This window comes from Rhodococcus oryzae, from assembly GCF_005049235.1.
Classification (GTDB): domain Bacteria; phylum Actinomycetota; class Actinomycetes; order Mycobacteriales; family Mycobacteriaceae; genus Rhodococcus_G; species Rhodococcus_G oryzae.
In genome coordinates this window covers 1-56248 of sequence record NZ_SUMD01000002.1, presented here as the reverse complement: position 1 = coordinate 56248, position 56248 = coordinate 1, and the positions used below count along the sequence as shown (strand labels likewise).

General features: G+C 69.8%; 55 protein-coding genes and 1 pseudogene (1 of these 56 cut by a window edge). 25 read left to right on the top strand and 31 right to left on the bottom strand.

Features of this window, described 5'->3' with window-relative positions:
• From FCG67_RS03740 to FCG67_RS03730, 3 genes are all read left to right on the top strand, one after another.
• On the top strand, nucleotides 1–360 hold the final stretch of the coding sequence (locus FCG67_RS03740; RefSeq protein ID WP_097210720.1) for a glutamate synthase subunit beta. It extends 1092 nt beyond the left edge of the window; only the last 360 of its 1452 coding nucleotides appear in the window; the start codon falls outside the window, past its left edge; its stop codon occupies nucleotides 358–360.
• Between the two features lie 226 nt (nucleotides 361–586).
• Complete coding sequence (locus FCG67_RS03735; RefSeq protein ID WP_246044817.1) at nucleotides 587–2365, top strand: Ig-like domain-containing protein; 1779 nt, start codon at nucleotides 587–589, stop codon at nucleotides 2363–2365.
• 90 nt (nucleotides 2366–2455) lie between these two features.
• Nucleotides 2456–4168, top strand: a complete 1713-nt coding sequence (locus FCG67_RS03730; protein ID WP_136907302.1) for an Ig-like domain-containing protein — start codon at nucleotides 2456–2458, stop codon at nucleotides 4166–4168.
• A 76-nt stretch (nucleotides 4169–4244) separates the two neighbouring features.
• Here FCG67_RS03730 and FCG67_RS03725 read toward each other — a convergent pair whose 3' ends face one another.
• Nucleotides 4245–4427 (bottom strand): hypothetical protein, encoded by a 183-nt coding sequence (locus FCG67_RS03725; RefSeq protein WP_077043316.1) that lies wholly within the window; start codon nucleotides 4425–4427, stop codon nucleotides 4245–4247.
• Nucleotides 4428–4622: 195 nt separating this feature from the next.
• Between FCG67_RS03725 and FCG67_RS03720 the strand changes: the two genes are divergently transcribed.
• Together FCG67_RS03720 and FCG67_RS03715 are read left to right on the top strand one after the other, a co-directional pair.
• Nucleotides 4623–5543 carry a cutinase family protein gene (locus FCG67_RS03720; protein WP_136907300.1) on the top strand — a complete coding sequence of 307 codons (921 nt, stop codon included), beginning with the start codon at nucleotides 4623–4625 and terminating at the stop codon, nucleotides 5541–5543.
• Between the two features lie 189 nt (nucleotides 5544–5732).
• The gene (locus FCG67_RS03715; protein WP_136907299.1) at nucleotides 5733–7022 is read left to right on the top strand and encodes a PucR family transcriptional regulator; all 1290 of its coding nucleotides are present in this window, start codon (nucleotides 5733–5735) and stop codon (nucleotides 7020–7022) included.
• Here the strand turns inward: FCG67_RS03715 and FCG67_RS03710 are convergent.
• Complete coding sequence (locus FCG67_RS03710; protein ID WP_246044816.1) at nucleotides 7019–8104, bottom strand: alpha/beta hydrolase; 1086 nt, start codon at nucleotides 8102–8104, stop codon at nucleotides 7019–7021. The two genes, FCG67_RS03715 and FCG67_RS03710, sit on opposite strands and share 4 nt — an antisense overlap.
• 296 nt (nucleotides 8105–8400) lie before the next feature.
• Between FCG67_RS03710 and FCG67_RS03705 the strand changes: the two genes are divergently transcribed.
• Nucleotides 8401–8697 (top strand): putative quinol monooxygenase, encoded by a 297-nt coding sequence (locus FCG67_RS03705; RefSeq protein WP_136907297.1) that lies wholly within the window; start codon nucleotides 8401–8403, stop codon nucleotides 8695–8697.
• A 22-nt stretch (nucleotides 8698–8719) separates the two neighbouring features.
• On the opposite strand, the gene FCG67_RS03700 is transcribed toward FCG67_RS03705, so the two are convergent.
• From FCG67_RS03700 to lysX, 4 genes are read right to left on the bottom strand one after another with little or no spacing between them, the layout of a single operon-like run.
• Nucleotides 8720–9334 (bottom strand): histidine phosphatase family protein, encoded by a 615-nt coding sequence (locus FCG67_RS03700; RefSeq protein WP_136907295.1) that lies wholly within the window; start codon nucleotides 9332–9334, stop codon nucleotides 8720–8722.
• A gap of 4 nt (nucleotides 9335–9338) precedes the next feature.
• A complete protein-coding gene (locus FCG67_RS03695) occupies nucleotides 9339–10157 on the bottom strand; it encodes an alpha/beta fold hydrolase (RefSeq protein WP_246044815.1) in 819 nt (272 codons plus the stop codon).
• On the bottom strand, nucleotides 10154–10861 hold the full coding sequence (locus FCG67_RS03690) for a DUF998 domain-containing protein (RefSeq protein ID WP_246044814.1): 708 nt from the start codon (nucleotides 10859–10861) through the stop codon (nucleotides 10154–10156). The genes FCG67_RS03695 and FCG67_RS03690 overlap by 4 nt, the downstream gene beginning before the upstream one ends.
• Nucleotides 10858–14214: a bifunctional lysylphosphatidylglycerol synthetase/lysine--tRNA ligase LysX gene (lysX, locus tag FCG67_RS03685; protein ID WP_136907294.1), complete on the bottom strand. Its 3357-nt coding sequence runs from the start codon at nucleotides 14212–14214 to the stop codon at nucleotides 10858–10860. The genes FCG67_RS03690 and lysX overlap by 4 nt, the downstream gene beginning before the upstream one ends.
• Nucleotides 14215–14261: 47 nt before the next feature.
• Here lysX and FCG67_RS03680 point away from each other — a divergent pair, with 47 nt between their 5' ends.
• The gene (locus FCG67_RS03680; protein ID WP_097210711.1) at nucleotides 14262–14480 is read left to right on the top strand and encodes an RNA-binding S4 domain-containing protein; all 219 of its coding nucleotides are present in this window, start codon (nucleotides 14262–14264) and stop codon (nucleotides 14478–14480) included.
• On the opposite strand, the gene FCG67_RS03675 is transcribed toward FCG67_RS03680, so the two are convergent.
• From FCG67_RS03675 to FCG67_RS03665, 3 genes are all read right to left on the bottom strand, one after another.
• On the bottom strand, nucleotides 14477–15022 hold the full coding sequence (locus FCG67_RS03675; RefSeq protein WP_136907292.1) for a hypothetical protein: 546 nt from the start codon (nucleotides 15020–15022) through the stop codon (nucleotides 14477–14479). The two genes, FCG67_RS03680 and FCG67_RS03675, sit on opposite strands and share 4 nt — an antisense overlap.
• Nucleotides 15023–15175: 153 nt before the next feature.
• Complete coding sequence (locus tag FCG67_RS03670; protein ID WP_136907290.1) at nucleotides 15176–15967, bottom strand: phosphatidylethanolamine N-methyltransferase family domain-containing protein; 792 nt, start codon at nucleotides 15965–15967, stop codon at nucleotides 15176–15178.
• 245 nt (nucleotides 15968–16212) lie between these two features.
• Entirely contained in the window at nucleotides 16213–16620 is a 408-nt protein-coding gene (locus FCG67_RS03665; protein ID WP_136907288.1) for a VOC family protein, read from the bottom strand.
• A 95-nt stretch (nucleotides 16621–16715) separates the two neighbouring features.
• Between FCG67_RS03665 and FCG67_RS03660 the strand changes: the two genes are divergently transcribed.
• From FCG67_RS03660 to FCG67_RS03650, 3 genes and pseudogenes are all read left to right on the top strand, one after another.
• Nucleotides 16716–17306 carry a TetR/AcrR family transcriptional regulator gene (locus FCG67_RS03660; RefSeq protein ID WP_136907286.1) on the top strand — a complete coding sequence of 197 codons (591 nt, stop codon included), beginning with the start codon at nucleotides 16716–16718 and terminating at the stop codon, nucleotides 17304–17306.
• Between the two features lie 260 nt (nucleotides 17307–17566).
• Nucleotides 17567–18994 (top strand): alkaline phosphatase PhoX, encoded by a 1428-nt coding sequence (locus tag FCG67_RS03655; RefSeq protein WP_136907285.1) that lies wholly within the window; start codon nucleotides 17567–17569, stop codon nucleotides 18992–18994.
• Nucleotides 18995–19285: 291 nt separating this feature from the next.
• Nucleotides 19286–19678: pseudogene (locus FCG67_RS03650) on the top strand (L,D-transpeptidase); the annotation flags it as partial.
• Between the two features lie 60 nt (nucleotides 19679–19738).
• On the opposite strand, the gene rraA reads toward FCG67_RS03650, so the two are convergent.
• Both rraA and FCG67_RS03640 read right to left on the bottom strand, forming a co-directional pair.
• Entirely contained in the window at nucleotides 19739–20218 is a 480-nt protein-coding gene (rraA, locus tag FCG67_RS03645; protein WP_097210705.1) for a ribonuclease E activity regulator RraA, read from the bottom strand.
• A 34-nt stretch (nucleotides 20219–20252) separates the two neighbouring features.
• Nucleotides 20253–20651, bottom strand: a complete 399-nt coding sequence (locus FCG67_RS03640; protein WP_077044011.1) for a DUF5313 family protein — start codon at nucleotides 20649–20651, stop codon at nucleotides 20253–20255.
• A gap of 507 nt (nucleotides 20652–21158) precedes the next feature.
• On the opposite strand from FCG67_RS03640, the gene FCG67_RS24875 reads away from it, so the two are divergent.
• Genes FCG67_RS24875 through FCG67_RS03620 form a run of 3 tightly spaced genes read left to right on the top strand, consistent with a single transcriptional unit; the run spans nucleotide 21159 to nucleotide 23399 of the window.
• Nucleotides 21159–22331 (top strand): insoluble domain protein, encoded by a 1173-nt coding sequence (locus FCG67_RS24875; RefSeq protein ID WP_169310436.1) that lies wholly within the window; start codon nucleotides 21159–21161, stop codon nucleotides 22329–22331.
• 36 nt (nucleotides 22332–22367) lie between these two features.
• On the top strand, nucleotides 22368–23114 hold the full coding sequence (locus FCG67_RS03625) for a DUF8176 domain-containing protein (RefSeq protein WP_136907277.1): 747 nt from the start codon (nucleotides 22368–22370) through the stop codon (nucleotides 23112–23114).
• A 6-nt stretch (nucleotides 23115–23120) separates the two neighbouring features.
• Nucleotides 23121–23399: a transposase gene (locus FCG67_RS03620; RefSeq protein WP_136907275.1), complete on the top strand. Its 279-nt coding sequence runs from the start codon at nucleotides 23121–23123 to the stop codon at nucleotides 23397–23399.
• An 11-nt stretch (nucleotides 23400–23410) separates the two neighbouring features.
• Here FCG67_RS03620 and FCG67_RS03615 read toward each other — a convergent pair whose 3' ends face one another.
• The 7 genes from FCG67_RS03615 to FCG67_RS03585 form a co-directional block, all read right to left on the bottom strand.
• The gene (locus FCG67_RS03615) at nucleotides 23411–24913 is read right to left on the bottom strand and encodes an adenylate/guanylate cyclase domain-containing protein (protein WP_136907273.1); all 1503 of its coding nucleotides are present in this window, start codon (nucleotides 24911–24913) and stop codon (nucleotides 23411–23413) included.
• Between the two features lie 18 nt (nucleotides 24914–24931).
• Nucleotides 24932–26446 carry an adenylate/guanylate cyclase domain-containing protein gene (locus FCG67_RS03610; RefSeq protein ID WP_136907271.1) on the bottom strand — a complete coding sequence of 505 codons (1515 nt, stop codon included), beginning with the start codon at nucleotides 26444–26446 and terminating at the stop codon, nucleotides 24932–24934.
• A gap of 79 nt (nucleotides 26447–26525) precedes the next feature.
• On the bottom strand, nucleotides 26526–27875 hold the full coding sequence (locus tag FCG67_RS03605; protein WP_246044813.1) for a sensor histidine kinase: 1350 nt from the start codon (nucleotides 27873–27875) through the stop codon (nucleotides 26526–26528).
• Nucleotides 27876–27916: 41 nt separating this feature from the next.
• Entirely contained in the window at nucleotides 27917–28615 is a 699-nt protein-coding gene (locus FCG67_RS03600; RefSeq protein WP_136907267.1) for a response regulator transcription factor, read from the bottom strand.
• Between the two features lie 55 nt (nucleotides 28616–28670).
• Nucleotides 28671–29315, bottom strand: coding sequence for a phosphatase PAP2 family protein (locus FCG67_RS03595; RefSeq protein ID WP_136907265.1), 645 nt, complete (start codon nucleotides 29313–29315; stop codon nucleotides 28671–28673).
• Between the two features lie 2 nt (nucleotides 29316–29317).
• Nucleotides 29318–29887, bottom strand: coding sequence for a M15 family metallopeptidase (locus FCG67_RS03590; RefSeq protein ID WP_136907263.1), 570 nt, complete (start codon nucleotides 29885–29887; stop codon nucleotides 29318–29320).
• A gap of 123 nt (nucleotides 29888–30010) precedes the next feature.
• A complete protein-coding gene (locus FCG67_RS03585) occupies nucleotides 30011–30598 on the bottom strand; it encodes a helix-turn-helix domain-containing protein (RefSeq protein WP_097210695.1) in 588 nt (195 codons plus the stop codon).
• Nucleotides 30599–30645: 47 nt separating this feature from the next.
• On the opposite strand from FCG67_RS03585, the gene FCG67_RS03580 reads away from it, so the two are divergent.
• The 5 genes from FCG67_RS03580 to FCG67_RS03560 all read left to right on the top strand — a co-directional run bounded on the left by FCG67_RS03580 (nucleotide 30646) and on the right by FCG67_RS03560 (nucleotide 37107).
• Entirely contained in the window at nucleotides 30646–31527 is an 882-nt protein-coding gene (locus FCG67_RS03580; protein ID WP_136907262.1) for a class I SAM-dependent methyltransferase, read from the top strand.
• 100 nt (nucleotides 31528–31627) lie between these two features.
• On the top strand, nucleotides 31628–33217 hold the full coding sequence (locus tag FCG67_RS03575; RefSeq protein WP_136907260.1) for an acyl-CoA synthetase: 1590 nt from the start codon (nucleotides 31628–31630) through the stop codon (nucleotides 33215–33217).
• An 81-nt stretch (nucleotides 33218–33298) separates the two neighbouring features.
• Nucleotides 33299–34852: a succinic semialdehyde dehydrogenase gene (locus tag FCG67_RS03570; protein WP_136907258.1), complete on the top strand. Its 1554-nt coding sequence runs from the start codon at nucleotides 33299–33301 to the stop codon at nucleotides 34850–34852.
• Nucleotides 34853–34856: 4 nt separating this feature from the next.
• The gene (locus FCG67_RS03565) at nucleotides 34857–35312 is read left to right on the top strand and encodes an SRPBCC family protein (protein ID WP_136907256.1); all 456 of its coding nucleotides are present in this window, start codon (nucleotides 34857–34859) and stop codon (nucleotides 35310–35312) included.
• A 157-nt stretch (nucleotides 35313–35469) separates the two neighbouring features.
• Nucleotides 35470–37107: a DHA2 family efflux MFS transporter permease subunit gene (locus FCG67_RS03560; RefSeq protein WP_136907254.1), complete on the top strand. Its 1638-nt coding sequence runs from the start codon at nucleotides 35470–35472 to the stop codon at nucleotides 37105–37107.
• On the opposite strand, the gene FCG67_RS03555 is transcribed toward FCG67_RS03560, so the two are convergent.
• The 6 genes from FCG67_RS03555 to FCG67_RS03530 all read right to left on the bottom strand — a co-directional run bounded on the left by FCG67_RS03555 (nucleotide 37104) and on the right by FCG67_RS03530 (nucleotide 40878).
• Nucleotides 37104–37463, bottom strand: coding sequence for an MmcQ/YjbR family DNA-binding protein (locus FCG67_RS03555; RefSeq protein WP_136907252.1), 360 nt, complete (start codon nucleotides 37461–37463; stop codon nucleotides 37104–37106). The two genes, FCG67_RS03560 and FCG67_RS03555, sit on opposite strands and share 4 nt — an antisense overlap.
• Before the next feature lie 36 nt (nucleotides 37464–37499).
• On the bottom strand, nucleotides 37500–38375 hold the full coding sequence (locus FCG67_RS03550) for a CopD family protein (protein ID WP_136908039.1): 876 nt from the start codon (nucleotides 38373–38375) through the stop codon (nucleotides 37500–37502).
• Between the two features lie 92 nt (nucleotides 38376–38467).
• Nucleotides 38468–38998 (bottom strand): copper resistance CopC family protein, encoded by a 531-nt coding sequence (locus FCG67_RS03545; protein WP_136907250.1) that lies wholly within the window; start codon nucleotides 38996–38998, stop codon nucleotides 38468–38470.
• Nucleotides 38995–39657, bottom strand: coding sequence for a YcnI family copper-binding membrane protein (locus tag FCG67_RS03540; protein ID WP_136907248.1), 663 nt, complete (start codon nucleotides 39655–39657; stop codon nucleotides 38995–38997). Before FCG67_RS03540 ends, FCG67_RS03545 begins: the two co-directional genes overlap by 4 nt.
• Before the next feature lie 47 nt (nucleotides 39658–39704).
• Nucleotides 39705–40238, bottom strand: coding sequence for a hypothetical protein (locus FCG67_RS03535; protein WP_136907246.1), 534 nt, complete (start codon nucleotides 40236–40238; stop codon nucleotides 39705–39707).
• Nucleotides 40239–40260: 22 nt separating this feature from the next.
• Nucleotides 40261–40878 (bottom strand): DUF6474 family protein, encoded by a 618-nt coding sequence (locus tag FCG67_RS03530; protein WP_136907244.1) that lies wholly within the window; start codon nucleotides 40876–40878, stop codon nucleotides 40261–40263.
• Nucleotides 40879–41115: 237 nt separating this feature from the next.
• Between FCG67_RS03530 and FCG67_RS03525 the strand changes: the two genes are divergently transcribed.
• Complete coding sequence (locus FCG67_RS03525) at nucleotides 41116–42678, top strand: TM0106 family RecB-like putative nuclease (RefSeq protein WP_136908037.1); 1563 nt, start codon at nucleotides 41116–41118, stop codon at nucleotides 42676–42678.
• 490 nt (nucleotides 42679–43168) lie between these two features.
• Here the strand turns inward: FCG67_RS03525 and FCG67_RS03520 are convergent, their stop codons facing one another.
• From FCG67_RS03520 to FCG67_RS03510, 3 genes are all read right to left on the bottom strand, one after another.
• Nucleotides 43169–43936, bottom strand: a complete 768-nt coding sequence (locus tag FCG67_RS03520; RefSeq protein WP_136907242.1) for an SDR family NAD(P)-dependent oxidoreductase — start codon at nucleotides 43934–43936, stop codon at nucleotides 43169–43171.
• Between the two features lie 1541 nt (nucleotides 43937–45477).
• Nucleotides 45478–45825: a TraR/DksA family transcriptional regulator gene (locus FCG67_RS03515; RefSeq protein WP_136907240.1), complete on the bottom strand. Its 348-nt coding sequence runs from the start codon at nucleotides 45823–45825 to the stop codon at nucleotides 45478–45480.
• Between the two features lie 58 nt (nucleotides 45826–45883).
• Nucleotides 45884–46276: a PPOX class F420-dependent oxidoreductase gene (locus tag FCG67_RS03510; RefSeq protein WP_136907237.1), complete on the bottom strand. Its 393-nt coding sequence runs from the start codon at nucleotides 46274–46276 to the stop codon at nucleotides 45884–45886.
• A 213-nt stretch (nucleotides 46277–46489) separates the two neighbouring features.
• Here FCG67_RS03510 and FCG67_RS03505 point away from each other — a divergent pair, with 213 nt between their 5' ends.
• The 6 genes from FCG67_RS03505 (at nucleotide 46490) to FCG67_RS03480 (ending at nucleotide 53540) form a co-directional block, all read left to right on the top strand.
• A complete protein-coding gene (locus FCG67_RS03505; RefSeq protein ID WP_246044812.1) occupies nucleotides 46490–47755 on the top strand; it encodes an MFS transporter in 1266 nt (421 codons plus the stop codon).
• An 85-nt stretch (nucleotides 47756–47840) separates the two neighbouring features.
• A complete protein-coding gene (locus tag FCG67_RS03500) occupies nucleotides 47841–49409 on the top strand; it encodes an ABC transporter substrate-binding protein (protein ID WP_136907235.1) in 1569 nt (522 codons plus the stop codon).
• Nucleotides 49397–50356 (top strand): ABC transporter permease, encoded by a 960-nt coding sequence (locus FCG67_RS03495; RefSeq protein ID WP_246044811.1) that lies wholly within the window; start codon nucleotides 49397–49399, stop codon nucleotides 50354–50356. The genes FCG67_RS03500 and FCG67_RS03495 overlap by 13 nt, the downstream gene beginning before the upstream one ends.
• A complete protein-coding gene (locus FCG67_RS03490) occupies nucleotides 50353–51195 on the top strand; it encodes an ABC transporter permease (RefSeq protein WP_136907233.1) in 843 nt (280 codons plus the stop codon). The genes FCG67_RS03495 and FCG67_RS03490 overlap by 4 nt, the downstream gene beginning before the upstream one ends.
• On the top strand, nucleotides 51192–52661 hold the full coding sequence (locus tag FCG67_RS03485; RefSeq protein WP_136907231.1) for an ABC transporter ATP-binding protein: 1470 nt from the start codon (nucleotides 51192–51194) through the stop codon (nucleotides 52659–52661). Before FCG67_RS03490 ends, FCG67_RS03485 begins: the two co-directional genes overlap by 4 nt.
• Before the next feature lie 129 nt (nucleotides 52662–52790).
• On the top strand, nucleotides 52791–53540 hold the full coding sequence (locus FCG67_RS03480; protein ID WP_136907229.1) for a hypothetical protein: 750 nt from the start codon (nucleotides 52791–52793) through the stop codon (nucleotides 53538–53540).
• A gap of 7 nt (nucleotides 53541–53547) precedes the next feature.
• On the opposite strand, the gene FCG67_RS03475 is transcribed toward FCG67_RS03480, so the two are convergent.
• From FCG67_RS03475 to FCG67_RS03460, 4 genes are all read right to left on the bottom strand, one after another.
• On the bottom strand, nucleotides 53548–54246 hold the full coding sequence (locus FCG67_RS03475; protein WP_136907227.1) for a TMEM165/GDT1 family protein: 699 nt from the start codon (nucleotides 54244–54246) through the stop codon (nucleotides 53548–53550).
• Between the two features lie 285 nt (nucleotides 54247–54531).
• Nucleotides 54532–55059, bottom strand: a complete 528-nt coding sequence (locus FCG67_RS03470) for a peptidase (RefSeq protein WP_136907224.1) — start codon at nucleotides 55057–55059, stop codon at nucleotides 54532–54534.
• A gap of 117 nt (nucleotides 55060–55176) precedes the next feature.
• Complete coding sequence (locus FCG67_RS03465; RefSeq protein ID WP_136907222.1) at nucleotides 55177–56019, bottom strand: SMP-30/gluconolactonase/LRE family protein; 843 nt, start codon at nucleotides 56017–56019, stop codon at nucleotides 55177–55179.
• 86 nt (nucleotides 56020–56105) lie between these two features.
• The coding region (locus tag FCG67_RS03460) for a Fe-Mn family superoxide dismutase (RefSeq protein ID WP_246044891.1) at nucleotides 56106–56248 on the bottom strand (143 nt) is incomplete at its 5' end.

Here is a 56248-nt window from a genome sequence, read left to right as displayed (position 1 = left end):
GGCCTCAGGGCGCACGAGGTCAAGATGGTCGGCGGCCGCTTCGAGAAGCAGGAGGGCACCGACTTCGAGCTCGAGGCCGACCTGGTTCTGCTGGCGATGGGCTTCGTCGGACCGGAGAAGCCGGGCCTGCTGACGGACCTGGGCGTCGACCTGAACGAGCGCGGCAACGTGACCCGTTCCGGCGAGTGGGCGACCAGCGTGGACGGCGTGTTCGTGGCCGGTGACATGGGCCGCGGCCAGTCGCTCATCGTGTGGGCCATCGCGGAGGGTCGCGCCTGCGCGGCCGCCGTCGACAAGTTCCTCGAGGGCGAGACCGCGCTGCCGTCGCCGATCGTTCCCACGGCGGCACCGCAGCGATGATCACGGGCCGGTAACGGCCGACAACTGAACGGCGAACCCGCCGTCCCGACAGCTCGGGGCGGCGGGTTCGCTGCGTAACGGGGTGATTTCCCGGCCTGTCGGTCATATGGACGAATGTTCAGAAAAGCGGGTACGTATCCGTTTTGTGACGGTTAGGCTTCCGGCGATTCTGTGATGTGAGTCACGCCACTGCAACCCACTTCGGTGGGCCGTTCAGGAGGTAACCGTGCTCTTGTCCATGACCCGTCGCCTTGCGACACCGATCGTCGCGGCAACAGCCGCGATGGGACTGCTGCTCGGCGGAGCCGTCACCGCCGCCGCCGATCCGCCGCCGCCGGCCTCGTCGGGCGACCAGTCGGCCGACAACCTGCGATGGAACCTCGGCCTGACCGCCGTGAACGGGACCGCGGTCAACCCCGCAACGCCGGGTGTCAACATCGTCCACCCGGGCGACACCGTGACCTACACCGCCAAGATCTGGAAGACCGCAGGCATCGGCCGGTACATGACCGCGATCCGGCAGATCCAGCCCGCCGGTTTCGAGTACCTCTCGCACACGGTGAGCAAGCAGTCGACCGTCACCAACGAGGGCGCCGCGGGCGTCAAGGCGACGTGTTCCGGGGGCGGTTGCAACTCGGTGCCGATCCTGGGCAACAAGGGCTACCTCGACAACGTGAACTTCGACGTCACCTACAAGATCCCCACGACCCAGCCCTTCGGTGACTACAACGCCGGCTTCGTGTTCGACGTCTTCGCGTTCAGCACGCAGTCGGGCGCCAACCCGGCCGGCGCGTGGGTGCGTGTCGTCGACCCCGCTGTCAACACCACCACCGACCTGCAGGTCCCGGCGACCGCCAAGACCGGCACCCCGGTCGACCTCACCGCGAACGTCGGGCCGGCCAATGCGGTCGGCACCGTGCAGTTCAAGGACGGTGCCGCGAACATCGGCGGCCCCGTCGGCGTGGCCAACGGCAATGCGACCCTGTCACACACGTTTGATTCGGTTGGCGCACATAGCATCTCGGCCGTGTTCACCGCGGGACCGGGCTTCCATGACTCGACCTCCGGGGTGAAGACCGTCGACGTCACCGCCGACACCTCGACCGCGATCCAGGTGGCGGCCACCGCGCTGGTCGGCGACGACGTCCAGGTCACCGCGACGGTCACCCCCGCGACCGCGGTCGGCACCGTGCAGTTCAAGGACGGCGCGACCAACGTCGGTGAGCCGGTTCCCGTGGTCAACGGCACGGCCTCGATCACCCGCAAGTTCGACGAGGCGGGCACCCACAGCTTCGTGGGCGTCTTCACCGGCACCGCCGGATTCACCGACTCGGTGTCTCCGCCCGCCGAACTGATCGTCAAGGACCCCGACTGGGGCACCACCACCACCGTGCTCGAGCCGGTCACCGCGGTCGTCGGCACCTCGGTGAACCTGTCGGCCACCGTGCACCCGATCCCGAGCGGCGGCACCGTCAAGTTCCTCGTCAACGGCACCGAGGTGGGTACCGCACCGGTTGGCACCGGTGACGGCGTCGCGATCCTGCCGCACACCTTCGGCGCAGCGGGCACCGCCAACGTGGTCGCCGAGTTCACCGGCACCACCGGCTTCACCGGATCCACCTCGCCCGGCTTCACCGTCACCGTGAACGACCCGGACACCCGTGAGGCCACCACCACGGCCCTTGCGGTCACCGGCAACGCGGCCGTCGGACAGGCCATGCAGTTCAAGGCGACCGTCGCGCCCGCGGGTGCCAACGGCACCGTGCAGTTCAAGGTCGGCACCACCCCGATCGGTGGCCCGGTGGCCGTCGTCAACGGCGTGGCCACCATGTCCCACACCTTCGCGGAGGAGGGCACCTACGGCGTCACCGCCACCTTCACCGGGGGCGCCGGGTTCAAGGACTCGGTCTCCGGTCCGTCCGTGGTGAATGTCGCGGCCGCGGGGACCCCCGGTGGCACGGGCAGCCTCGACACCGGATCGCTGTCCAGCCTCTTCGGTAGCTAGCCGATCCACCCCCACGACCGGCCCGGGGCGCGACGCGCGCGCCCCGGGCCCGGGTGGGGATCCAGACTTTCCCCTATCTCAGGAGAATTCATGCAGAACAAGAGAATTCGGCGGATAGCGACTCCGATCACCGCGGCGGCCGTCGTCGGGATCACCGTGTTCGGCGGCATGCCTGCCCAGGCCGCCCCGATCACAACCAACTTCACCGCCGCCTGCCTCGCGACCCCGTCGGCCGTCGCCGGACCGCAGGTGCAGGCGCAGCCGTCGTCGGTGACGATCGATGCCCCTGCGAGCGTCGATGCCGGCCAGGAGTACGAGGTCACCGTCGCGCCCCCGCCGATCACCTATCCCAACTCGGTGTCGGGGGCGAGCGTGCAGAACGTCTCGCGGATCAAGATCGACATCGACGTGCCACAGAATGCGGAGTTCCTCGGTGCGGACATCGTGCCCGGTACCAGCGCCGGACTCAGTGGCGTCACACCTAATGTGCTGCGGGTCAACGAGAACGGCACTGTCGACCCGAACGGGACCGTCATCCGGCTCTCGGGCAACAATGCCACCATCGGAAACGGTCCCAACTCCAGCAAGAGCTCCGAGGGCGGCATCGTCGCGCCCGCGGCGGGCGGCGCGAACACCACCTTCCAGCTGCCCAAGGTCAAGGCTCGGCTGCGGGCGGGTGCGTCCGGGAACGTCCAGATCAAGCTCCGCACCGGCGGTGACGCGGGGGCGTGGGCCAACGACAAGAACTTCCTGACGTTCCTGCCGAAGGCGACCCTGTTCATCACCGCATGGGCCCCGACCCAGTGCTCCCCGCGTGACAGTGAGAGCGCGCCCCTCAACGGGGGTGCCGGCCCGCTCGCGACGACCAGCATCGCCGAGGCGGACAAGGCCACCAGCACCACCCTCGCGGGCCCGGGCAGCGCCAAGAACGGCACCCCGGTCACCCTGACCGCCAACGTCGCACCCGCGGCGAACGGCGGTACGGTGCAGTTCAAGGACGGTGACGCCCCGCTCGGCGACCCGATCGCGCTGGCGGGCAGCAACGCAGCCATCACGACGACGTTCACCGCCGACGGCGACCACCCGATCACCGCGGTCTATTCCGGCGCATCCGGATTCGTGGGATCCACCTCGGCGGTCAAGATCGTCAAGGTCACCACCGACGCGCCGCCGGAAACGGCGACCACCACCACGGTCGAGGCCCCGGCCAACGCCAAGGTCGGCCAGGACGTGAACCTCACCGCGCGGGTCACCCCCGAGGGCACCGGCGGCACGGTGAACTTCACCGTCGACGGCGGGGCCCCGGTGACCGGCATGGTCGGCACCGACGGCATCGCCGTGGCGCCGTACACCTTCACCACGACCGGAACCCACAGGGTGGTCGCGAAGTTCAGCGGCGCACAGGGTTTCGCGCCGTCGACCTCGCCCGCCTTCCCGGTGAGCGTCACGACGCCGGCGCCCGCGGACGTGGAGACCACCACAACGCTCGCGGCACCCGGCACCGTGGAGAAGAACGTCCCGGTGACGCTGAGGGCGACGGTCGACCCGGCCAACGCCAAGGGCAAGGTGCAGTTCAAGATCGGCACCGCGCTGATCGGCGGCCCGGTCGACGTGGTCGACGGTGTCGCGACGCTGCCCACCACGTTCCACAACTCCGGCACGTACAACGTCACTGCGGAGTTCACCGGCGACGCCGGGTTCACCAGTTCCGCCTCTGCTCCGCAGACGCTGACGGTGCCCGGTGCCACCGGTCCGGGTAACGGCGGCGGACTCGGCAGCCTGGAGAGCATCTTCGGCTCCTGATCGAGGCCGAGCGCTCGGGGTGCGTCGCCGGCTCACGTCCGGCGGCGCACCCGCCGCTCTCCGCGGGGAGGCCCCGCTACACCCCCGCGGTGAGCGCGACGGTCAGCGGAACGACCGTCAGACAGCAGATCGCGGCCGCGAAGAGGGTGATGACCAGCCCTCGATTCCAGCGGCCGCGGGCGCCGCTGGCCGCCGTCACGAACAGGACGAACCCGACGCAGACGGAGGCTATCGTCACGAGTACGGCGGCATCGACCATGGTTCGATTCTGCCCCGCTTCGGGGGTGGGCCCGCGTGCACCCCGGGGGTATCGCTCGGAGGGTGATCTCGGCGCGCGAAAACCCCGGGGTCTGCGGTAGCGTCTCGTTCATCGTCTGTGCATCTTTTTGATACCTCCCGCGGGCAGTATGGGCTGGCCGGACCGGGAATCGGAAGGAAAGAGGGGGCTCGCACAATGCGCCTGAAGAAATCCATCGCAGTGCTGTCCGCATTCGCTGCTGCCACCGTGGGGACGGTGCTCTCCGGCACGGCCGCCCAGGCCGATCCGGCCGGAGGCAATTGCCCGAGCATGTATGTGGTGGCCGTCCCGGGTACCTGGGAGACCTCAACGCAGCCGGACAAGCGTCCCGGCCCCGGCATGCTCGCCGCCGTGACGAACGCGCTTCCCGCGTCGAAGATCCGGTCCGACTACGTCACCTACGCCGCGACCGCGTTTCCCTGGGAGGGGGAGGTGTACGGGGCATCGAAGAAGCAGGCCACCGACAATGCGCGGGGGATGCTGGAGGCGATGCAGAAGGCCTGCGCCAATACGCGTTTCGGCATCATCGGCTACAGCCAGGGCGCGGACGCGGCGGGCGATCTGGCCGCGGAGATCGGCACCGGCACCAGCACCATCCGCCCCGAGAAGGTGGCGGCCGTCGGGCTGCTCTCCGACCCGCGCCGCGCGGACAGCGACGTGCTGATCGGCCCGGCCGTGCCGGGCATCGGCTCGGGCGGCCCGCGAATCGGCGGGTTCGGCTGGCTCAGCGATCGCACGGTGACCTTCTGCGCACCCGGGGACCTGTACTGCGCGACCGAGCGCACCGACTTCGTCACGCGGCTGGCCGGCTTCCTCGCACAGAACTCGGATCCGGGCTCCTCGGATTCCCCGCGTTACGGCGACGAGGCGACGATGATCTGGAACGACCTGCTCGGCGCGGGCGGCATCCCGACGCTGCAGAACCAGCTCACCGATGAGGCGAACAAAGGCCGCCGGAAGCAGCTCGAACGGTTCTACGGGTCGGGAGCGCACCAGGACTACCAGGGGTACGCGGTCGACAAAGCGGGGAACACCCCGACCACCTGGTTGGCGGGCTGGCTGCGCGACCGCGCCTGATCGACTGGGGCTTGCCCCGCCGATCACCTCATAGCGATCACGCGATGAACCCGCTGCTCATCGCGTGATCGACCGGCCCCCGGGCAGGGGCAACACCGGATTTCTGGTCAAGTGGGGCCAGGGTCCGGCACAATGCCCTGCGACACGGCGGACAGCCCCGCCACGTTGTCGGCGCGAGGGAGCAGCGGCATGCGATCGTCAGGTGAAGCGGCCTTGGGCGCGCGGGAGCTCGTGGTCGCGCTCGCGTCGGCGATGGAGGCGCAGAGCGAGCAACTCGCGGCGCGGGTGATCGATCGGCTGACCTCCGAGATCGAGGAGGCCAGGGATCCGCTGATCGCCACCATGCAGGTCGCCACCACAGTGGAGTCGCTGGCCTCGATCCGCCAGATCCTGCAGCACCGGATCGAGGCGGGGCGCACCGACGCGCCCGCGACGGCGATCGAGTACGCGCGGCAGCTCGCGCAACGCGGGGTCTCGCTCGCCGCGATGGAGCGGGCCAACCGCCTGTCCACGGACACCGTGATGCGGTGGTGCCTCGAACAGATGGAACTGCTCAGCGACGACGCTGCGGTGGTCGCGCAGGCCGCGCTGCTGATCATGACCGACACGGCCGGCTACGGCGATCGGGTGGCACACCAGCTCGCGGCCGCCTACGAGACCGAGCGCGCGCTGTGGCTGCGTCGCGGCAGCATCTCCCGTGAGGCCTGCATCGGACAGCTCCTGACGGGCCGGGCCACGGACCTGCCCGCCGCCGAGCTGACCCTCGGATATCGGCTGGCCCAGCGGCATCTGGCGCTGGCGGTGTGGACCGAGCGGGCCGAATCCAGGGACGGCGGGACGAGTTTTCTCGAGCGGTCGGTCGGCGCCCTGGCGGAACGGCTCGGCTGCAACGGCCCACCGCTGGTCCTGCCGCGCGCCGACAACGAGGTGTGGGCCTGGTTGCCCGTCGGGCCGTCGGTCGACCTCTCCGCGATCGGGCCGATCGTGTCCGCCTGGGAGCACCCGGTCACGCTCGCGGTCGGGGTGCCTGCCGAGGGGGTGGCCGGATTCCGTCGCACCCACGAGCAGGCGATGTCGGCGCAGCTGGTGGCGCAGAACTCGGCGCGTCGGGGCCCGCTCGTCGTCTCGAGCGCGGACGTCGGCGCGATCGCGTTGATGTGCGCGGACATGCCGGCCACCGTGAGGTGGGTGCGCGACATCCTCGGTCCGCTGTCCGTGGACGATGCCGCAAGCTATCGGCTGCGGCAGACGATCCGCGTGTTCCTGGCCAACGGCGCCAGCTACACCGCGACCGCGGAACAGCTGAACATGCACAAGAACTCGGTGGTGTACCGGCTCCGCAAGGCGGAGGATCAGCTCGGGCACAAGCTCCGCGACGGCCACCTCGACCTGGAAATCGCTCTGGCGCTGTGTCATTGGCTCGGCGCGGCCGTGCTCGAGGCGGGACCGGATTCGGCCGCCTCGAGCACGGGCGGCTAGCGGACCAGGCTCAGCGGTTCCCGTGTCGCCGTCTTGACGAAGTAGGCGATCTCGTCGATCGCGCGCTGCGCCTCCGGCACCACGTCGGCTGCCGCCTGGAACACGTGCACCTGCCTGCGCCACACCTGGAGCTCGCAGGGCACGCCCGCCTCGGCGAGCCGGTCGGCCATCAGTTCGGAATCGGGCAGCAACAGCTCGTGCGACCCGACCTGGATCAGCACCGGCGGCAGCCCCCGCAGGTCGCTGTCGACCGGGCACAGCCGCGAACGGTTGCGGAGCGACCCCGACCGGCTGTCGGCCCGGTCGGAGATGCGGGCGAGCTCGTCGAGCGCGTGGCTCGGGAGCATGGCGTCGCGGCCCGCGTTGCGGTGCTCGGTCTTGCGTGCCGGATCCATCTCGGTGAGGGGCGAGAGCGCGACGATGCCGGCCGGGCCGGGCAGGCCCTGCTCACGGAGGGCCAGCGGGATCATGAAGGACAGGTAGCCGCCCGCCGAGTCGCCCGCGATGACGATCTGATCGGGTCGGTAGCCCTTGGCCAGCAGCCAGCGGTAGCCGTTGACCCCGTCGTCGACCGCCTCGCCGATGCTGTGCGTCGGGAGCATCCGGTAGTCGACCATCAGGACCGGCGCCTGTGCGGCGGACGAGATCCGCGAGACCAGGCGCTGGTGGGTGCCGACCCCGCAGAACATGAATCCGCCGCCGTGCAGGTACAGGACGACGCGATCGCTGTCGGCGCCGTCCGCCTCGACCCACTGTGCGCTGCAGTTGTCGAGCAGGATGGTGTGGCTGCGGGTGCCCTCGATCGGCGGGTGCATCAGGGCGCCCATGTCGTCGAGGAACTTCAACGGCCAGGGCAGCGCCGACGCCTTCGCCCACATCGAGATGACCGGGCGCACCGTCATCCGCAGTGCCTGGGCCAGTAAGCGCGACTGCATGCTGGTGCCGTGGATCTCCTGGCGATCAACCGTGGTCGGGAGGTGGCCCGGCTGCGGCGCGACCGCGCCGTCGACGAACCGGGCCCGCACCGAACCGAACTCGCGGTCGCCGGCATTGACAAACTCCACAACTTCACTGCTGGTCACGTAGACATCCTTGGGGCTTCGCAGGGAACGCGATCGTCATCGGTGCGCGCGGCGCTGAGGCCGCCTGCGCGGTCAAAATGTGATGGCGGTCACTGACATTTCAAGGACACTAGGGCGGATCGCCCGCCGTGCCACCGGGCGCATCGCACGAGAAATCCGACCGCTTCTGTACTGAGCGTCCAGTTTTTACGTACAAGCGTCCAGTTCGGGGTTCGGATAACCCCGCGGAGGGCTTACGCGGGCAAGTAGCGTTACCGGAAACGGCCGCACGGGGTGGCCTGAGAGAAGGGGAGCCGATGTCGGATCTGAAGGTGGTGGCCACCATCGCCGCGAAGCCCGGTTCGGAAGAGATCGTGCGGGACGGCCTGTCCACCCTCGCCGCCGCCAGTCGTGGCGAGGCCGGCTGCCTCGGCTACGAGCTCTACGAATCGTCGGCCGCCCCCGGCACGTTCGTCACGGTCGAGGTGTGGACCGGCCAGGAGGCACTGCAGGCGCACATGGCGACGCCGCACCTGCAGGCCGCGTTGGGCACCTTCGGCGCCCACCTGGCGGGTGCGCCGCAGATCCACCCGCTGACCCCGATCGAGGTCTGAGTCCGGTACCCGGACCGGGTCGTTACGGGCGGTGCCGGATCAGCAGGTCCCGCACATGGCCGGTCTCGTTGACCGAGGCCACCCGGGCATTGCCGTTGCGGGACACCAGGACACGGGTGATCGACGCATAGTCGATCGGGAAGGTCAGCGGGCGGTCGAGGCTGAGTAGGCCCTGCAGGTACACGTTGATGACGCCGCCGTGCGCGAACACGGCCACGGTGTCGTCGTGGTCGGCCCCCGCGACCACTCGGTCCAGGCCCTCGTGGACCCGGGACCGGAACTCCCGCTCGTCGACGAAGTCGGGGAGGTGCCCGGCCAGGATGCGGGCATAGGCGTCCGGCGCGATCGTCTTGGCCTCGTGGATGGGCACGTAGTGCGCACGGCCGTGGTCGTATTCGGCGAGCCGGGCATCGGAGGCCACGGTCAGTCCGCGGGCCGCCGCGACCGGCGCCGCCGTCTCGAGGGCGCGCCGCTGCGGGCTGCTGACGATCGCGGAGATCGGGTACGGGTCGAGGGCGCCTGCCAGACGCCCGGCCTGGGCGTGACCCTCCGCTGTCAGGCCCGGGTCCGCGCCGTCGGCGGACTCGGCCGAGAGGATTCGTTCGGGAAGCGCATGGCGGATCAACAGCAATTGCACCCGGTCAGACTGTCATGCTCGCGATCAGTGCCGCGACCGAGGCCGGCCGGTCCGCCATCATGTTGTGCCGCGCGGGCCGCAGCGATTCGAACCCGGCGCCGAGCCGGTCGGCGAGCCGCCGCTGCGCCCGGACCCAGCGCCCCGACCGGCCGGAGTCGGCGGCCACGACCAGGGTCGCGGGCAGGGGGCCGAGCGGGCGGAGCCGCTCGAGCTCCGCGCCCAGGTCCGGGTACGCCGCGTTCTCGATCAGGGCCGATCGCAGGTAGTCGGGGTCGGTGAAGGTCAGTCGGATCCACTCGACCGCTTCCGCGTCGGGAGCGCCGTGGGTAACCAGGCGCACCCACGGCCCGGCCAGGCGCTGGAGCCCGCACGCCGAGGCGCCCCGAGCGAGGCCGGTCGAGACGCCGAGCCGCCATCGGCGGGGGAGTGCGAGGGGGTGGCGCGCGGCGATGCTGGCGTCGAGCAGCACCAGGGCCGCGGCCCGCCCGGGGTACGTCCGCGCGAATCCCTCGGCATACCAGCCGCCCATCGAATGGCCCACCACTGTCACGGGCCCGCGCACCCCGACCGCGTCGAGCACCGCACCGATCCGGTCGGACTCCCCGCGGACCGTCGGCGGCTCGTCGGAGGCGGGACTGAGCCCGAAGCCGGGCCGGTCGAACCGCACCACGGTGCAGGCGCGGGCGAGCAGGGCCGCGACCCCGTCCCAGTCGAACCAGTTGCCCGCGAGCCCGCCGACGAGCATCACCGTCGGCCCGGACCCCTCCACCATCACGTGCAGGGATCGGCCGCCGACCTCGACGAGGGTGCCGGGTGGTTTCACGTGGAACCCCGTCGGCCTTCCTGCGCGGTGAGCAGTGCGGCGAACACGATCCAGGCGGTGACCGAGATCAGCTGCAGTCGCTGTGCGTAGCCGAGGAGCCAGACCTCGTCGCCCCGCCCGTCCATGTCGACGGCGAAGAGTGTCCAGACGGTGCCAATCGAATAGAGGGCGACGACCCCCAGACCGAACCAACGCAGCGGGCGCGGCAATCCGTAGCGGTAGGCGGCGAGGATGAAGGCGAAAACCGACACGGCCGCGGCGGTCGCGGCGGCCGAGCTGGTCACGGCGTGCAGCGACCGGACGGCGTGCAGCAGGCCGGCCTCCTCGCGGCCGGCGCACTCGCTGCTGCCGTGGGCGGAACAGGCCAGCGGCATCCGGGAGTCGAGGAACGTGCTGACCGCGAACACAGCCATTCCGATCCAGCCGATCGTGGTGAGCAGCCGGCGCGGGCGCAGCGCCAGGCCGAATCCCGCCGCGGTGGCGAGCACGATGCCGGTGAGCAGGTCCCCGGTGCGGAAGAGGAATCCGTACGGCTGATCCAGCGCGGCGAGTTCGCTGACGTATGCCCGGCTCGGGTCCAGGCCCGTCGGCAGCACCCACTCCAGCATCCAGGACGAGTACAGCACCGCCCCCAGCACCAGCAGGCCGATCAGGATCCGGCGGATCCACTTCTGGGTGTCGGGCGCGGTGTCGGTGTCGGTCACTGGCGCGGCTTGGCCAGGGGGAACGCCAGTGATTCCCGAATGCTGCCGCCGGTGATGAGCATGACGATCCGGTCCACACCCATCCCGATCCCGCCGGTGGGCGGCATCGCGTGCTCGAGGGCCTGCAGGAAGTCCTCGTCCAGCTCCATCGCCTCCTCGTCGCCGCCCGCCGCCAGCAGCGACTGCTCGGTGAGTCGCCTGCGCTGGTCGACCGGATCGGTGAGCTCGCTGTAGGCGGTGCCGAGTTCGACGCCCCAGGCCACCAGGTCCCACTTCGCGGCGACGCCGGGGATGGTGGGGTGGGGCCGGGTCAGCGGCGACATCGAGGTGGGGAAGTTGGTGTAGAAGGTGGGGAACTCGGTCTGGTCCTCCACCAGGTGTTCGTACATCTCCTGCGCGACCGCGCCTGCGTCCCAATCGGACTGGTGCGGGATCCCGTTCTCGTCGCACAGCCGCCGCAGTTCCTCGATGGGGGTCTCCGGGGTCACCTCGACGCCCAGCTTCTCGGCGACCGCGCCGTGCATGGTCTTGACCGGCCACTCGCCGGAGATGTCGACCTCGACCGGTGTGCCGTCGGGCCCGGGGCGCAGGATGATCTCCCGGCCGTGTGCGGCCACCGCCGCCGCCTGGATCAGCTCCCTGCACAGCACCATCATCCGCTCGTAGTCGCTGTGCGCCTCGTACGCCTCCAGGATCGTGAACTCGGGGTTGTGCTTGAAGTCCACTCCCTCGTTGCGGAACACCCGGCCGATCTCGAAGACCCGCTCCATGCCCGCCACGCACAGCCGCTTGAGGTAGAGCTCCGGCGCGATGCGCAGGTACAGGTCCAGGTTGTAGGCATTGATGTGGGTGATGAACGGCGCCGCGTTCGCGCCGCCGTGCACCTGCTGCAGGATCGGGGTCTCGACCTCCATGAAGGCGCGCGAGGTGAGCGAGTCCCGCAGCGACTTCACCACCGCGCTGCGGGCTGTGAGCAGGTCGCGGGCCTCGGCATTGATGGCGAGGTCCAGGTAGCGCTGACGCACCCGGGTCTCGGGGTCCGACAGACCCTTCCACTTGTCCGGCAGCGGGTGCAGGCACTTGCCGTTCATCCGCCACTCGGCGGCGAGCACGGACAGCTCGCCCTTGCGGCTGCGGCCGATGGTGCCGCTCACCTCGATGAGGTCGCCGAGGTCGAAGTCGGCGGTGAACTCGTCGAGCCGGTCGCCGACGGTGGTGCGGTCGAACAGCACCTGCAGGTCGCCGGACCAGTCGCGAACCTCGGCGAACGCGACACCGCCGTAGGCGCGGATCCGCATGAGCCGCCCGGCGATCCGGACCCGGGTGCCCTCCGGTGACGAGGCTGCCGCGGCGACGGTGTGGGTGGGCGGGTAGGCCACCGGGTACGGATCGATGCCATGGGCGGCCATCCGGTCCAGCTTGTCCATCCGCACCCGGACCTGTTCCGGGCGCCGGGGTCCGACCGTCTCCGTGGCGAGCGCGGCGACGTCGTCGGGCGCACTGCCGTCCGAGTGCAGCAATCCCGCCGCCGCCACGGACTGCGGCACCGCGATGCGGGTACCGGTGTGCTTGCTGATGTCGCGGCGCCGCCACCGCGGCAGCGTGACGAAACCCTCCGCCACCGCGGACGCCATGCCGACCTTCGGCAGCACCCGGCTGTCGGAGAAGCACAGGTAGCGCGGGGCCCAATCCGGTTGGTACTTCACGTTGGAGCGGTACAACGCCTCGAGCTGCCACCACTTGGAGAAGAACACCAGGATCGATCGCCACACCCGCAGCACCGGCCCGGCGCCGATCCGGGCACCCTCCTCGAAGACCGACCGGAACACCGCGAAGTTCAGCGACACCTTGTTGACACCGAACCGGTCCGCGCCGGTGGCGAGCTCGGTCACCATCAGCTCCACGACACCGTTGGGCGCCTTCGGGTTCCGGCGCATCAGATCGAGCGACACCCCGGTCAGACCCCACGGCACCAGCGAGAGCATGCCGAGGACCTCGCCGTCGGCGGAGTCGTCCCCGGCCGGGTCCGTCTCTCCGATGGCCTCGACCAGTAGGCAGTCGCCGTCGGCGACGTCGCCGAGCCTGCCGAGGGCCATCGAGAAGCCGCGCTCGGTCTCGGTGTCGCGCCAGGCGTCCGCCCTGGCGATCACCTTCGCCATCTCCTCGGGCGGGATGTCGCGATGGCGTCGGATGCGAACGGTGACGCCCTGCTTGCGAACCCGATTGACCGCCTGCCGGACCTGACGCATCTCGCGTCCGTTGAGGTTGAACTCGCGGGTGTACAGGATCGCCTCGTCGCCGAGCTGGAGGACTGTCAGCCCCGCGCGCGCGTAGGCGGTGGCGCCGAGCTCGCTTGCCCCCATCACCGCAGGGGTCCACCCGTAATTGGAGGCCAGGTCCAGCCACGCGTCCACCGCGTGTGGCCAGGCCTCCTCGTCGCCGATCGGGTCACCGCTGGCCAGGCAGACGCCGAGCTCGACCCGATAGGTCACTGCCGCCTTGCCGCTCGGCGCGAAGATCACCGCCTTGTCGCGGCGGGTCGCGAAGTAGCCGAGCGAATCGTCGGCGCCAGAGCGGGCCAGCAGTCCGCGCAGCGCCGACTCGTCGTCGCCGGTCAGTGCGTTGTCCGATCGCTGTGATCGGAACAGGGTGACCACCGCGGCCAGCAACGCGAGGGCACCGAGCAGCCCGAGGAGGGTGCTGACGAAACCGTGTGTGCGCCCGTCGAACTGCTCGTTTTCCAAGACGACGCCGCCGAAGACGCGGTTGAGCGACCAGAGCAGCCGCTGATCAGACGGCAGGGTGCCAGGGAACAGCTCGACCAGGGCCCAGCCGAGCAGGGTGCCGATGGCGAGGCCGAGGAGCAGCACCCCGAGCGCCTTCCAGCCCGCGCCGCGCCTGACCCGCGTGTAGAACTCCTTGCGCGCGGCGATGAGCACGCCGATCACCGCGAGGTGGACGACGAGGGCCAGCGCCGCGTTCATGTTCCGCTCGGCGATGGTCTGGGCGAGATTGGTGAGGGCGATGAGGATCAGATAGACGGTGAGCAGCCACCACGCGATGCGCTTGCGACTGGCGAGCGCCGCCGCGAGCAGCGCCAGCACCAGGGCCCAGACGATGCTGGTGTCCGGTGCGTCGAAGTAGTAATTGTTGACGTACTCGCGTGGCGTCCGGACGAGGTACCGCAGCACGGGCGAGATGCTCCACAGGAAGACCAGGGTCGCGTAGACGCCGATCACCAGGCCGGCGATGTGCGGCACCTCTCGGAAGTGCCCGGTGGTCGGTCTGCCCAGCCGCCGGGGTGCCGGATGAGCGGACTCGAGCGACGTTTCGGTCGTGGTGGTCGGCGTCATCTACCCAGTGTGAAGGGTTCTCCGTCGGTGTGGGGGATGATGAGCGAGTGCCTGCGCCCCAAGATGTACCGATCCGCGACGAGTCGATCCGCCTCGGCCAGTTCCTCAAACTGGCGAACCTGATCGAATCCGGCGCCGATGCCAAGTCCGTCATCGCCGACGGTCTGGTCAGCGTGAACGGCGAGGAAGAGGTCCGCCGTGGCCGCCAGCTGCACGAGGGCGACGTGGTGGAGATCGGTGGGATCAGCGTGCGGGTGTCGCGCTAGAGGGTCGTCTGAGCGACCGCGCTCTCGAAGTCGGCGTGCGGATTCGACACGATGAGAGCCGATCCGTCCATGGCGACGCGACCGTGCGCGAGTTTGTCGGTCTGAGGAAGCGTGAACAGGCCCGCGAAGAACACGGCAACCGAGCTGAAGAAGACGATCGTCATCAGCACGTCCTCGCCTCGGCCCCTGAGCGCGAAGAGCGTGCAGAACAGAAGCAGGCCGGCCACGATCGCAAGCAGAGAGTATGCGAAGCGGTTCCGTCGGTGACGCAGGCATTCATCGCAGAACGGCCACTCATCCCAGAGGAACAGCGACTGCGCCCGGACGCGATTCCACTCGACAATTTGCCAAAAGGCGATGAAGCAAGTGATGCGCTTCCATCGGGGATAGCCCGGTCCCGTGAACGGCAGTACCGGCACTGACGAAAAATGCGTACTGCGGCGTTCTGCCGTGATCTGTCCGTGTGCAACGCATACGTTCGGTACGGGATGGATGAGCTCGTAGTTCCGGGCGCGCAGTATGCCTTTCGTTGCTGTCGGCATCTGGAACTCGTCATCAGCCTGTGGACGAATCGGAAGGCGAATCTCCGGAGGCGGGGCAGCTGGCACTGGCGAATGATTGCGTATGCGGTGGCCGAGCGTGCAGTTGTCGGGGCATCGCCCGAGTGGGCACTCCGACAACTGCACGCTCGGCGGTCAGACCACGAGCGGGACGAGGGCCTTGCGATCGGTGGGGTAGTCCTCGAACTTCTCGCGGTACCACTTGTGGGTCGCGATGGCCCGGGGGATCAGGTTGCCCGCGGTGATCAGGAAGATGACGACGCCGGCCAGCGACCAGGTCAGCAGGGCGAACCCGGCCCAGGCGATGAGCTCGCCGAGGTACGCCGGGCTGGTGACGAACCGGAACCCGCCGCCGTACGGGATCTTGTACTCCGTCGCGCCGGGGTTCTGCTTGTCCCGGAGATTGCGCACGATCGACTCGGACGACACCAGCAGGGCGAATCCGCCCAGGTAGATGACCACGCCGATCAGGAAGCGGGGATCGGTCAGCCACTCGGTTCCGTACTGGTTCAGGTAGTCGTGGCTGAAGAAGGCACCGTTGAGGTAGCCGTGCATGCAGGTCACCAGCATGCCCATGCCGATAACGGAGACGTTGAAGGTGCTGCGCTTGCCCGGGACCTGCCGGATCGACAGCGGGAAGAACCAGCCGCGGTTCGCATAGTGCAGCAGCCAGATCCCGGCGAGCACCAGCGAGGTGGGCTCGAACCGGTTCGGGCCGGTCAGGAAGAAGATCGCGAACACCACCGTCGCGGGGATCTCCATCAGCCACCAGCCCAGCTTCGGGTTGAGGTTGAACCCGAGGTTGGTCGAGCTGAATCGGCCGTATGAACTCTGGGCGAAGAAGCCGCCGACGATGACGAACGCCGCGAAGGCGAAGGCGATCGTCAGGACGGTGTCGTAGACCGTGTTCCCGGTGTACCAGTGCATCGAGATCCTTCATCGTGCGAGCGGCCTGCTCGGCCACGTTCCAGGCGGCGACGCCGGACTGGCGACGCTCAAACTGGAACACGTTCTACCATGTCTCGATTCCGTCCGCGGCGCTATCGCGCGATCGGTGCACTTGCGACAGGCCCTGGCACTGGCTCGGTTTGGCCCCGAAGGCGAGGCGGGGCGCGCGAATCGACGGCACGCCCCGCCCGGCATAGTCCGAGAAAATTGAACGCGGACCGGTCCTACTCGACGTACTGCTGCTCGAACTCGGCGGTCGGCGGGGTCGTTGTGATGACGTCGATCAGGACGCCGTCGGGACCGGCGATGATGAAATGCCGTTGCCCGAAGTCCTCTGTCCGGATGTCGAGTACCGCGCGGCGACCCCCGAGCGTCACGAGCCGCTCGTACTCGGCGTCCACATCGTCGACCTCGAAATTGAGGATCAGGCCCTGCGCGCGCGATCGGTGCCCGTCGGGGATGGTCTCGTGGGTGTGGTCGAGGATCGCGAGTTCGAGGTCGGGTTCGCGTCGAAGGCTTACGTACCAATCGGATTCGAACGTCGTCTCGAAGTCGAACCAGTGGCGGAAGAAGTCCGCCGACTCGCCGACTGCGTCCGTGCAGATCACCGGATAGAAGCTCGTCTTGGCCATGTAGCTCTCCGTTCAAGATAGATACGTACGCAATGTATGTGTCTGAACATACGCATACACTGCGTATGTATCAATGGGTCATCGAAGGGGTGGGCTTGAGTCCGTCGAAGAAGGAACAGAGCGCTACGACAACGCGAGCCCTGCTCGCGGTGGCCGTCGAGATGTTCGCCGACCGTGGGTTCGGCGCGGTTGGACTCGATGACGTCGCAAAGCAATCCGGCCTCACCCGGGGTGCCGTCTACCACCATTTCGGCAGCAAGGCCGGGCTGTTCGATGCCGTCGTGGACCAGGTGCAGCGAGAGGTCGCCGAGCGGGTGAGTCACGCCGCGGCCGGGGCGGGGAACCTGTGGGACGCCCTCGTTGAGGGCTGCCACGAGTTCGTTCGCGCCGGGTCGGATCCCAGGATCCATCGGATCATGTTGATCGACGCGCCTGCCGTGCTCGGATGGCAGCGCTGGCGCGAACTCGACGCGGCCAACTCGGGTCGCCTGCTACAGGAGGTGCTCGACGAGTTGCAGACGGAGGGCACGATCTGTCCCGGCCTCGCCGCACCGGCCGCGCACCTGCTGTCCGGTGCGATGAACGAGGCGGTGCTCTGGGTGGCACAGTCGGAGACCCCCGATCGGGACCGGGACTCGGCGCTGGCGACGCTCGACCGTCTGCTCGGCTCCCTGCGTCAGCGCTGACCTCGCCGAGTGTGCAGCTACCGCACGTCTCACTCGGCCGATGCCCCGACAACTGCACACTCGGCGCGGTCGGTAGTTCCGTGCGGACGTGTCCGAATTGTCTACGAATCCTGGGGTTTTCGCCTCGCGTGACGTGGACGTGAACCCGCGGCGTCAGCAATTCCCTCCCGGTTCACGGGGAGGACACGAAGCATGCACGAAGTACGTCCATGCGCTGAATAGCGTCCGGTCATCGTTGTTCATCGATGAAGGGATCGGACGTGACCACCTCACCACTCAACCGCAGGGCGTTCCTCGGACGCACCGCGCTCACCGGGCTCGGCGTCGCTCTCGCGGGAAGCGTCGACACCCTGTTCCGGCCCCAGGTCGCGGCCGCGGTGCCGGGGAAGGCGGCCGGCTACGGTCCGCTCGTTCCCGACCCCAACAAGATCCTTTCGCTGCCCGCGGGCTTCTCCTACACGGTCGTCTCACGCTCGGGTGAGACCCTGCTCGACGACGGTTCGCCGGTCCCGAGCGACCCCGATGCGAACGGCGTGTTCGCGAACGGCAACGGTGCGACCATCGTGACCAACCACGAGGTCGGCAGCAACGAGCCCTTCGGTGTCCCGGTGGTCGCCGGCCTCACCTACGACCCCGGTGCACGCGGAGGCACCACCACCGCCACGGTCGGCCCGAACGGCGCGCGCCAGGGCCAGTACGTGAGCGTGGCCGGAACCGTGAACAACTGTGCGGGTGGCATCACCCCATGGGGCACCTGGCTCACCTGCGAGGAAACCGAGGCCCGCGCCGGGTCGAACGGCTTCACCCTCGCCCACGGCTACGTCTTCGAGGTCGACCCGGCCGGCCAGGCCGCGAACGTCGGCAAGAGCCCGATTCCACTGAAGTTCCTCGGCCGGTACGCGCACGAGGCGGTCGCCGTCGACCCGGCGACGAGTGCCATCTACCTCACCGAGGACGCATCCAGCCCCAACGGCCTGTACTACCGGTGGACGCCGCCGCAGGGCTTCGTCGGCGGCCGTGGCGCGCTCCACGCCCTCGCCCAGTCGCCCGGCGGGGATACCGCGGGCAGGCTGCAGGCGATGAAGTGCCTCTCCGGCGGCACCCACGTGCCGGACCTGGCGCAGGCCACGGTGCCGGGCGTCCGCTACAGCGTGCAGTGGGTCGACGTCCCCGACCGCGACGCGAAGTCCACGTCGGTGCGCAAGCAGTTCACGAACGACCAGGTCACCCGCAGCCGCAAGCTCGAGGGCCAGTGGTGGGGCGACGGCGGTGTGTACTTCGTCGCCAGCTTCGCCCGCACCAGCGACGGCAGCGTCGCCGAACACGACGGCCAGGTCTGGTTCTACGACCCCGCCACCGAGACGGTCGAGCTCAAGACCCTGTTCGGTGTGAACCCGGACCCGTCCGTCGACACCGGTAACTACGACGGCCCCGACAACATCACCGTTTCCCCGCACGGCGGCATGATCCTCGCCGAGGACGGCGAGGGCATCAGCCACCTGATCGGCGTGACGGAGGACGGGCAGCCGTTCCAGATCGCCCGTAACGAGCTGAACGACAGCGAGTTCTGCGGTCCGGCGTTCAGCGTCGACGGGAAGACCCTGTACGCGAACATTCAGACGCCCGGTCTGGTCCTCGCGATCACCGGGCCGTGGCGTCGCCGCACGAGCTTCCCGTTCGGCTCGTAACCGTGTGATGGGTGACCGCGGCGAGGGTCGGGGGAGCTCGAGACCCGATGACCCCCGTCGCGGTCACCCACTCGTGACGGCGGCCGGGCACTGTTGCAACGAGTCCCGCGGTGCCACACTGGATGGGTCGGTCACGTCTTCTCGAAGGGCGGCGCGGCGATGAGGACAACACCACAGCGCAGAAGGTCTCGATGCCCGGTTCGGGTCATCGTCGCGGCGGTCGTGATGATGGTGCTGCACATGGGATTCGGCGGCGTGACTGCCTCGGCCGTCCAGATGGTGCGGACGCAGGGCGGCGCGGTGTCCGCGGTCGCGAACGTCTCCACCCACCAGTTCACGGTCAGCATCGGGGGTCAGGTGGTGCGAACGATGCCCGCGTCGATGGGCAAGCCGGGACACGAGACCCCGCTGGGCACCTTCGAAGTGCTCGAGAAGGACCGATATCTGGTGATGGACTCGTCGACGTACGGGGTCCCGGTCGATTCCCCGGAGGGATACCGCATCGACACCGAGTTCGCGGTCCGGCTCACCTGGGGCGGGATCTACGTGCATTCCGCGCCGTGGTCGGTCGATTCGCAGGGCTACGAGAACGTCAGCCACGGCTGCATCAACCTCAGCCCCGAGAACGCGCGGTGGTTCTACGAGAACGTGCAGGTCGGGGACACGGTCGTCATCGTCGACTGAACGCGAACGGCCCGGGCGGACCATCGTCGCACCCGGGCCGAACACGCTGATCTGTGGTGGTCAGTCCTCCGCGCGGACGACGACGCCGTCGTCGTCGCTGTAGACCATCTCGCCCGGGTTGAAGGTGACGCCGCCGAAGGTGACCGGCACGTTCTTCTCGCCGGAGCCGGTCTGGGTGCTCTTGCGCGGGTTGGTGCCGAGGGCCTTGATGCCGATCTCGAGGGTGCGCAGGATCGCCGAGTCGCGGACCGCGCCGTTGACGATCACGCCCGCCCAGCCGTTGGCGACGCCCTTGCCGCCGATGATGTCGCCGACCAGCGCGGTGTGCACGCTCGCGTCGCCGTCGACCACGAGCACGCCGCCGTTGCCGGGCTCGCCGAGGGTCTGCTTCACCAGCAGGTTGTCCTGGAAGCACTTGATGGTGGTGATGCGGCCGGAAAAGACTGCGCGACCGCCGATTTGGATGAACTGAGTGTCACAGCTGCGGATGTCGGGGCCGATCTCGTCGGCCAGATCTGCGGTGGCTACCTGCTCAGTCATCTGTTCTTCCCTTCGTCTGTTGAACGCATCCACCCTAGTTCGCCGCGGGCCCTCCGCGGCCGTGGCGCTGCTCATAGTCGTCGCGGGTGCTGTCCGCCCGCCGCTGCGCCTTCTCGTTGAGCAGTTCCGGGTCCAGGCCGTGGGCGAGCAGCCGGTGCCTGCGGTAGATGTTCATCAGCGCGATCGCGAAATACAGCACCGGGAACAGCAACAGCGCCATCATCGCCAGCGGGATCCATCGCTCGCCGGGGATGAGCAGGTAGAACGCGAGGAACAGCGGGATCAGCGGCAGTGTGAAACGCAGCACGTAGCGCACCGAAGCGCCGGGGCCCACCAGGTCGTTGCGGACCCAGTCCTGCATGGAGTCGGGCAGGGTGCGGCCGAACAGGTAGCCGAGGTACTGCGTGAAGGAGGGTTTGCGCTGGTCGGGCATGGTCATAGGGTAAGGCACCCCTGGCCGGACCCGAGCGCCGCTTGGTGGCGGAAGGTCCGGTGACGCCTGCCCCGAAACCGCCGGCTCGGGGCGAGGTCGGGGGGACCGCAACTTGCAGACCGACCGGTACGTGTCCTAAATTTCTGGTTTGCTCCCATCCGGGGGCACCGGCGGCTTGTTGTGGCGGCCCCGGAGGCAACACCGCAGCGAGACCGGCTCCGACTCGGGGCAGGCAATGTATTCCGGGGGGAATATGTATTTCGGGGGAATTGTCCCGCGCTCTGCGCCGGACCAGGTCGTCTGTCGCGTCCCGCGCCGTCCGGCGCAGACCCGTCGTGCTCTCGACCGACACGGTTCTTCTCCACTTCGCTGACCCTACAAATACGTCATCCATCCGCGGCTAAGCCGATCGGCGGCACCGCGCGGCCCACTGTGGCCTGGGATCGCGTCGGCACCACCACGACCTCACGTGGTGGTGCCACCACCACGAACATCGAAGGAGAACCCATGAACCACCACAGAGGCGCCCGTCATCGCGCGCGCACCGAGCGCGCGACGGTGGTGGGTGTGATCCCGCTGGCGATCGCGATCACCTGCGCGGGACCGGCTTTCGCCCAGCCCGGCGTGATGGTGCCGGAGGCCGAGCAGCCCGGCGTGGTGGCGGAATCCGCCCCCGAGCCCGCACCGGCGCCCGAGGCCGAGCCCGCCGCCCCGGAGCCGAAGACCTACTGGATCGCCCCTCCGGTCGAGTACGCCGAGGTGCCGACCCGGCCGGTGCCCACCTACGACTACACCGAGTACTCCGAGCCCGTCGCACCGGTTCAGATCCAGGAACTGCACCTGCCCGTCGCGGTCGAGGTGGTGGCCCCCATCGAGGCGCCGAAGGAGCGGCTGCGGATCGGTGACTACGTCTCCGATCAGCCGAACTGGCTCTCCGACGAGTACCTCAACCGCACGAACAACACCTCCGCCGTGATCGAGGCGCAGGTCAACACGTTCTGGAAGTCCATCGGTGTTGACGCAGAGCGTAGTGACCGCATCGCCGCGGCGACGGTCGGCGGCGCCGCGGCCGGCGCCGTCACCGGAGCGCTTGCCGCCGGTGTCCCCGCCGCGACCGTGGGCGGGCTCGTCGGCGGGACCATCGGGGGAGTCGCCGGTGCGAACGTGGTTCCGGGCGCCTGGGCCATCGCCCTCCCCGTCGGCGTGACGACAGGCATCGTAGGAACCGCCGCAGGAGCCGCCATCGGCGCCGCCGCGGCCGGAATCCCCGCCGCAGTGGTCGGCGGAGTGGCAGGCGGCGTGGCTGGAGGTCTCGCGGGCACCGCCTTCGGCGCCGGAGACAGCCTCGGCACCCCGACCGAGTTCGTCCTCCCGAACGTCACCGAGCCCGACGCCGCGGCACTCAAGCTGCAGGCAGGCGAGGAGTACGCCCGGCTAGCCATGGAGCAGCCCGCCGCGGCCACCGCCGCCGTCGATGCGGTCGTTGCGGCCCCGCAGCTCGCGGACCAGGTCACCGCCCAGGCGGTCGCGGCCCGCGAGGCCACCCTCGCCCAGCCGGGCGGCGAGCAGGTCATCGCCGGGCTCGACGCAGCCGCGGTGGAGCTGAATCACGCGTTCGGTCCCGTCGCGGGCATGGTCGGCGAGGCGTTGGCCGCGGGTCGGGACGGCCTGGCCGTCTAGGGTCGCCAGCGCACCGGCAACAGGAGGTCCGACATCGTGGGCACACGACAACCGCCGCCGGGCGGGCGATTCGGCGAATCGTCGTCAGATCAGCGTCGCCCGCCCCCGTGGGTCCCGATCGCCGGCCAGAAACCGGATACCTCCGCCCCCGGCGCACCCGGTGCCTGGTTCGACAAACCGCAGGATGGTGCGCCGCCGGTCATCGACACCGGATGGGTGCCGCCGCAGTCCCAGCCGGGGTGGCTGCGGCGGCACCGGTTCGACGTGGCGCTGGCCGCCGCCGTCGCGGTGGTCGTCGCGGGCGGGGCGGCGACCGCGCTGCTGCTGGCCGACCGGGGATCGTCGGACGGCACGGTCTCGCCCGCCACCTCTCCCGCCGCGGCCGAGTCCGGCGAGTCCGACGAGGCGACGTGGTGCGATGGATTCGCCGACGGCGAGGTGGTCTCGCGCGACTCGTCGGACCGCGGCGCCGCGGCGATCGCCGGGTTCGAGGACGCCTACTACGTGGCCCGCGACGGGGTCCGGGCCCGCAGCTATGTCGCGCCCAACGCGCTCGTCGCCTCCGCGGAGCAGATCGGGCAGGGAATCTCCCAGATCCCGGTCGGCACAACGCATTGCCTGCTCGTGAAGCGGATCGGCGAGGGTCGGTACGCGGTCGACGTGTTCGACCGGCGTCCCGACAACAGTGCGAATCACTACCGCCACACCTTCACCACCGCGGCGGACCCGGGGTCGCCGACCGGGGTCGCCATCACGTCCATCACGCTTCGAGAGGGGAAGTGACCCGGCATGAGCCGCGGCTACACGGATTCGACCCGCACCTGGGCGATCCATACCTATCAGCAGACCCGCGACCAGTACCGGTCGCGGCTGGAATGCTGCGCCGCCATCGCCGCGGACGTCGGAGCGCACGCGAACACCGTGGTGCGCTGGGTCAACGACGAGCTGGGCCGGCCGCGAGTCGTGTCGGAGGAGGACCTCCCGCAGCGGGTCCGGGCCCTCGAGAGTGAGGTCCGCAGGCTCAGGCAGGCGAATCGGGAACTGAGCGAGCGTATTTCGCTCACCTGATCCGCATCCGCTCATTGCCGGGAGCGGCGCCGCTGCCGGGCGTTGGCCATGCCGACCGCGGCGCGCAGGATGTGCGGGGCGCGGCGAGCCGTTTGCAGCACGGCCCGGTCGATCATGTTGAGGCTCAGCTGTTTTCGAGGTTCGGCGTAGGGCTCACTCTCGCCCGGGGTGTCCGCGGCGGCCAGCGCGTACAGCCGCCATCGGCCGGGGACGCCCTTGAGCTCGTGGTCGCCACGGTCGACGAAGGAGAGCCCGGACCCGACCACCAGGTCCCGGACGGTCCGCGAGACCAGCACCTCGCCCGGACCCGCGGTGGCTCCGATACGGGCTCCGATGTGCACGGTCATCCCGGTCACCTCCGCGCCGATCCCCTCCACATCTCCGGTGTGCACGCCCGCGCGCACCGCCAGCCCCAGCTCCTCGGCCTGACGGCACACGATCAGCGCGCATCGGACGGCCGCCGCCGGGCCGTCGAACACGCTGAGGGTGCCGTCGCCCGCGACGTTGACGAGCCGGCCGCCCGCCAGTTCCACCTCGTTGCGGATCTGCCGTTCGTGGGTGGCCCGCAGGTCGCGGTAGGGGCCGTCGCCGATCCGGGCCAGCATCTCGGTGGACCCGGCGATGTCCGTGAACAGGACCGAGGCGAGGTAGCGGTCGGCGTCGACCGGCCGATGAACCCCGGTCGCGACCTCCTCGATGTGGTCGATGATCGGTATCCAGGCCTCGCCGAGTGACGCACCTGGTGCCGCGGGCGCCAGCGTGTGCAGCGTGGCGTGCGGGATCGAGTCGGTCACGAAGCGCGACACCGCCTCGGGCATCGAACTCGCCGCCGAATGGAGCACCCGCGTCGTGCACTGGACGGAGGGGAGGGCGTCGGAGCAATCGATCCGCAGCAGCCACTCGAGATGCGCGCGGGCGGTCGCGGGTGGTGCGGAGGTGCGTTCGAGCAGCGCCAGCAGCCTGCGATTGAACGGCGAGTCCTGGCTGGGGTCCCACATGGACATGATCTGGCCGGAGCCCCAGTTGTCGTAGACGGCCCGCCAACCCTCGACGTACCGGGCCAGGGCGTCGGGGGTCCAGCCATGTGGGATGTCCGGGCCGTCGCGGAGCATGCCCTCGATGAACGGTTGCTGCAGCACCAGGCCGGTCACCCGCTCGGGCGCTCGGGCTGCCACCAGGACGAGGGGCCCGCAGGTGCTGCCGATGCCGACGAGGGTGGCCCGTCGCATGCCGACCGCGCCCATCACCGCGAGCACGTCGTCGGCCTGCTGCTCGAGGGTGGGGACGTGGTCGACCGGGTCGGACAGGCCGAGGCCGTGGCGCTGGAAGTACACGGTGCGCGAGAAGGTCGCCGTCCGCTCGAAGAGGTAGTGGATGTGCGGATCGGTCCACATCAGGTCCGGGTGCAGGCCGATCTCGAGGAACAGCACCACGTCGGCTCCGCGCTCACCCACGACCTGATAAGCCAGCGCGTGACCGTCACGCTCGACGTACCTGGTACCCGGGGGGTCCATGAGTCCAGGCTAGTCGCGTCAGTCGGGCCGACGGGACAGTCGGCGCTGCCGGGCGTTGGCCATCTCCGCCGCGGCCCGCAGCACGTGCGGGGCGCGGCGGGCCATTCGGAGCACCGCTCGATCGAGCATGGTGAGACCCAGGGTCTTTTGCGACACGGTCGAGGGCTCGCACTCGGCCGGGGCGTCGGTGGCGGTGAGTGCGTACAGCCGCCACCGGCCGGGGACGCCCTTGAGTTCGTGTGTCCCGTGGTCGACGAAGGAGAGCCCGGAGCCGACCACCTGGTCCCGCACCGCACGGGAGACCAGCACCTCGCCCGGCCCGGCCGCGGCCCCTATCCGGGCGCCGATGTGCACGGTGATGCCGGTCAGTTCCGTTCCGATCCCTTCGATCTCGCCGGTGTGCACGCCCGCGCGCACCCCAAGTCCGAGGTCCTCGGCCTGGCGGCAGACGAGGTGCGCGCACCGGACAGCTGCCGCGGGACCGTCGAACACGCTGAGGGTGCCGTCGCCCGCGACGTTCACGAGCCGACCGCCTGCCAGCTCCACCTCGATGCGGACCTGCCGCTCGTGCGTGGCGCGCAGGTCCCGGTAGGGGGAGTCGCCGATCCGGGCCAGCGTCTCGGTGGACCCGGCGATGTCGGTGAACATCACCGAGGCGAGATAGCGCTCGGCGTCGACCGGCCGATGGACGCCGGTCGCGACCTCCTCGATGTGATCGAGGACCTCTATCCAGGCCTGGCCCATCGAGGTGCCGGGCGGAAGCGGGGGCAGCACGTGCAGCGTGCCGTGGGGAATCGCCGCGGCGATGTGCCGCGAGACCGCCAGCGGGACCGCGCTCCGCGCGGAGTGGAGTACGCGCGTCCCGCATTGGATGGAGGCGAGCACCTCGAAATAGTCGATCCGGAACAACCATTCGAGGTGGGCGCGGGCGGTGGCGGGGGTCGCCGAGCAGCGTTCGAGCAGCGCCATCAGCCGCCGATTGAACGGCGAGTCCTGGGTGGGGTCCCACATCGCGATGACCCCGCCGGACCCCCAGTTGTCGTAGACCGTCCGCCACCCGTCGACGAAGCGGTCCCGCGCCTCGACGGTCCAGCCCCGCGGCAGGTCCACGCCCCCGCGGAGCGCGCCCTCGACGAACGGCTGCTGGAACACCATCCCGGTCACCCGGTCCGGGGTGCGCGCCGCGATCAACGCCAGGGCGCCGCAGGTGCTGCCGATGCCGACCAGGGTGGCGCGTTGCATGCCGACCGCGTCCATCACCGCGAGCACGTCGTCGGCCTGCTGCTCGAGGGTGGGAACGTGGTCGACCGGGTCGGACAGTCCGAAGCCGCGGCGCTGGAAATACACCATCCGGCAGAAGGTGGTGGCGCGCTCGAAAACGTAGTGGATGTGCGGATCGGTCCACATCAGGTCCGGGTGCAGGCCGATCTCGAGGAACAGGACCACGTCGACGTCGGCACCGCCCTCGCCCACGACCTGGTAGGCAAGCGCGTGACCGTCGCGCTCGACGTACCTGGTACCCGGTGGGTCCATGAGTCCAGGCTAGTCGCCGGATCAACCCTGTCGGGAGGACCACTGTTGCCGCGCCTGGTGGCGGGGGAGAGTGGGGCGGTCAGCGACCGGGCAGGCGAACGGTGAAGACCGTTCGCCCATCCAGCTGGTCGACGCCGATGGTGCCGCCGTGCAAGTGCACGTTCTCGACGGCGAGGGAGAGTCCGAGTCCGCTTCCCTCGCTGCGGCCGCGCGCGGTGTCGACCTTGTAGAACCGGCGAAAGATCGCCTGCCTGTCTTCCGGTGAGATGCCGGGGCCGTGGTCGACGACGGTGATGACGGCGTAGCCGGGTTCCGCGCTCAACTCGACGCGCACGGGGGGCGCTCCGTGACGCAGCGCATTGCCGACGAGGTTGGCGACGACTATGTCGATTCGCCGCGAATCCACTCTGGCGCTGATTCTTTCGTGCGCGAGCAGTTCGACGGTTTCGGTCCAGCCGCGGCTCTCCAGGGTGCGCTCGGTGAGTTCGACGAGATCGACGTCGTCGAGGACGAGGTGCGCCTGCTGTGAATCGTGGCGCGACATTTCGATGAGATCCTCGACGAGCCGAGTGAGCTTGGCGATCTCGCTGCTCACGATGCGCGCGGCGGCACCGGCGTCCGGCGGAAGGTTGGGGATTTCCTCCCGGAGTATTTCGCTGACCGGAACCAGTGCCGCCAGCGGCGTTCGAAGCTCGTGGGAGACGTCGGCGACGAACCGCCTCGACTGCTCTTCCGATTCTTCGAGCCCCCTGATGACCGCCTCGTTGCGCGCCACCATGTTGTTGAACGTCGTTGTCACCTGGGCGAGTTCGGCCACCCCGTCCTCTGGGAGCCGGACGCTCAACTCGCCGTCGGCGGCGCGGGACGCGGCTTCGTCCAGACGCCTCAGCGGACGTACCAGCGTCGACGCGATCCAGAGCCCGAGCAGACCGCTCACCAACACACCGGCCGTGAGGGTGATGCCGACGACTCGGAGCAGGTCGTCGAACTTGTCCTGCACTCCCACCAGTGGCCGGATGGCGACGGCTTTGACCAGTGTCTGGTCGTCGTGGCCGTTCACTGCGGTGGTGTCCATGACGTGCACGGACATGCCCACCAGGATGCGCTCGGAGTCGAGCCGCTCGAAGCGGATCAGCTCGGTGCTGTCCAGGCCGTCGTCGAAGCTCGACGTGATCGTCGCCGGATCGACGGATCCTCGACGGACGACTTCACCGTCGGAGATCAGTGTCATGTCGGACGGGAAGACCTGTGCGAGGTTGGCCGGTGTCAGTCCGTCCACCGGCACGCCGTTGACGGACTGTAGTTCGTCGCGAAACTGTGCGGTTGCCACATCCTGAGCATTGAAATAGATCCACGACCGCGCCATGAGCGACACCACGCCTGCTGTTCCTCCGGCGATGATCACGACGATGGCGATGAACACCAGCACCAGCCGTGTCCGCAGGCCGTCGACCCGCAGCCAGGCCGGTCTCATCGAGCTGAGCTGGGGTTGAAGCGATAGCCGAAGCCGCGCACCGTTTCGATGACGGTCGGGTCGGCCGGGTCGTCCTCGATCTTTCCGCGGAGTCGTTGCACCGCCGCGTCGACGATTCGGGAGTCACCCAGGTACTCCTGGTCCCAGGCCGCCGACAACAACTGCCGTCGGCTGAGGACCTGTCCGGGATTCTCGGTCAGGGCGAGGATCAGTCGCAGTTCGGTTGGAGTCAGGGTCATCAGGTTTCCGGCTTTGCGGACCTGCAGTGACGACCGATCGACCTCCAGGTTGCCGAACGTTTCGGCGACCCGCACAGCTTCTGCGCGCGGCGTTGCGGGCGTCGACCGCCTGACGACGGCCTTGATGCGTGCGTCGAGGACTCGTGGGCTGGCAGGTTTGACGACGTAATCGTCGGCACCGGCTTCCAGGCCGGCAACGGTGTCGATGTCGTCGGACCGAGCGGTCAGGATGATGATCGGAATCGAACTGCGGGTGCGGATGCGTCGACAGATCTCGTATCCGTCGGCACCCGGGAGCCCGAGGTCGAGCAGTACGAGGTCCGCGGTGGTGAGGATGTCGTCGAAGTCGCAATTGCCGTCAGGGCGATGGCTGACGTCGTGCCCGAGTCGGTTCAGTCCCAACGTGATTGCTTCGGCCACGGCTGCATCGTCTTCTATGAAGAGAATGCTCACCATGATGATCCGGGTCTTCTGCGGTCGGAGGAATCTCGGTCAGCCAAGGGTACAGGTGTCACACTCCCGAGAGCCGTTCGTTGCTGGGGTCGGCCAGTATCGAGTGCCGCGCTGCGGTGGTGTTCAACGGAAATGCGGCGACGGCGAGGGTGTAACAGCCGACGAGGAGTAGCGCGCCGATCACGTCACTCGGACGGTGCCACTGCCTCACGACCACCGAGATCGCGGTACTGATGGTGAGCAGGGCGCCGTTGATCGCGACGACGGCCCGCCATCGGGTGGGGGTGACGAGGACGATCGCGCAAACGAGGGCAGTGATGGCCGTGAGCGTGCCGCTGGGAAAGGAATTGTGCATGACGAGACCGTTCAGGTCAGGCCGATCCAGCGACTGTTTGAGAACCCAGGCCGTCGTGATGGGACCGAGTGTCACGACGACGACTCGCAGCGTCAGTGCAATCGGGTTGTTGCGCAACGTGATCATGAGTACCACGAGCACCCCTCCCACTATCAGGATCGGGGTGACGAGGCCGACGAACTCGGCAGAGAACACCCCGAGGTCCTCGGAGAATGCGGCCGCGTCCACCATGAGTTGTTGATCGACGATCTGGCCTCCGGCCGTGTTGACCGCCAATTCGAATCCGATGATCCCGAGGATCAAGAGTGCCAGTGCGACAACCAGTCTCGCCGGTTTGATGCGTGTCATGGTCAGCGTTCCGCTCTCCCGTCCGAAGCATTGTTCAGTTGTGGTGGGCATTGCCCTCCAGGGGTGGTTGCCAATTCGAAGTGCCACATCTCGTTGGCGTACGCCTGGCACAGGCCGTAGTCGTTGCCGTGCCGGATGAGCCAGTCGTCTGCGTTCGTCGGTCCGATGTCGACTGCCTGTCCGCTGACGTGCTTGGAGAGACTCGGGGAATGCACCCACTTGGCGGCTTCGCTCGCGCTGCCGTACTTGACCACGGCCTCGTCGAACAGGCGCTGCTGGTATGCGGCGGACCGCCACCCCGACGTGATGTGCATTTCCACCCCGGATGCCTGTGCATCGGCGGCCGCGGCCTGCAGCGCCTTGAGAAGCGCGGGGTCGAGACGGGCCAGTGCGGGGACATGCTTGTCGTCGAGACCGACGCCGTCCTCGATCTCGCCACCGCCGGGTCCCGAATCGGGCTGAGTGGCAAGGTAGTTACCGCGCTTGGGCTCTGCGGCATCGGTGAACGAGCACGCACCGAGCGTGAGCGCTCCGAGTGCGGCGAGGCAGATGATTCTGCGGTGGATCGGCATGCAACCGAGACTGCTCGGTCAGTGTCACCGTGAAGTGGTCGTTGTTCGTCGACGGTGCCACGGTCTGCAACAGCTCTGTAACAGCACGGAACGGGGCTGGTGAGAAGCCGTGCATTTTCACCGTCAGGCGGGACCGCCGTCCTGGCCGTGCAGGTGGGCCCGCTCCCCGTCGCGGTCGAAGATGGTGAGGATCTCCACGGGGCCCTCGTGAGCCCCGATGGCGTGCGGGACCATGGTCGAGAACTCGGCCGCCTCACCGGCCTGGACCAGCAGTGTTCGCTCGCCCAGGTGCAGCCGGGCGGTGCCGGACAGGACGGTGAACCAGTCGCGACCGGGGTGCACCCCCAGTTGCTCGGCCGTGGTCGGGCGTTCGGGGGTGATGCGCATCTTCGCCACCGTCACCCCCGGCAGGGCCCGGTCGCGGGAGAGCAGCCAGGTCGTCACTCCCCGCGTGTGCTCGGGCTGCGGACGGATCACCACGTCCTCGTCGTCGGCCGATTCGACCAGCTGATCGAGGGTGGTGCCGAGGGCCCGGGCGATGGGGACCAGCTGATCGAGGGCGATCCTGCGGTGCCCGGTCTCGATGCGGCTCAGGGTGGAGGGGCTCAGAAAGCAGCGCGCCGCGAGGGCGTCCAGCGACCAGCCCCTGGCCAGGCGGAGGCCGCGGATGCGCTGCCGGATCATGGCATCCATGGTGACTTCTTGCGTCATAGGCAAGATGGTATGCCCTATACGCAGGATGTGCTTATGGTGGAGGCATGACGCAGCACTTCCACCAGCACGGACATGGACACGACCATCACCACGGACACGGTCACGGACACCATGACGAGGCGGGCCTGGCGGACATGCTCGACCTCGACGCGGAGGTGCTCGGGGCGTACCTCGACGAGGTGACCGCGTGGGCGCAGCGGCACGCCCCCGACGCACCGCACACCGTCGTCGACCTAGGTGCGGGAACGGGCACCGGCAGCCTCGCGCTCGCGCGGCGGTTCGGGGCATCGCAGCTGATCGCGGTCGACAGGTCGGCGGTGATGCTCGATCGTGTCCGGGCATCCGCCCGCGCGGCAGGCGTGGCCGATCGGCTGCGCGTCGCCCGGGCCGACCTGGACGACGGCTGGCCCGCGGTCGGCCCCGCGGACGTCGCCTGGGCGGCCTCGTCGCTGCACGAGGTCGCCGACCCGGACCTGGTGCTGCGGGGGGTGCACGAGGGGCTGAACCCCGGCGGGCTGCTGGTCGTCGTCGAAATGGACGGCCTGCCGAGGTTTCTACCCGACGACATCGGCGTCGGCCGCCCCGGCCTGGAGTCGCGGTGCCACGAACTCCTGGCCAAGGCGAACTGGAACACCTACCCGGACTGGCGACCGCACCTGGAGCGGGCGGGTTTCGATGTCCTCGAGCAGCGCAGTTTCACCGTGGACGCGAGCACCGTCGACGCGGATCCGACACCAGAGCGCGCGGGGCGGTACGCACACACCTTCCTGAGTCGTGTCCGCGCCGCCCTCGACGGCCAACTGGCCGCCGACGACCTCGACACCCTCGACCACCTGCTCGCCGCGGACCATCCCGCGTCGGTCCTGCGCCGCGGCGATCTGACCATCCGGGGCAGCCGAACCGCCTGGGCGGCCCGCCGACCCTGAGATCCCGGGAGACGAGACGCGGACACGAATTCAGCTCGGTGAGCACATCATTCGTGTTAGCTGGTCGCGAACCATTTCACCTGAAGCAAGGATTTCGGTCGTGCCGCTCAATATTGCCGATCTGTACGAGGCGGTCGCGGACGCGATCCCCGACCGCGTGCCGTTGATCTTCGGATCGCCTGACCCCGCGGGCGCCGGTCCGGGGAGGGCCGAGCGGCGCAGCTACGCGGAGCTCGAGCGCCGGGCGAATCGGCTCGCCCACCACCTGCGGTCGGTCGGGGTGCAGCCGGGCCAGCACGTCGGCATCCACATGCGCAACAGCATCGAGTACGTCGAGGGCCTGCTCGCCTGCCTGAAGATCCGGGCGGTGCCGGTCAACGTCAACTTCCGCTACACCGACGCGGAGCTGGTCTACCTCTACAACAACTCCGAGATCGTCGCCCTCATCGTCGAGGAGGAGTACCTCCCGACCGCGACCGCCGCCCTGTCGCGCTGCCCGGGCGTCGGGCACGTGCTGACCGTCGGCGCCGAGTACGAGGCGGCGCTGGCGGCGCAGTCGCCGGATCGGGACTTCCCGCCGCGCAGCCAGGACGACCACTTCATCATCTACACCGGCGGCACCACGGGCATGCCCAAGGGCGTGGTGTGGCGGCACGAGGACTTCTTCTACGCCGCGCTGTCCGGCGCGAACCTGAGCGGCCCGCCCCGCACCAGCGTGGCGGAGGTGGTCGAGGCCGCGGTGGCGAACACGAATCCCGCCGTGCTGATGCTCATTCCGCCGCTGATGCACGGGGCGGCGGTCTACTCGCTGCTGACCGCCTTCCTGATGGGGGCGCCGCGGGTGATCGCGCGCAGCTTCGACCCCGTCGAGGTGCTGCGGCTGATCGAGGCCGAGAAGATCACCGGCGTCACCGTCGTCGGCGACGCCATCGCCCGGCCGATCGCGGACGCCATGACGGCGCACGCGGGGGAGTACGACCTGTCCTCCCTCAAGCTGATCGGCTCCGGCGGTGCCCTGTTCTCGCCGCAGCTCAAGGACCGGCTGCGCGAGCTGGTCCCCGGGCTGGTCGTCAAGGACGCCTTCGGCGCCTCCGAATCGGGCAACGACGGGGTCGTCGAGTTCGGCGACGACGGCACCAAGCGGATCAGGGCCAACCCGAACATGCTGCTCGTCGACGAGCGGGGCCTGGCCATCGCGCCGGGCTCGGACGAGCTGGGCTACATCGCGCGCCGCGGCCACGTCCCGGTCGCGTACTTCGGCGACGAGGAGAAGACGGCCGCGACGTTCCCGGTGGTGGACGGGGTGCGGATGGCCATCCTCGGCGACATGGGGCGGATGGAGGCGGACGGCACCATCGTGCTGCTCGGCCGCGGCTCGATGTGCATCAACTCCGGCGGCGAGAAGGTGTTCCCCGAGGAGGTGGAGCAGGCCCTCAAGACGCACCCGGCGGTGCTCGACGCCCTCGTCGCCGGGGTGCCCGACGCCCGGTTCGGCGAGCGGGTCGCGGCGGTGGTGCAGCTGCGCGAGGGCGATCACGGCATCGACACCGCCGAGATCGCCGAGCACTGCCGCGAGCACGTCGCGGGCTACAAGATCCCGAGGTCGATCGTGGTGGTGCCGTCGATCGTGCGGTCGCCGAGCGGCAAGGCGGACTACCGCTGGGCCAAGGAGACGGTCGCGCAGGGCTGAGTCGCACTCCCCTGTGACGCCGGCCACGGACCAGGTAAGTTGTGTGTAACCGCAAGAACTACTCACCAGTAGGGGTACGAAATGCCTGCTCCGTCCGCCGCGACCTTCGCGCGGCTCGCCGACCTCATCGCCATCCCGGACGCGGCGAGCCGCCCGACCCGCCCCGTCGTCGAGGCCTTCACCGGCCGCGAACTGGCGACCGTCCCGGTCGGCACCGCGGAGGACGCGGTCGCCGCGATCGAGCGTGCCCGGGTGGCCCAGGTCGAGTGGGCCAAGCGTTCCGCCGACGACCGCGCCCGCATCTTCCATCGGTACCGCGAGCTGGTGCTGGAGAACCGTGACGCGCTGCTGGACATGGCGCAGGCGGAGACCGGCAAGTCCAGGGCAGCCGCCCTGGAAGAGGTCCTCGACATCGCCATGACCTCGCGGTACTACGCCCGCGTCGCCCCGAAGCTGCTCAAGCCGAAGCGCGTCCAGGGCATGCTGCCCGGCCTCACCAAGACCGTGGTGCACCACCACGCGAAGGGCGTCGTCGGCGTCATCTCGCCGTGGAACTACCCGATGACCCTCGCGGTGTCCGACGCCATCGCCGCCCTGATGGCGGGCAACGCGGTGGTCATCAAGCCGGACAGCCAGACCCCGTACTGCGCGCTCGCCTGCGTCGACCTGATGTACCAGGCCGGACTGCCGCGCGAGGTGTTCGCGGTGGTCCCCGGCCCCGGATCCGTCGTGGGCACCGCGATCGTCGAGAACACCGACTACCTGATGTTCACGGGCTCCACCGCCACCGGCCAGCTGCTCGCCGAGCAGGCCGGCCGACGGCTGATCGGCTTCTCCGCCGAACTCGGTGGCAAGAACCCGATGATCGTCACCAAGGGCGCCAACCTGCGCGAGGTCGCCGATGCGGCGGTCCGCGCCTGCTACTCGAACTCCGGCCAGCTGTGCATCTCCATCGAGCGGATCTACGTGGAGCAGCCGGTCGCCGACGAGTTCACCAAGCTCTTCGGTGAGCGCGTCCGGAACATGACCCTCGGCGCCGGCTACGAGTTCGGCATCGAGATGGGCAGCCTCGTCTCCGAGGCGCAGGTCAAGACCGTCTCCGGGCACGTCGACGACGCCGTGGTCAAGGGTGCCACCGTGGTCGCGGGCGGCAAGGCGCGCCCCGACCTGGGTCCGCTGTTCTACGAGCCGACGGTACTCACCGGCGTCACCGACGAGATGGAGTGCGCCCGCAACGAGACCTTCGGTCCGCTGGTGTCGATCTACCCGGTCGCCGACGTGAACGAGGCGATCCGGCAGGCCAACGACACCGAGTACGGCCTCAACGCCAGCGTCTGGGCGGGCAGCAAGGCAGAGGGCGAGGCCATCGCGGCCCAGGTCCGCGCGGGCACCGTCAACGTCGACGAGGGTTACGCGCCCGCCTGGGGCAGCACCGCGGCGCCGATGGGCGGCATGGGTGTGTCCGGCGTCGGCCGCAGGCACGGGCCCGACGGTCTGCTCAAGTACACCGAGTCGCAGACCATCGCGACCACGCGGGTGCTGAATCTCGGTGGGCCCCGCGGACTTCCGCCGAAGGTCTGGGCAAAGGTGCTGGCGCCGTTCATCAAGGTGCTGCAGTACGTCCCCGGGCGCTGACCGGATGGATCGCGCGAGCGTTCTGATCGAGGCCGCGCCGTCGGCGGTGTGGGATGTGGTCACCGACATCGCAGGCATGGGCCGGTTCAGCCCGGAGAACACCGGCGGGCGGTGGACCGGCGGCGAGCCGGTGACCGCCGGTGCGACCTTCACGGGCAGCAACCGGCACGGCCCGGTGCGGTGGACCACTCATTGCACGGTGGTCGATGTCGTTGCGGGGGAGCGGTTCTCGTTCGAGGCGGAAGAGTCGAAGGCGCGCTGGAGCTACCTGCTCGAGCCGTCCGGCACCGGTACCCGGCTCACCGAGACCCGGGAGATCTACGGGACGCCCGCGCTGTGGGTGCGGATCGTGCAGCGCTCGAAGGTGCTCGGTCGGGACCGGGACACGCTGATGCGGGCGGGCATGCAGGCCACGCTGGAGCGGATGAAGGCGCACCTGGAGGCGCACCAGGAGGTCTAGGGCACTGCCCGGATCCCGCTCGGCGCCGCGGCGAATCCATCGAAAGTATGAAACTCGGCGCGCCCCCGGCATTTCGCGACGACAGGGGGTGGCGACGGTGATGGAATCGTGGCGGCGCCGTTCGGCGCCCGCTGTGTGACGTGGAAGGGGCACCCCCATGACCACCGAGTCGACCGACTTGGAGCCGAGAGCCGATCGGCGCGCCTGGATCGGGCTCGGGGTGCTCGCTGCGGGACTGTCCATGATCGTGGTGGACGGCACCATCGTCGGCGTCGCGCTGCCGGTGATCATCACCGACCTCGATCTCGACCTGACCGACGCGCAGTGGGTCAACAGCGTCTACTCGGTGGTCTTCGCCGCGCTGCTGCTCACCGCCGGGCGGCTCGGCGACCGGCTCGGCCGCCGCCGCATGTTCATTCTCGGCGTGCTGGTGTTCCTGTTGGGCAGCGTGTTCGCCGCGCTCGCCACCAGCGCGACCTCACTCATCATCGCCCGCGTCATCCAGGGCGTCGGTGGCGCCTTCGTGCTCCCGACGACCCTCTCCAGCGTGAACGCGACCTTCCGCGGCAAGGATCGGATCGTCGCGTTCGCGGTGTGGGGAGCGGTGATCTCGGGCATGGCGGCGGTCGGCCCGCTGCTCGGCGGCTGGCTCACCACCTACTTCACCTGGCCGTGGATCTTCATCGTGAACGTCCCGATCGGCATCGCGGTGATCATCGGTGCCCTGTACGCGGTGCGGGAGACCAAGGCCACCATCACCGAGCCGGGCCTCGACGTGGACGGGCTGCTGCTCAGCGCGATCGGCTTCGGCGGTGTCATCTTCGCCCTGATCGAGGGGCAGAGCCTCGGCTGGTGGAAGCCGATCGCTCCGTTCAGCGTGTTCGGGCTCGAATGGCCCGCGGACGCGCCGGTGTCGGTGGTCCCGGTCGTCGGCGCGATCGGCCTGGCCAGCCTCGTGCTGTTCGTGTTCTGGGAGCGGCACCGGGCCCGCGGCAGCCACCGCTCCGCGATCCTCGACCTGAGCCTGTTCTCGGTCCCGACGTTCAGCTGGGGCAACCTGACCGCGCTGACCGTGGCGATCGGCGAGTTCGGCCTGCTGCTGGTGCTGCCGCTGTTCCTGGTGAACGCGCTCGGCCTGACCACGATGGGCGCGGGCCTGGTGCTGGCCGCGATGGCGCTGGGCGCCTTCGCCTCCGGCGCTGCGGCCCGGCACGTGGCCGCCGCGTTCGGTGCGCCGAAGACCGTGATCCTGGGATTGGCGCTCGAGGCCGTCGGCGTGGCGGTGGTGGCGTTCGCGCTGTCCTCCACGGTGTCGCCGTGGCTGCTCGCGGTGCTGCTGGCGATCTACGGCGCGGGCCTCGGGCTGGCGTCGGCGCAGCTGACCGGGACGGTGCTCGCCGACATCCCGGCGGAGAAGTCGGGCCAGGGCTCGGCGACGCAGAGCACCGTGCGTCAGCTCGGCGCCGCGCTCGGGTCCGCGGTGCTGGGCGCCGTGCTCTCGATCTCGTTGGCGCAGAACCTCTCCGACAGCCTCGAGCCGGTCACGTCGGTGCCGCCGCCGGCGCAGGAACAGCTGGTCACCGCGACCAGGGACTCCGCGGGCGGCACCATCTCCGGGATCCGCGAGCAGGGCGAGGAGGGCAAGCTCGGCCCGTCCGGGCCCGAGGTCACCGCGGCGCTGTCGGAGGGCTTCGGCGACGCGACCCGCACCGCGTTGTTCGTGGCGTCCGGGTTCCTGGCGCTCGGCCTGGTCAGCGCCACCGCGCTGAACGCGCGGTCCCGCAAGGAGACCTAGCCGGCCGCCCGGTCGCGGTCGTAGGCGGCGACCACCCGCTTCGGGGCGGTCAGCCGCCACGCCTCCTCGACGAGCTCGGCCAGCTCCTGCGGATCCACCCGGTCGAGGACGACGTCGATCCAGCCCCAGCGCCCGAAAAACGGGGCCACCATGAAGGTCTCGGGGTCCTGTTCGAGCAGCGCGGCCTGATCGTCGCGGGTGGCCTTGAGGCACGCCGTGGGCGCACCGTATCCGACCATCGCGAACATCTTCTTGCGCACCCGGAAGGTCGGCTGATTGCCCCAGTTGTCGACCACGATCTCCTCCGCCTCGGGGAGGGCCAGCATCAGCGCGCGTACATCCTGCTCGGAGGGCATGAGGCAGTTATAGCGCCGCCCGCCGACACCCGCGGTTCAGGCGGTGGTGGCGAGCGCGGCGGCCAGGCCGAAGGCGACGGCCATCGCCAGCACCTCAAGCACCGCGCGCCGCAGCGAGTCCTCCGCCTGCATGCGGTGCGCACCCGCCGCGGGCACCCAGGTCCGGCGCCACCACCAGCCGAGCGCGCCGAGCGCGAGCAGCGCCGCGGTCTTGGCCAGCACGATCCGCCCGTAGCCGGTGTCGACCAGCGCGCCAACGCCGCCGAGCTTGACCGCGGCGTCGATCACGCCGGTCACCGTCAACACCGCGACGCAGCGCCAGGCCAGCTCCGAGTAGCGCGGCAGCAGGGTGGCCCAGGCGCCCCTGGCCCGCAGCAGCAGTGCCATCGCGACCAGCGGTCCCAGCCACAGCGCGGCGGCGAGCGCGTGCGCGGCTCCGAACAGCGAACCCAGGGTCTGTGCCGACATGTGACCGGTGACGGGCCGGGCCGCGAGCGCGACCGCGGCGAGCACCGCGACGGAGGTGATCGGCCAGTCGGCGCCCCGCCGGAACGCCAGCGCCCCGATCACCGCGATCGCGGTGGTGCAGGCCACGGTGGCGCCGCCGATCTGCCCCGCGTTGACGTCACCGAGAAACCGGCCGAACGTGGTCGAGGAGAGCGCGCCGGCCCCGGTCTCGGTCGTCTCCGCCGCCGCGGCGACCACCAGGGCGACCTCGGCCAGGGTCCAGGCCCCGGCCAGCGCCGCGATCGGCCGCCACAGTTGGCCGCGCGCGACCACCGGTCGCGGCTCGGATCGCTGCAGCCACTCGAGTGCCGTCAGGCCGAGCACCGTCGACCCGAGGAGGACGGCGAGCACCCGGATCAGGCTCGACGGGTCGGGGCCGGCCGGGCGGGCCAGCAGCCAGGCCATCCCGACCCCGGCCAGGCCGGCGGGCGCGGCGAACAGCAGCCATCGTGGCGAGATCTGCCACCGCCGCCGCGCGCCCGCCGAGGCCACCGAGGTCAGCTCTTGCCGCTGGGACGGCGCAGCGCGAACGCCAGCCCGCCGCCGAACACCAGCACGCCCGCGACGATGAACGGCCACATCGGCAGCCCGTCCGAATCGCCGCCCTCGGCGTCGGCCTTGTCGCCGCCCGGCTTCGCGCCTGGGGTGCCCGAGCCCTGCTCGGTGAGGGTGAAGGTGCGGGTCCCGCTGACGGGGTGGCCGTCGGCGGAGGTCACCCGGTAGGCGATCGTGTACTCCCCGGTGGGGCCGAGTTCGCCGACCGGGACGCTGACCGAGGGGCCCTGCACGGTTGGCTCGCCCTTCGACCACAGGTTGCCGTCCGGGCCGACAACGGTGAGGGTGGCGAAGCTGGGCTGCATCGGTTCGTTGAACGTGATGACGGCCTGCTCCGGGCCCACCGCGACGGACGAGCCGTCCGCGGGGTTCGAACTGGTCACGACCGCGTGGGCCCCGGCGACGCCCGCGCCGAGCAGCGCGGCCACCGCGGCGAACATCGTCACGGCCAGGACGCGGACCCGGGTGCTCATGAGCGCCGTCCGCGGACGGTCGCGCCGACGCCGAGCGCGGCGCCGAGTGCGCCGAGCACCAGGCCGATGCCGCCGAGCCAACGGGCCGTGGTGTCGACGCCATCGTCGTCGGTGGTCGTGGACGAGGCGGTCGAGGCGCCGTGGTGGCCGTCCTCGGACTCCGAGGCGGGGGCCAGCGCGAGGGCGGGCGCCGGCTTGTCGGGCTCGCTGCCGTCGGGGCCGGGCTGCTGATCCCAGTTCACGACCTGGCCGTCGCTGTAGGTCTGCGTGGCGGCGAAGGACACCTCGTCCTGCTCCGGCAGCGGTCCCGTGGACAGCAGGAACTGCTGGAACTGGCCGGGTCCGACGCTGACGCCGGGATCGGCGGTCCAGGTGACGGAGGTGGCCTCGCCGGAGGCGGCGTCCTTGGTGACCTGCGACGTCCAGCCCGGCATCGGCTCGGTGCGGGCGGATGCCAGGTTGGGCAGCGCCACCGTCAGCTTGGTGGTGCCCGCGGTCTCCGACTCGGTGGGCACCTTGAAGGTCAGGACGGTGTAGCCGCCCTGCTCGGCGCCGGGGGCGCTGACCGAGACGTGCGCGGAGGCGAGTCCGGTGCCGAGCAGCAGGGCGCCGCCGGTGGCGCCGACCGTGAGGAGGGCGCGGGAAATGAGGGTGGTCATGGGGTTCTTTCTCGAGAGGGGAGGGCGGGCTCGGGTCGCCGAGTCCGCTATGCGGGCACCGCCGCGGGCGGTCCGCGTCTCGAGATGCAGAAGTGCAGCAGCGTCACCGGCGCGAACGGGTCCGTCGACGCGGCGCGGAGCGGGAAATTGGTGCGCGGCAGCGGATTCCACCGACGCAGGACGGACCGCAGCACCCGGGTGATCGGGCCGTACACGGCCTCCGCGGCCAGGATCAGCGCGGCGCACAGCGCCGTCGCGACGGCGTGGGCGCCGAGCATCGTCAGCCCGCTGGGGGAGAACTCCGGCCCGTGGAACTGGTGCGCGGTGAGGGCGGTCGACAGCGCGAGGTGTCCGACGAGCTGCCCGGCCGCCAGCGCCCCGAGCAGCGCGACCCGGCCGCCGCGCAGGCCGCCGGCGAGCGCGCCGACGGCGGCACAGCACAGCACCAGCAGCGTCAGGGCCGAGGAGTCCGGGTAGCCGCCGCCCGCGACCCCGTGGCCTGCCACCGCGATCGCCGCGGTGAGCGCCCCGACCGCCGCGCCGCGCATGCGGGCGGTGTGGTCGGGGAGGGGGGTCGGCATCTTCGGAGCGTCGCGCCTGGGGTCAGCGGACGCCGAGGCGGGCGAGCAGGTCGGCCTCGACGCCGTCGAGTTCGGCCGAGATCGCGTGGTGGGCGGCCCTGCGGCGCTGGACCGGCATCTGCTCGGAGGCCCGGACGGCCGTGCTGAGCTCGGCGAGGCGACCGAGGACGGCGCCGGTGAACCGGGTGGTCTCGGGGTCGGGGTACTGGGCGGCGATGGCGTTCGCGGACCGCTCGGCGCCGGCGATCCGGGCGCTGAGGTGGGCGCCGTGCCCGGTGTAGGTGCCCAGCTCCTCGGGGGCGATGCCCATCTTGTTGGCGCGCTGCTGGTCCAGCTGCGCGCGCAGCATGGTGGCGCCGCGGTAGACGAGGGGGGCGAGCACCGGCGTCAGCAGCCGGGCGATGCCCAGGTACTTGCGGATCTGGCCGACGCTGAGCTTGCCGCGGGTGGCGGCCTTCTCCTGCGCCTTCAGCGTCGCGAGCTGAGCCTTCTCGACCTTCTTCGCGGACTTGGCCTCGGTGCGCATCTTCTTGCGGTCGTTGCGGGCGCCGAGCTTCGCCTCGACCTTGGCCTTGTGCTTGAGGGCCTTCGCCTCGGCACGCCGGGTCGCGCGTGTCTTACGTTTCCTGAACAAACCCATGCGTAAGGCCCCTCATTCTTGGCGCTCGAGCGTCGGCACACCTCGTCCCCGACAGCCTATCCGCGACCGCCCCGGACGACGGCGGCGAGTCCGGCAGCGCTGGTTCTTGCCGCTGCGCAGGCGGGCGCGGTGCGGGTTGTCGGTGCCACGGACCATAATCTCGTCATCGTGAACTCTTCGCAGGACCTCCGGGATCCGCACCAGGACGCCGAGCCGGGCCGCAACGGCACTCGGTCGGTGCTCATCGATCCCAGGACGCTGACCACGTGCCGGCACCGGGTCCACCTCGACTCGGCCTACCCCGAGCAGATCGCCTCGGCGCCGGAGGACATCGGCGTCCAGCAGCGCCGGGAATCGGCCCAGGCACACCGGGAGGACATGCTCCGGCGGTTGATGGCCCCCGGCGGCCACACCTGGGTGCTGATCGACCAGTCCGTCCCGACGCGGGAGCGGGCGGCGGCGACCCTGCGGGCCTGCGCCGAGGGCGCTGACCGGATCTGGGGCGCGGTGTTGCCGCTCGAGTTCGACACCGGCAGGCGCGGGCGCGCGGAGCTGTTGATCCGGGACGCCGACCGCGGGGGATACATCCCGGCCATCGTGGTGAACCACAAGGTCACCGATCCGGGCAGCGGCGCGGTCACCTCCGGCCTGGACGACTGGGCCCCGGGCGTGGACCCGGACCGGAAGGTGCGCGCTCAGCTCCGCGACCAGCTCCGCCTGGCGCACCTGCAGCGAATGCTGCAGGCGCAGGGCGTGGCGAGCCCGTCGATGCTCGGCGGCGTCATCGGGTACGGCGGCGAGCGCTTCCTCGTGCACGACCTCGCCGCGGTGATGGACGTGTACGACGAGCGGTTCGCCGACCGGCTGGCCGTCGCGCGCGGCGAACGCTTCACCTCGCCGTCGCAGATCGGCGAGTGCCGGTCCTGCCCCTGGTGGTCGCGCTGCAAGGAGAACCTGACGGCCGCACGGGACGTCAGCCTGGTGGCGACGGGCTCGCGGGCCGAGGCGCTGCGCGCGGCCGGGGTCTACACCATCGACGACCTGGCGGCCTGGGACGGACCGGCACCGGAGGAGTGGCAGGGCAACGGGTTCGAGGACGCGGTGGTGATCGCGAAGGCCTGGCTGGGCCAGGTCCCGCTGGTGCGGCGCAGGCCCGAGGTCACGGTGCGCCGGGCCGACGTCGAGGTCGACGTGGACATGGAGAGCTACCAGGAGCACGGCGCCTACCTGTGGGGCACGCTGCTGACCGCGGATGGTGTCACCCAGCCGTACCGGCCGTTCGTCACCTGGGACCCGTTGCCGACCCGGGACGAGGGCAGGTCGTTCGCGGAGTTCTGGGGCTGGCTGATGGGGGTAAGGGAGGAGACCCTCGCGGCGGGCAAGACCTTCGCGGCCTACTGCTATTCCCGTGCGGCGGAAGACAAGTGGCTGCTCGACTCGGCGACCCGGTTTGCCGGGATGCCGGGGATCCCGACGGTCGCGCAGATCCGCGCCTTCATCGACAGCCCGGACTGGGTGGATGTCTACCAGGCGGTGAGCGACCAGTTCATCTGCCCGAACGGTAAGGGGCTCAAGAAGATTGCGCCGGTTGCCGGGTTCAACTGGCGGGACGCGGACGCCGGCGGCGAGGCGTCGATGAGCTGGTATCGGGAGGCGGTCGGCTACGACCACGATCCGGATCTCGACCAGCGGGAGCGGTTGTTCGTCTACAACGAGGACGACGTACGCGCGACAAAGGTGTTGCGGGAGTGGATGACCGACCGCGCGGCGACGGAGACCCCGCTGGCCTCGGAGCTGTAGGCGCCTGCGGCGCCCGTGCGCGGCCGGGCTCGACGGGCGCTGACGCGGGTCTTCGAGTCCAGCGTTGTGTATGACGCTTGACCTGAGGATATGCGTCTCCTCGTAACCCGGAGTGCATGGTGGCCGCGGGCGCTAGGGTGTCGGCGTCCGGTGTGTCCGATCTATCGGGAACCCTCTATTCGTGGGAACAGGGGAGTGTCATCGTGGGTAAGAGCATTGTGCGTCGGGGTGCGTCGATGATCGGTGCCGTCGCGATCGTCGTCGGCGGGGTTGTCGCGGGCGGGGTCCTCGGGGCGGGAACCGCGAATGCGTACTGTCAGGAGGATGGCAATGGTGGATGTGCCCCCCATGGCAACACCCAGCCGATCTTTCCGGGGCCTGTCGGCGAGTTCCTCGCGGACGTCTGGGAAACAGGCAGTGCTCAGTCTTTGTCCTGACCTGCGTGGGTGGTCGCGGCGCATCGGCGCGACCACCCACGTTTGGGCGACGGTTACCGCGGCGCCATGCGCAGCGCGCCGTCCATGCGGATGGTCTCGCCGTTGAGGTAGTCGTGCTCGACGATCATCTGCGCGAGCTGCGCGTACTCGGAGGGGTTGCCCAGGCGGGACGGGAACGGCACGCCTGCCTCGAGGCCCTTGCGGTACTCGTCGGTGACGCCCGCGAGCATCGGGGTGTCGATGATGCCGGGGGCGATGGTGTTGACGCGGATGCCGAACTGCGCCAGGTCGCGCGCGGCGGGCACGGTCATGCCCTGCACCCCGCCCTTGGAGGCGGAGTAGGCGATCTGGCCGATCTGGCCCTCGAACGCCGCGACCGAGGCGGTGTTGATGACGACGCCGCGCTGGCCGGACTCGTCGACGGTGTCGGTCTTGGCGATCGCGTCGGCGGCCAGGCGCATCACGTTGAACGTGCCGAGCAGGTTGACGGTGATGACCGTGCGGAACAGCTCCAGGTCGTGCGGGCCGTTCTTGGACAGGATGCGGCCGGCCCAGCCGACGCCTGCGCAGTTGACGACGGTGCGCAGCGGCACGCCGGAGGCGACGATCTGGTCGACGGCAGCCTGGACCTCGTCGCCGCTGGTGACATCGGTGGGGATGAGGGTGACGCCGGCGGGGACGCTGTCGCCCGCGCGCTCGATGGACTGGGCCAGGTCCAGCCCGAAGACGGTGGCGCCCGCGTCGGCGAAGCGCTTGGCGGTCGCAGCGCCGAGGCCGGAGGCAGCTCCGGTGACCAGTGCCGCGGTTCCCTGGATTTCCACAGTCGATCCTCTTTTCTGGCGGCCACCGTTGGCCGACCGGTAGTGACCTGAACGATAGCGCCCCGGTCGTGAGTCTGGTTAACGACGGTTCACCGAACTGGCTGACAGCCTTGCCGATCCAGCCGCGGTATTCGTTGTGTATAACGTTTGACCTGCGAGGATGCCGATTCTCGATTTCGGTAGTGGCGGCGGGTGGCCGGCCCTATTCTGACGCGGTCGGGGGCGTTCCGATGGGTGTGGCCGCCCCAGTCATCACACTTCGAACGAAGGAATCTGGATGTCTCGTACTCTCGCGCGCCGTGGCGCGTCCGTCCTTGTTGCCGCGGCCGTGCTCGGTGGTGTTGTGGGCTTCGGCGGGGGCACGGCCTCCGCCGCGGAATCCTCGTCCGACGCGGTGGGTTCTGCTGCGTTTGTCGTCAACTACGCCCTGCTGGGTTCACTCGGCGTGCTGGTTGGCGCTGGCTCCATCGATGGGGCCGATGTCTGGACCGGATGTGGGAACTGCCCCCCTGCCGACACTCCGATCGGATCGATCGCGTGGGATGACTGGCTCAACGGGCGCCCTCCTGGCACATCCATGCCTCCTCCCGCAAACATCGGATAGTGCACAGCGCCGCTCCCGGCTTTCGGCCACAGCCGCTGCGCTGTTCAAGGCCGTGGCCTGTGGAAGGTGATCGTCGAATGCTTCCGTGACGGGGTGAGGTCGCCTCAGTCATCACACTTCGAACGAAGGAATCTGTATGTCTCGAACTCTGGCGCGCCGTGGCGCGTCCATCCTTGCCGCTGCTGCTCTGCTCGGCGGCGGTCTGGCTCTCGGAGCGGGCACGGCGTCGGCCGATGAACTCCCCATCACCGGCTCAGCCGCCGTGGACGTGTTACTTGGGAATGTGTTCCGTGGCCTGGCGGACACGGGTTCCAGTTTGCTTACCACTGGATGCGGAATGACTGCGCCTCCCAAATGCAGCCCTGGTTTCGATCCTGAGAGTGGCGGGTTTCCTCTCTTCCTTTCTTAGTCTGGCGCGGCCTGGACGCGTCCGCGGTCACGCCCGACACCATGGCCGCCGCGGATCTGCCAGCCCTGTTGTCACACGAGATCACATCGTTCGAGGTTATTCCGGTGATCATTATGCTCCTGAACCCCTCCGCTCCCGGAGGGCACCAGCCAGGGATTGGATAACCCCGAATTGACCTCGGTGCCGCCCGCTCAGGGATCCTCCGGGGCGGGCGGCCTCAGGACAACCGACGTCCGCGCCGCAGGCAGCATGTCCATCGCACGGTGCCGGTACGTCCTCTTCACACATCGCGGTGGCGCAAGCGGTATCACCTTCACCGGCATCGGAGCACCCGCCGCCGGAGGCTGGCTGGCCACCGGGGAAACTCACGTGCTCGGGGGCGTGGGCAACGGGAGCATGGATTACTGAAGTCCTCGCGGCTCCGGCGGCCGTGAGGGCGTCGCAGCAGCCGGCAGGCCGTAGTTCCCCCTCACATATCGAATCGAGCTTGATGGTGCCGCCCGCTCAGGGATTCCTGGGCGGGCGATTTCAGGAACAGTCGATGCAGGTGACTACCGCGGGCAGCACGTCGAGCCGCTCGGCGCCAATTGGCCGCCCGCACTTCACGCACACCCCGTAGCTACCGACCTCGACCCGCCGCAGTGCCGCGTCGAGATCCTCGAGTTCCTGCCGCGCGTCCCCGAGCAGCGAGGTGACCTGGGCGCGCTCGAACGCGATCGTCGAGCCCTCCGGATCGTGCTCGTCGTCGTTGGTGGTCAGCTCGGAGCCGTCCAGGATGTCGGCCAGACGCGCGGTGAGCGATTCGATCCGATGCGCAGTAGCGGCCTGCTCCGCCGCGATCCGGTCGCGGGCGGTGGCAGCGGCGGACTTGGTCATGTCCGATACAACACCGCATCGCAGCCGATGCTTCCGTCTGGCCCCGACCTGGATTCGGTCACGGCGCGTGGAAGTTCGTCAGCTCGTAATGCAGCGTGGGGGTGCGCATGACCTTGTGAGTCGCCCGCACCAGGACGTGCTGCAGGATCGGGAAGCGATGGTCGATCGCCCGGGCCGCGGCGTCGGCCTCGGCGCCTGCGAGCAGGTGCGCGGTCGCAGCCGACCCCCCGCCCGTCGGCTTGCCCGACCAGGTGCAGGGCGAGATCCGCACATCGGGGAAGTTCCGCAGCCGCTTGTTCTTCGAGGCCCTGCCGGGTGTCCGGAAATAGGTGTGGGACCCGTCCATTGCGATGTTCACGGGGGTATCGACCCAGCTGCCGTCCCGTTTGCGGGTCTGCAGCAACACCACCTTGGCGGCCGCGATCGGTTCCGGGGGAATCTGTTCGGTCATGTCACCCCTCCTGTGGGTGCCTGCGAGACCCTCCCAGTATCCGTCGAATCTCTCGGCGGATCCATGCCCTATTGCTAACGACAACGATTGTCAGTATCTTCTGCTGGTCCGGTTAGGGCTCGAGCGGAAGGTCACGCGTGGCACACATATGGATGCTGCTCGCCCACGATCTCTGGCGGGGCCTCGGCGGGCGCCGCGGCGAGGGGTCCGGTCATGAGTCGGACGATGCGTAAGGCGCCGGCAGCGGGGACGCTCGCGACCCTGAGTAGCTTCCCCCGATCGGTGCAACTGCTCGTCGTCAACCAATACGGCGTCAACACCGGCTTCTACATGCTGGTGCCATTCCTCTCGATGCACCTCACCGGCAATCTCGGTCTCTCCCTGGCGATCACGGGCGTCGTGCTCGGTGTCCGCACGCTCAGCCAGCAGGGCATGTTCCTCCTCGGCGGCACCGCGTCGGATCGGCTGGGCCCGCGGCGGGTGATCATCGCCGGGTGCGCGTTGCGCTGTGGGGGTTTCGCGGTGTTCGGCCTCGGGACCTCCCTACCGGCGCTGCTGATCGCCTCGATCCTGTCGGGACTGGCCGGGGCACTGTTCAACCCGGCGGTCAGGTCCTACATCGCCGTGGCCGAACCGGACCGCAGGGCCGAGGCCTTCGCGGTGTTCAACGTGTTCGCCCAGGCCGGCGCCCTGTCCGGCCCGTTGATCGGCAGCGCGCTGCTCGCGGTCGACTTCCGGACCGTCGCTCTCGCGGCGGCCGCGATCTTCGCCGCCCTCACCCTCGCCCAGCTGCGCTACCTTCCCGCGCACGAGGTGGAGCCGTCCGAGACGAGTGTGTTGCGGGGCTGGGGGGTGGTACTCGCCGACCGGCGGTTCGTCCTGTTCACCCTGGCCATGCTCGGGATGTTCGCCCTGCAGAGCCAGGTGTACCTGGTCTACCCGGTGCTGGCCCGGAGGATCACGCCCTGGCAGGGCGCGGTGGCGGTGATCTTCCTCAGCACCACCGTCTTCAGCCTGCTCTTCCAGGTCCGGGTCACCAGGTGGCTGCAGAACCGGGCCGACCGGGGCACCGCGATAGCGGGCGGGCTCGCGCTCATGGGTGGCGCGTTCGCGGTCCTGCTGCCGGTGTTGTGGATCGGCCCCGGCGACGACGTCCGGCACGCCGTCCTCGGGCTCACGCCCTTGGTGATCTCCGCACTCGTACTGGAGGCGGGCATCATGGCAGCCCAGCCGTTTGTGATGGAACTGATTCCGGCGTATGGGGATTCGCGCATCTCGGGCACATTGTTTGGCATGTTCTACCTGGTCTCCGGGGTGGTGGCGGCCGCGGGCAACGCCCTGATCGGCTACGGCGTCGAACTCGCCAACGGCTGGCCTGGGGTCTGTGTCTGCATCCTGCTCGGGGCCTGCTCCGCGGCCGCGGTGTGGCTGCTGCAGCGGCGCCGACTGCTCGCCGAACCGGCACGAGCGAGTGCGTGATCGGCGTCATCGTTCCCGAAGCCCGCTGAGCCGCCCACGGCGGCTTCGCACCACACCCTCTCGCAACACCCCCAAGGAGAAGACCATGAATCCGCTCACCCGCACGCGCCTGCCGCACCTGAACCGCCGGACGTTCCTCGGCCTCGGCGCGGCCGCGACCGGCGCCGTCCTGCTGGGCGGCTGCGGCTCGGCCGACGGCGAGGCGGCGAGCAGCGCTGCACCCAGAGACGGCGGGCGGCTGCGGGCCGTCTTCGCGGGAGGCGGCGCCCAGGAGGTGCTCGACCCGCACAAGACCAACCTCTACGCCGATGTCGCCCGTTCGAATGCCCTGTACGACAAGCTCGTCGAGTACGGAAATGACCTAGGGCCGGTGCCGCGGCTCGCCGCGAACTGGCGGCCGAATTCCGCCGCCACGTCCTGGACTGTGGAACTGCGGCAGGCGTCGTTCCATGACGGGCGACCGGTCCGATCGGCCGACGTGCTGTACTCCTACGCCCGCATCCAGGACCCGCGGAACGCGCTGCGGCCGCGGGCCTCGCTCGAGGTCATCGACATCGGGCGGTCCCGCGCGATCGACGATCGCACCATCGAATTCGCCTGCACCCGGCCCTGCGGCGACCTGGCCAACGTGCTGGCCGCCTTCGGCGCCTACGTCATCCCCGAGGGCACCACCGACTTCACCCGCCCCGTCGGCTCGGGACCGTTCACCTTCGTCTCCTTCGAACCGGGCCGGTCCTTCGTGGGCCGCCGGTTCGCCGACTACTGGGACGGGGCACCGCATCTCGAGGAACTCGAGATCCTGTCCGCGCCGGACGAGACCGCGCGGATCAACGCGCTGCTCGGCGGCCAGGCCGAGTACGCCGACGATCTCGGCGCCACGTCGGCGCGAACCTACGAGGGGGACCGCCGGCTGCGGATCCTGCGTTCGCCACGCAGCTCGATGTCGGGTTTCGCGATGAAGGTGGACCGACCACCGTTCGACAACGTGGACCTGCGCCGGGCGATGTTCGCGCTGGTCGATCGTGAGGAGCTCGTCAACACCGTGCTGGGGACCTCCGGGGTGGTGGGCAACGACCTGTTCGGCAAGGGCGCCAAGTACTACGCCGACGACCTGCCGCAGCGCACCGCCGACCTCGAGGCCGCGCGGGCGCTGATCCGGAGGGCCGGCGCCGAGAACACCCGCGTCGAGTTGCTCACGACCGGTGCGACCAACGGATTCGTCGAGGCGGCCAACATCTTCGCCGAGCAGGCCGGGCGCGCCGGTCTGCGGATCGAGGTGAAGGTGGGCGAGGGCTCCACCTACTGGACCCGAACCCTCGACGAGGGCGTGCTGTCCAGCTTCCGGTCGGGCGCGATGCCCATCGAGTCGCACCTCGCGCAGCGGATGCTGTCGACATCCGCCAAGAACTACACGCAGTGGCGTCGGCCCGAGTTCGACACCCTGTTCGCCACCGCCAGCGCCACCACCGACGAGGAGGTGCGCGCCCGCGCCTACCGGGACATGCAATCACAGTTGTATTCCGATGGCGGCCTTCTGGTCTGGGGTTTCGCCGACGGGCTGCACGGGCTTGCGCCCAACGTCGACGGCGTGGCGGAGGGAGCCCCCAGCAACACCCTCGGCTACGCGCGCTTCGACAAGGCGTGGCTTTCCTGATGCTCGTCCGGTACGTCGCCCTGCGCATCGCCCTCGGCGGTGCGCAGGTGCTCGGCGTCGTGGTGGTGGTGTTCCTGGTCGCGGCCCTCCTACCCGGGGACGCCGCCGTCACCATCGCGGCCGACGATGCCGACCCCGAACGCATCGCCCGGCTCCGCCGCGCCCTCGGGCTGGACCGACCGCTGCTCGATCAGCTCGGGGGCTGGCTCGGGGGTCTGGCCCGCGGAGACCTGGGAACCTCGGCGATCTCGGGGCGGCCGGTGTCCGAATTATTGTCCGCAGCAATGGTTCCCACCGTGACGCTGACGCTGCTCGCCCTCGCGGTCCTGATCCCGATCGCCCTGCTGCTGGGGGTCACCGCGGCGGTGCGGCGGGGCGGTCGGGTGGACCGGGCGATCTCCTGGCTGACCGTCGCGCTGTACGCGGTGCCCGAGTTCGCCCTGGCGATCGTGGTGGTCGCGGTGTTCGCCGTGTGGCTCGGGTGGTTCGCCCCCACCGCGGTCGGCGCGAGCGGACCGTTGCTCGCGCAGCCGGAGCTGTGGTTGCTGCCGGTGGCGGTGCTCGCGGTGCGGCCGGTGTGCTCGCTGTCGCGACTGGTGCGGTCCTCGATGATCACGTCGCTGGAGTCCGAATACACCCGGCACACCCTGCGGCTCGGCGTGCCGATGCCCCGGGTGGTCTGGCGGCACGCGCTGCCCGGGTCGATCACGCCCGCCGTGCAGCAGCTCGCACGGGTGTCGGACTGGTTGCTCGGAGGCGTGGTTGTGGTGGAGGCCGTCTTCGCGCTCGGCGGGCTCGGGCAGCTGCTGGTCGGGGCGGTCAGCAGCCGGGACGTGCCGTTGCTGCTGGGTCTGGTGGTGCTGTTCTCGCTGATCACCGTGAGCGTGAACCTGCTCGCCGACATCGCGGCGTTCGCACTGAATCCCGTTGCGCGGGAGGCACGGTGACGGTGCGTACCGAGGGTGGCAGGCGCGGAGGCCGGGGATCGGGGGTCCTGGTGGGCGCGGCGCTCACGACGGCCGCGCTCCTCGTGGCTTTCGGCGGACCGCTCGTCGCCGAGCCCGGCCCCCGCGGCCCCGCCTTCGCCTCGGGCGGCGACTGGCCGCTCGGCACGGACGCGGAGGGCCGCGACGTGCTGACCCAGGCCCTGCTCGGCGGTCGATCGTTGGTGCTCATCGCCGCAGCCGCGGTGCTCGCGATCTACCTGCTCGCCGTGCCGTGGGCAGTGGCCGCGGCGACATCGGGGCGGCGGTGGGTGGACGAGATGTTGATGCGCCCGCTGGACCTGCTGCTCTCGGTCCCGTCGATGATGCTGCTGCTCCTCGTGGTGGCGATGACGGAGGCGAACGCCGCGGTGCTGGCGCTGACGGTGGCGGTCCTGCAGTTTCCGGACGCCGCCCGGCTGGTGAGGGCCTCGGCGTTGCACGCCGCGCACAGCCCCGCGATGCAGGCGCTACGCCTGCAGCGGGAGACGTGGTGGCGGCGCAACATCGGCTACCTGGGGCGCACGCTGCTGTCCGTGCTGGCGGCCGATGCCGGGCTGCGCTTCGTGGGCGCGATCTATCTGGTGGCGTCCGCCAGCTTCCTCGGGCTGACGGCCGACGCCTCGGGCACCGATTGGGCGGTCATGGTCGATCGCAACCGGAGCGGTATCGCCCTCGCCCCTTGGGGTGTGCTGATCCCGACCCTGTTGATCATCGGGCTCGCGGTCGGGGTGAATCTGTTGTTCGACTCGGGCGCCAGGGTGGCGTCGAGAGAGGCGTCCCCGGGGAGGAGCGACACATGACCGAGGTCGTGCACGGGCGGCGCCAGGCGATCCGGGTGCGTGGACTGACCGCGCGGGCCGCGGGCCGCACGCTGGTCGACGGCGTCGACCTGGACATTCCGGCCGGCGATGTCACCGCCGTCATCGGCGGCTCGGGAAGCGGAAAGACCACCACGGCGCTGGCCTTGATGGGGGAGCGGCGGCCGGGCGTGACAATCGAATCGCTCCTGCTCGAGTGCGAGGGGGTGCGGTTCGGCTACGTGCCGCAACAGCCCTCCGCGGTGCTCACGCCCTGGCTGCGGATCGGGAGCGTGCTCCGCGACGTCGAACGCGCCGCACACCGCGCGGGGCACCGGCTCACCGTGCCGGATGCGTTGCGGCGCGCCAGCTTTCCCGAGGGCGCGCGGCTGCTGGACCGCTACCCGCACCAGCTCTCCGGCGGTCAGCAGCAGCGCCTGGTCATCGCCCAGACCCTGCTGACGGACCCGGACTGCCTGATCCTGGACGAACCGACCACCGGCCAGGATCCCGCAAACAGGTCGGCCGTGCTGGACGAGATCACCCGCCTCGCGAGCGAGGGGCTGACGATCGTCCTGCTCACGCACGACCTCGATGCGGTCCGGGCGGTGGCCGGGCACGTGGTCGTGATGATGCAGGGCAGGGTTGTCGAGTCCGGCGACGTGGCGCTTCTCGACGCGCCCGCCCACCAGCAGACGCTGGCCCTGCTCGAGGCCGGCGCATCGCGTCGCGAGCGCGGCCGGAGTTCGGGAACCGGGGCTCGGACCCCCCGGCTGGTGATGGACGGGGTGACCGCGGGCTACCGGAGCGACCCGGTCCTGCGGGACTTCTCGCTGGGCATCGGTCCGGGGGAGTGCGTGGCCCTGGTCGGTCCGTCCGGTTGCGGCAAGACCACCGCCGCCCGTGTCGTCGCCGGGCTGCACCGGCCGTCGGCGGGGCGGGTACTGCTCGACGGCGAGGCGTTGGTGGCCGACGCCCGGGGGCGTTCCCGCGCGCAGGCAGCGGCGATCGCCTACGTGTTCCAGGATGCGAAGGCGGCCTTCGATCCGTTCCGGAGCGTGGGCGAGCAGATCGCCCGCGGGCCGATGCGGCTGCGGGGCATGTCCAGGGTGGACGCCGAGAATGCCGCGACGATCGCGCTGCGGCAGGTTGGTCTCGCTGCCGATATCGCGCGAGCACGCGTGTCCTCGCTGTCGGGCGGTGAGGCGCAACGCGCCGCGATCGCGCGTGCCCTTGCGACGTCACCCGCGCTGCTGATCTGCGATGAGGTGACCACCGGGCTCGACTCGGTGTCGCAGCGACGCGTGCTCGAGATCCTGTCGGAACTCGCCCGCGAGCAGGGGATGTCGCTGCTGGTGATCAGTCACGACGCCGCGGTGGTTGGCGCGGTCGCGGGTGAGGTGGTCGAGATGGGGGAACTTGCCTCGACCGGGACGTCGAACTCAGTGGAGCCCGAAGGTCTCAGGTAGCGGGTGAGGGCCGCCGCGATCGGAGCAGGCAATGACGCTCTCGAGACAGCGTTTAACGCTTTGAACTGCGCAAAGTCGCGTTCCGATTCCGCTTCGGTGCGTCGTTTCGCTCCCTATTCTTGGCGGGCTATGGGTGGCGCGGGCAAGGGGCTCGCCGGGGCTTCACGATTGAGGGAGACGTCAGTGGAAGTGGCTGGACACGTGGTGCGCAAGGGTGGGTCGTTGCTCGGGGCGCTGACGATTGTCGCGGGAGGTGCGCTAGCCGGGGTGGGCGCGGCGGGAGCGGTCGACACCGGCAGTTTCACCTCCGAACTGGGGGCCTGTCAGCCATTCACCGACGTCGACTTGGGCCCTTCGGCCTGTGACGACCTTCGTTACCAGGACAGGGCGGTGGTCGGGGACTTCGACGTGGAACTCACTGGACGGGACAGGGTGAGTCATGGTGAAAACGCAGTAGTGAGGGCGAACTTCTCGATCAACAAGCCTGGGGACCTGGTGGATCCGCAGTCGGGGTTGGAGCTCACGAGCGCCACCATCCGCACCCCACGTGGGTTCGTGTTCACGAGCGGAGATGCATCGCTCAGCTCGTGGTCGTCCGACGCAGTTCTCGACGCGACCTTCACGGTCGATCCCGAGACCGGCGACGTCACAGTCACCGCTCCCACAGGCGGATGGGTCATCCCCACCCGCGAGTCTTCCTGGGGTGTCGCCGCCGGATCGGTCCGAATGAACCTGAATTACACGGCGACCGAGTCTGTGGACAGCGGGGAGTCCGCGCTTCGCTTCAGCGGAGCCGGGGTTCCTGAGTCGGGGTGGGTGGCGACGGGGACGACCCAGGTCGCGCCCGACCTCGGGGGGTTCGGCAGCTCGGGTTCCTGAGGGTTACCTACCGGTCGAGGGGTTCGCTCGTCTCCTCGACCGGTACGGCCTTCCGCGCCCGCGCGTACCGAACGCCTCCCACCACAGCCGCGACCGCGAGGATCGCGCCGCCGGCGATCGGGCCCGCCACGGACCCGGGGAACAGGCCCTGGAGCAGCAGCATCACGCCGAAGACGAAGAACAGGGTCGCGGCCGCGAGCTGGATGAACCGCTCCGGCAGGTGCTTGCCCAGCACGGCGCCGACGATGATCGCGAGGGCATCGGCCGCGACCATGCCGACCGTCGAGCCGATCCACACGCCGACCCAGTCGTTGTCCGCGGCCAGCGTGATGGTGGCGAGCATCGTCTTGTCGCCGAGCTCGGCCAGGAAGAACGCCGAGGCGACCGCGAGGAACGCCGAGGTGCCGACCCGAGTGGCCTTGTTCTGCTCGTCGTCGCTGAGGCTGTCGCCGCGCAGGGTCCACAGGGCGAAGATCAGGAAGGCGATGCCACCGACGGTGCTGATCAGGTTCGTGGGGATGGCCACGCCCAGGTAGTGGCCGACGCCGACGGAGACCAGGTGCACCACGGTGGTGGCGACGGTGATGCCGCCGATCACGACCCACCACTTGTAGCGCAGCGCGAACGCCATCGCCATGAGCTGGGATTTGTCGCCGAGTTCGGCGACGAAGATGACGCCGAAGCTGAGCAGCAGCGCGGCAAGCATGCGAACCTCCTCCGTTATCTGGTTTCGGAGGATGTTGGGAACCGTTCCTCCGGCCGCCGACGTGTGGACGTCGACAGCCGAAGGTCTCGCCCACCGGTGCCTGTCGCGTGAACGACGGCGTCGGTTCGGGCAGCCGGGCGCATCGTACTTCGCGATGCTGACCAGTATGTCGACTGCTCGATTGGGGGCTACTCCCCTTCGCTAGGCGTAAGACTACCCGAGGTTCACGAGATCGCAAAGCGCACAACAAGTTTGGGAGACCGAACTTTGTTCTTCCGGTCCGCGTCAGGAGGCCAGCAGCATGGCCAAAACGGCGGTGTCGGGGTCGGAGTTGGGATCGAGGCTCATCCGGCTGACCAGGGACGTGACGGTCCCGTCGGCGTCCGCCTCCACCCAGGTCGCCCGGTGGTCCAGGCCGAGGTGCGGCACGCCCGGCAGCAACAGGCAGCCCGAGGCCGCGCCCACACACTCCGGCAACGACGGCATGGTCTCCGACGGCGGGTGCAGCACCAGCAGCGCGGGCGGCTGATGCTCCGCGAAACATCCTGGTGTGACGGCAGATTCGCCGAGGACCGGGCCCTCCGCGACCACAAGCCCGACGGTGCCCGGTTCAGGGTCCTCGGGAACATCCTCGTGCGCGCCGAAAACCGTTGAGGTGGGGAGTAACCCGGGTACGCAGGCGACCCGGACCGCGAACACCAGGAGCTGGGCCCACTCCTTGGTGGTGTCGGGCCACCGGCCGGAGATGACGAACCCGCGCAGCGCCCCGGCGGCATGGAACGGCGATACGCCGATGTGTCCGTGCTGGTTCACGTCCGTCCCCCTTCCGCCCGACGGGCGCCCCGGACCGCATCCCGGGACACCTCCAGGATGCGCCGAACTCGGCTGGCAGACAAGCGGGATGGAGTGCCAGCCGAACCGGGGGACGCGCTACGTCTGCGCGGCGGGAACCCGCACCCGGATCCGCCGCACGGCGCCGCCGCGGTCCCGTTCCGCTTCCTCTGGAACCCATGTCTCGGCGGTGCAGACGAACAGGTCCCGACCGTCGGGCCCGCCCAGCGCGAGCGAGTACGGGTGGGGCGCGGACAGGCGGTCGGTGATGGCGCCCTCGGCGTCGACGCGGAAGATCTCGTCCCCGAACGGGGAGGCGACCCAGACGCCGTCCTCGGCGTCGATCGCGAGGCCGTCGGGGTGCACCGAGGCGTCGAACTCGGCGATCACCCGTCGTTGCTCGAGCCCGCCGTCGGGCTCGATGGTGAAGCCTGTCAGCCGGCCGGGGGTGGATCGGCTCTCGGCGACGATGAGGGTGTTGCCGTCGGAGGTCACGACCATGCCGCCCGCCAGCACCATCGCGGTCGCGACGTCGTGGACGGTGCCGTCGGGTTCGATCATCGCCAGGTCGGCGGGCCGCGGCGGCCGCGGGGGATCGCTGCCGTCGCCGACGTTGCCGACATAGGCGCGTCCGAACCGGTCGACGCACATCTCGTTCAGGTACCAGGTGGCGATGCCGGAGAGGTCGGCGTGCACGACCAGGGCGCCGTCCGGTTCCCGGCGCAGTACGAGCAGGTCGCGGGTGGAGGCGATGAGGAGCCGACCGTCGGGGAGAAAGCCCAGGCCCGCGGGTCGACCGGGCACCTCGGCCATGGTGTTGAGCGCGCCCGTCAGCGGGTCGTACGCCAACACCTCACCGGCGTGCGTGTCCGAGAACCACAGGTGCCGGTCGTGCCAGCGTGCCCCATCGGGAAAGGTCAGACCCTCGACGAGGGTGTCCATCCCTCAACGATACGACCGTTTGCCGGAAACGACTCCGCCGCGCCCGAAGGTCGGGCGCGGCGGAGTGGGTCGTGCGGCGGAGCTGCTTAGACGATGAGGCCTGCGGTCTGGGTGCGGGCGCGGTCGAAGCGGGCGGAGACGTCGTTCCAGTTGACGATGTTCCAGAAGGCGTTGACGTAGTCGCCCTTGACGTTCTGGTAGTCGAGGTAGAAGGCGTGCTCCCACATGT

Coding starts and splice junctions, on each gene's coding strand:
- FCG67_RS03730 (WP_136907302.1), top strand. CDS start 2,456: ATGCAGAACAAGAGAATTCGGCGGATAGCGACTCCGATCACCGCGGCG.
- FCG67_RS03725 (WP_077043316.1), bottom strand. CDS start 4,427: ATGGTCGATGCCGCCGTACTCGTGACGATAGCCTCCGTCTGCGTCGGG.
- FCG67_RS03720 (WP_136907300.1), top strand. CDS start 4,623: ATGCGCCTGAAGAAATCCATCGCAGTGCTGTCCGCATTCGCTGCTGCC.
- FCG67_RS03715 (WP_136907299.1), top strand. CDS start 5,733: ATGCGATCGTCAGGTGAAGCGGCCTTGGGCGCGCGGGAGCTCGTGGTC.
- FCG67_RS03705 (WP_136907297.1), top strand. CDS start 8,401: ATGTCGGATCTGAAGGTGGTGGCCACCATCGCCGCGAAGCCCGGTTCG.
- lysX (WP_136907294.1), bottom strand. CDS start 14,214: ATGACGCCGACCACCACGACCGAAACGTCGCTCGAGTCCGCTCATCCG.
- FCG67_RS03675 (WP_136907292.1), bottom strand. CDS start 15,022: ATGCCGACAGCAACGAAAGGCATACTGCGCGCCCGGAACTACGAGCTC.
- FCG67_RS03670 (WP_136907290.1), bottom strand. CDS start 15,967: ATGCACTGGTACACCGGGAACACGGTCTACGACACCGTCCTGACGATC.
- FCG67_RS03665 (WP_136907288.1), bottom strand. CDS start 16,620: ATGGCCAAGACGAGCTTCTATCCGGTGATCTGCACGGACGCAGTCGGC.
- rraA (WP_097210705.1), bottom strand. CDS start 20,218: ATGACTGAGCAGGTAGCCACCGCAGATCTGGCCGACGAGATCGGCCCC.
- FCG67_RS03640 (WP_077044011.1), bottom strand. CDS start 20,651: ATGCCCGACCAGCGCAAACCCTCCTTCACGCAGTACCTCGGCTACCTG.
- FCG67_RS24875 (WP_169310436.1), top strand. CDS start 21,159: ATGAACCACCACAGAGGCGCCCGTCATCGCGCGCGCACCGAGCGCGCG.
- FCG67_RS03620 (WP_136907275.1), top strand. CDS start 23,121: ATGAGCCGCGGCTACACGGATTCGACCCGCACCTGGGCGATCCATACC.
- FCG67_RS03615 (WP_136907273.1), bottom strand. CDS start 24,913: ATGGACCCCCCGGGTACCAGGTACGTCGAGCGTGACGGTCACGCGCTG.
- FCG67_RS03610 (WP_136907271.1), bottom strand. CDS start 26,446: ATGGACCCACCGGGTACCAGGTACGTCGAGCGCGACGGTCACGCGCTT.
- FCG67_RS03600 (WP_136907267.1), bottom strand. CDS start 28,615: ATGGTGAGCATTCTCTTCATAGAAGACGATGCAGCCGTGGCCGAAGCA.
- FCG67_RS03595 (WP_136907265.1), bottom strand. CDS start 29,315: ATGACACGCATCAAACCGGCGAGACTGGTTGTCGCACTGGCACTCTTG.
- FCG67_RS03590 (WP_136907263.1), bottom strand. CDS start 29,887: ATGCCGATCCACCGCAGAATCATCTGCCTCGCCGCACTCGGAGCGCTC.
- FCG67_RS03585 (WP_097210695.1), bottom strand. CDS start 30,598: ATGACGCAAGAAGTCACCATGGATGCCATGATCCGGCAGCGCATCCGC.
- FCG67_RS03580 (WP_136907262.1), top strand. CDS start 30,646: ATGACGCAGCACTTCCACCAGCACGGACATGGACACGACCATCACCAC.
- FCG67_RS03570 (WP_136907258.1), top strand. CDS start 33,299: ATGCCTGCTCCGTCCGCCGCGACCTTCGCGCGGCTCGCCGACCTCATC.
- FCG67_RS03565 (WP_136907256.1), top strand. CDS start 34,857: ATGGATCGCGCGAGCGTTCTGATCGAGGCCGCGCCGTCGGCGGTGTGG.
- FCG67_RS03560 (WP_136907254.1), top strand. CDS start 35,470: ATGACCACCGAGTCGACCGACTTGGAGCCGAGAGCCGATCGGCGCGCC.
- FCG67_RS03555 (WP_136907252.1), bottom strand. CDS start 37,463: ATGCCCTCCGAGCAGGATGTACGCGCGCTGATGCTGGCCCTCCCCGAG.
- FCG67_RS03550 (WP_136908039.1), bottom strand. CDS start 38,375: ATGGCCTGGCTGCTGGCCCGCCCGGCCGGCCCCGACCCGTCGAGCCTG.
- FCG67_RS03545 (WP_136907250.1), bottom strand. CDS start 38,998: ATGAGCACCCGGGTCCGCGTCCTGGCCGTGACGATGTTCGCCGCGGTG.
- FCG67_RS03540 (WP_136907248.1), bottom strand. CDS start 39,657: ATGACCACCCTCATTTCCCGCGCCCTCCTCACGGTCGGCGCCACCGGC.
- FCG67_RS03535 (WP_136907246.1), bottom strand. CDS start 40,238: ATGCCGACCCCCCTCCCCGACCACACCGCCCGCATGCGCGGCGCGGCG.
- FCG67_RS03530 (WP_136907244.1), bottom strand. CDS start 40,878: ATGGGTTTGTTCAGGAAACGTAAGACACGCGCGACCCGGCGTGCCGAG.
- FCG67_RS03515 (WP_136907240.1), bottom strand. CDS start 45,825: ATGACCAAGTCCGCCGCTGCCACCGCCCGCGACCGGATCGCGGCGGAG.
- FCG67_RS03510 (WP_136907237.1), bottom strand. CDS start 46,276: ATGACCGAACAGATTCCCCCGGAACCGATCGCGGCCGCCAAGGTGGTG.
- FCG67_RS03505 (WP_246044812.1), top strand. CDS start 46,490: ATGAGTCGGACGATGCGTAAGGCGCCGGCAGCGGGGACGCTCGCGACC.
- FCG67_RS03500 (WP_136907235.1), top strand. CDS start 47,841: ATGAATCCGCTCACCCGCACGCGCCTGCCGCACCTGAACCGCCGGACG.
- FCG67_RS03485 (WP_136907231.1), top strand. CDS start 51,192: ATGACCGAGGTCGTGCACGGGCGGCGCCAGGCGATCCGGGTGCGTGGA.
- FCG67_RS03480 (WP_136907229.1), top strand. CDS start 52,791: ATGGGTGGCGCGGGCAAGGGGCTCGCCGGGGCTTCACGATTGAGGGAG.
- FCG67_RS03475 (WP_136907227.1), bottom strand. CDS start 54,246: ATGCTTGCCGCGCTGCTGCTCAGCTTCGGCGTCATCTTCGTCGCCGAA.
- FCG67_RS03465 (WP_136907222.1), bottom strand. CDS start 56,019: ATGGACACCCTCGTCGAGGGTCTGACCTTTCCCGATGGGGCACGCTGG.